This window comes from Paraburkholderia sp. RL17-347-BIC-D (assembly GCF_046027915.1).
Classification (GTDB): Bacteria; Pseudomonadota; Gammaproteobacteria; order Burkholderiales; family Burkholderiaceae; genus Paraburkholderia.
Genome location: NZ_JARESS010000003.1, coordinates 227540 through 283956, shown reverse-complemented (window position 1 = coordinate 283956; position 56417 = coordinate 227540). Strand labels below are relative to the sequence as shown.

Here is a 56417-nt window from a genome sequence, read left to right as displayed (position 1 = left end):
GAACACGAGGTTGTCGAGCCCCTCGCGCGCAGCCAGCGAGAGCGCGCCGGTCGATTCCGGCTCATCCATTTCGCCGTCGCCGAAAAAGCCCCACACCTTGCGGCCTTCTGTTTGCACGAGGCCGCGATTGGCCAGGTAGCGCATGAAACGCGCTTGATAAATCGCGTTGATCGGGCCGATGCCCATCGAGCCGGTCGGGAACTGCCAGAAGTCCGGCATCAGCCACGGATGAGGATACGAGCACAAGCCCGGTCCGCCGATCTCGCGACGGTAGTGCTGGAGGTTTTCCTCCGAGAGAAAGCCTTCGAGGTAAGCCCGCGCATAAACACCCGGCGACGAATGCGGCTGGAAATACACGAGATCGCCCGTGCCGTCTTCCCCGCCAGGTACGGCCGCGCGAAAAAAATGGTTGAAGCCGACCTCGAACAGATCCGCCGCCGACGCGTAACTCGCAATATGCCCGCCGAGTTCGCCGTAGGCCTGGTTCGCGCGCACCACCATTGCGAGCGCATTCCAGCGCAGCGCGGCGGCGAGCCGTTCTTCGAGTTCGAGATTGCCCGGATAGCGCGGCTGTTGCTCGAACGGGATCGTGTTCTGGTACGGCGTGACGTTGGTGCGCGCCGATTCAACACCCAGCGAAAGCGCATGGCTCGCAAGTTTGTCGAAAAGAAATTGCGCGCGGTCGCGGCCGACATGCGCGACGACCGCGTCGAGCGCTTCCAGCCACTCGGCGGTTTCCTGCGGATCGGTGTCCGCCTGCTCCGCGCTTTCAACACGCTGCGCATTCAACGACTTCAACTGCTCGCTACCGCTGGACAAATCTGTCATGGCACCACTCCCGCATCGACGCGTTCGGTTCAAGATCGAGTGAGTCAATGGTAACCATGTGCCCACAAAATGAGCGTCTCATTTGCTTGTGATCCCGCGCTGCGATAGGCTATTTATTCCGAATTTTGCCCGCATGACGGAATATTTCATCTATGACCACACCGCCTAGACGGCTCGACCGCATCGACATCGGCATCCTGAGCCAGTTGCAGCAGAACGCGCGCATCACCAATGCGGATCTGGCGCGCTCGGTGAACCTGTCGCCCACGCCGTGCTTCAACCGCGTGCGGGCGCTCGAAAAGCTCGGTCTGTTCAAGCAGCAGGTCACGTTGCTGAACCCGGAGCCGCTCGGGCTGCGCATCAACGTCTTCATTCAGGTGAGTCTGGAAAAGCAGGTGGAAGACGCGCTGCTGCGCTTCGAACAGGCGATCTCGGAGCGTCCCGAGGTGATGGAGTGCTACCTGATGACGGGCGACGCCGACTATCTCCTGCGCGTGGTGATGCCGGATATGCAGACGCTGGAGCGCTTCATCGTCGATCATCTGACGAAGATTCCGGGCATCTCCAATATTCGCTCGAGCTTTGCGCTCAAGCAGGTGCGTTACAAGACGGCGCTGCCGCTGCCGTCGTCGGGATTGACGCTGGTCGATCCCGACGACGTGTCGACTGACTGGCGCTAAGGCTTTCCGCCCGCTCGGCTTTATGCCGTGGCGGCGCCGCTCGTGTAGCGTGCGGCCGGCAGCTTGTGCGACAGGTTCGGCTGCAGCTGCTGACGTGCGCTGTTGAAGCGCTCCCAGTCCGCCGCGTCCGGCAACGACGGAATCGTCACCAGTTCGCCCTGGTCGAGGCCGGCGAGCGCGGCGTCCACCATGTCTTCGGCGGTCATCACGATCTGTTGCGGCAGATGTTCGACCGCGAGGCCCGCGCGGTCCCAGAATGCGGTGCTGGTCGCGCCCGGCAAAACCGCCTGCAACTGCACACCCTTGCCGCCCACTTCGTGATGCAGCGACTGCGTCAGGTTGAGCACGTAGGCCTTGGTGCCGCTGTAAGTGCCGTTCAACGTTTCCGGCGACAGCGCCACGATCGACGAAATATTGATCACGATGCCGTTGCCCCGCTCCACCAGGCCCGGCACGACCGCCGCCGTCAGGCGCGTGAGCGCGGTCACGTTCAGGTCGATCATTTTTTCGAGCTCGTCCACGTTCGAGTCGATCAGCGAGGCGGTCGCGCCGACGCCCGCGTTGTTGACCAGCATCGTGATGCCACGGTCCGCGCGCAGCCGTTCTTCGATGCGGCGCACGTCGGCTTTGACAGTGAGGTCCGCGCCGATCGTCTCGACATGGCGGCCGGTTTCCGTCTTCAGACGATCGGCCAGACTGTTCAGCCGCTCGACGTCGCGCGCCACCAGAATCAGGTCGTAGCCGCGCCGCGCAAGGCGGTCCGCATACACCGCGCCGATCCCCGACGATGCGCCCGTCACCAATGCCGTTCCTTTGCCTGCTTGCGTTGCCATTTGAATCGCTCCTTGCGGGCGTGGCGCCTCGCGCCTGTGCCCTGTCCGATGAATGATTGGGAAAACCGGGAAACCTCCGCCACCGCGCCGTTGTTTGCGGTATTGCGGTGTTGACGAAGCAAGTCTAGGCGCGTAGCCTGTCGTCTCAAATGTCGTATTTACCTCGTTTTAGGACATCGCAATGAGACACGTCGGTGTGGTGGTTTTTCCCGGCTTCCAGATCCTCGATATGGTCGCGGTCTCGATCTTCGAGCTGGCCAACCTGGAGGCCGGCCAGCCTGAGTACGACGTGGAGGTCATTTCCGAGCATGGCGGCATGGTGCGCAGCTCGGCGGGCGTGGAGATCGCCACCCGCCCGTTCGACGATCCGGCGTATGACACCGTGGTGGTCACTGGCGCGATGCAGATCGCGCCGTCGTCGCCGGGATTGCTGGCGTTTCTGAACGAGGCGCTCGCCGCGTCGCGACGCACCGCCAGCATCTGCACCGGCGCGTTCGTGCTGGCCGAGGCCGGGATTCTCGACGGCCGCCACGCCACGACCCATTGGATTCACGCTCGCGATCTGCAGCGGCGCTTTCCGCAAACGCGCGTGGACGAGGACCGCATCTTTATCATCGACGGGTCGGTGTGGACGTCGGCCGGCATGACAGCGTGCATCGATCTGTGTCTGGCGCTCGTTGAAAACGATCTCGGCATGGAGGTGTCGCGCGCGATCGCCAAGAAGCTCGTGGTGTATCACCGCCGCACTGGCGGCCAGTCCCAGTTCTCGGCCATGCTGGACCTGGAGCCGAAATCCGACCGCATCCAGAACGCGCTCTCTTACGCCAAAAGCCATCTGCGCGAGCCGTTGACGGTCGAACAGCTCGCCGACGTCGCGCATCTCAGCCCGCGCCAGTTCAGCCGCGCGTTTCGCGACGAAACCCGTCAATCGCCGGCCAAAGCCATCGAGGCATTGCGCGTCGAAGCCGCGCGCGCCATGCTGGAAGCGGGCCGCCATTCCATGGAGGCGGTAGCCGCGGAAACCGGTTTCGTCGATACCGAACGGATGCGGCGCGCCTTTCTGCGCGCGTATGGTCAGCCGCCGCAAGCGATCAAACGCGCGGCGCGCGTGATGTAACACATGTGGTGGACAATATCGGCAACAGCGCTTTACCCGATATGACCATCCACCATGAGAGGAACGCGATGAACTACGACGACAGCAATCCCTTCGCAAGGATTCTGCGTGGCGAACTACCCTGCATCAAGGTGGCCGAAACCGATGCCGCCCTCGCCTTCATGGACCTCATGCCGCAAGCCGACGGCCATCTACTGGTGGTGCCGAAGGAAGCCGCCGCGGAGATTTTTGAATTGTCGGATGCTTCGACGGTGGCGTGCATGCGCATGACGCAGAAGCTCGCGATTGCGGTGCGCGCAGCGTTGCGGCCGGACGGCGTGTTCATCGGACAATTCAACGGCGCGGCAGCGGGACAAACGGTGCCGCATGTGCATTTTCACGTGATCCCGCGCTGGGAAGGCCAGCCGCTGCGTATGCATGCGCGCGATGTCGCCGACGCGGACACGCTCGAAGCGCTCGCCAAACGCATTCGCTCGCATTGGCGCGCCGACTGAGGCGGCGCGCGGCGCGGTTCTGCGCGCCGTCATGCGCCGTAATATGTGTAAAAGCCGCTGAAACCAGCGGTGCGTGCCGCGCGGCTAGACTGGTACTTGCCTTGTACCCACAAGGCATTGAGTGTGGATCTCTTTTGGCCTGCCCGAAACGGCAGGCTTTTTTATTGGCGCGCTTTCGCGTTGCCTGACCGCTGCGCTTACGGCGCGCGTTAAAAAACCCGCACGCGGCGGGTTTCATTTCCTAGCGATGGTACGGTGTCGGCCGTGATGCGGCGGCGGCGGACGACGATGATGGTGATGCGGCGTTGGCACACGGCGGCAACGCTTTTAGCAGACGACCACCAAACGCCCTTGCACACGAATCCCCTGCTCAATCGGCCGCCATGTTGGTCGATTCGTGCAGTGCAGCACGCAGGAGAGGCAATCCGCTGGCGAACGCAACGTGTCACAGACGATGCCGCGAGCGGCGCAGCGGATGCCGCCAGTCGATGCGACGCGGTTTCACGGGCATCGGACGCATGTCGTGCAGGTGCCGGTGTTCCTGCCACAATTCGTCGGAGAAAAGAAATGCGACGATCAGCAGCGGAATGACCAGAAAGACGCCCAATATCAAGTTCTCGATCACGGTGGCCTCCGATTGCAGGAGCATGATTTCATTGTAGAGCACCGCGCGTACCCGTACCGTGCCGCGCGCCTCATAAGCGCCACGATCGAGCCGAACACAGGCCTGCGACAACGCGACGCCCTTTACTCGCCGGACCCGCCTGCCGCCTGGTTTATCGCAAGAAAGCGCCGTGCGGGCGCGAGAGCTTGCAAGAACTCCCCGCACCGCGCCCTGACTAACTGGAAAGCGCGTGAGCCTGCATCGAACGCGCGCATCCAAACCAATAATTCTCAAGGGGAATCCAATGACGACCGAACGCAGCAGCGAACTCACCCTGCGCCCGCTCGAGCGCACCGATCTGCGCTTCGTCCATGAAGTGAACAACAACGCGAAAATCATGCGTTACTGGTTCGAGGAGCCGTACGAAACCTTCTCGGAACTGACCCAGCTTTACGACCAGCACGTGCACGACCTGCGCGAGCGGCGCTTCGTGGCCATCGACAACGAGGGGCAGACCGTCGGCGTGGTCGAGCTGATCGAACTGGACTATATCCATCGACGGGGTGAATTTCAGATCATCATCGCGCCGCATGCGCAAGGCCGCGGCTACGCAACCCTCGCAACGCAGCTCGCGACGGACTATGCGTTTTCAGTGCTGAACCTGCGCAAGGTCTATCTGATCGTCGACAAGTCGAATACGGCGGCGATCCACGTCTACGAAAAGTGCGGCTTCAGGCATGAGGCCGAGCTGATCGAGGAATTTTTCGGCAATGGCAGCTATCACAACGCCTTGCGTATGTGCATGTTCCAGTCCGAGTTCTTCGAGGCCAATCGACGCGTCGATTGACCCCCGCGAATGCGCATAGGACTGCCGTTTGGCAGACCCTGTGTGTAGCGCTCCTCACACCTGGCACTATTTATCTTCTGCAAACACACCGTTATTTCGTGATTTCGGTTTAGTCGGTTGAATGACTTTGTGTGCAACGCACCAAGTACGTCGATTAAATGTAGCAAATCACTTAATTGTCGCCTCTCGTTTACGCGAACACGCGCCGCAAAGCTTTACTGGTTAAAGCGGCGTGCCCTGCCCGTCTTTTAGTTATCCGTTTCAATCACGACTAATTAACCCATTGCTCAACGATTAAGCAGGTGCGATGGACGGTGCGACAATTCGCCGCTGTTGCGACCGCACACAAGTTGTGCTTGTCGTTCTCTCGCATTCTCCTAAAGTGCAAGATGCGGGTTCAATCTTAAAGTTAAATACATAGCTAACCTGAGTATCCACCCGCACCGGAGGAAAATATGAAAATGCGAGTCGCCCTTGTTTTCGCCATTGCGGGATTGGCTGCCGCCACTGTTCAGGCGCAAGACGTCATGATCAAGCCGCAGCAAACCATCCAGTTCAAGGCTAATGCCTATGGTTGCCTGTCGAAGGATAAACTCGACGCCGCCGACCAGCATGCGCAAGCCGGTGAACAGCAAAAGATGCAGGAATTCTTCTCCGGATATCAATGCGTTTCGACACCTGAAAACTCTAGTTTCCGCGTCGTCCGCGTGGTCGGTCATGACGTTGAATTCGTGAATTCAAGTAATAGCGATACGCAAGGCCTTTGGGCAAACGATCGATTCATCAAGCAATAAGCTGAAACCTGACATTCCGGCGAAAACGCCGGAATGTGATTTTGCGCGCCTGTGCGTCCGTCCTCCGACTTAATAAGTCGGAGGCGGTGAACCTGTGAGTTAAAAAATCGGCTGGGCATGAAAATGCTTGGCCGTTTTTATTTGCGCACGTTAGCGTCGCTTTGAAACAGACAGAAAAAAGCCGATGCGGATTGTCTGAATCCGCATCGGCAGTACGCCTTCTCGCAAAGCGCAGGGAACAACAGTTAGCTCACTACGAGCCGATCAATGCGAATCGCGCGGTACCGGAGCGCCGCTCGATCCGACGAGGAAGTCGAGATCAGCGCCCTGATCCGCCTGCAGCACATGTTCGACGTAGAGCTTGTAGTAGCCGCGTTTGGGCGCTTCGGGCGCCTGCCATGCGGCGCGCCGGCGCGCGAGTTCTTCGTCGGTGACGTCGAGATGCAGGCGGCGTGCTTCGACATCGAGTTCGATCATGTCGCCGGTCTGCACGAACGCGAGCGGCCCGCCCGCTGCCGCTTCCGGCGACACGTGCAACACGACCGCGCCGTACGCCGTGCCGCTCATGCGGCCGTCGGAAATGCGCACCATGTCCGTAATGCCCTTTTGCAGCACTTTTTTCGGCAGCGGCATATTGCCGACTTCCGCAAAACCGGGATAACCCTTCGGCCCCGCGCCTTTGAGCACCATGATGCAATGCTCGTCGATGTCGAGCGACTCGTCGTCGATCTTCGCGTGCAGTTCCTCGATGTTCTCGAACACTACCGCTCGACCGCGATGCTTGAGCAACGCCGCGGTGGCCGCCGACGGCTTGATCACTGCGCCATTCGGCGCCAGGTTGCCCTTGAGCACCGCGATGCCGGCCTTCGGCTTGAACGGTTCGGCGAACGTCGTGATGACTTTCTCGTCGTGATTCGGTGCGTTGCGCACGTTGTCCCAGATCGTCTTGCCGTTCACGGTCAGCGCTTCACGATGCAGCAGGCCTTGCTCGCCGAGTTGCTTCAACACCGCCGGCAAACCACCCGCGTAGTAAAAGTCCTCCATCAGATATTCGCCCGACGGTTGCAGGTTCACCAGACACGGCACATTCGAACCCAGTTCCCAATCTTCTAGCGACAACTCCACGCCAATCCGCTTGGCCAGCGCGATCAGATGAACGACCGCATTGGTCGACCCACCGATCGCCGCATTCGTGCGGATCGCGTTTTCGAATGCCTGGCGCGTCAGGATCTTGTCCATCGTCAGATCCTCGCGAACCATGTCGACGATGCGCCGGCCCGCGAGATGCGCGAGCACCTGGCGGCGCGCATCGACCGCGGGAATCGCCGCGTTATGCGGCAAGCCCATGCCGAGCGATTCGACCATCGACGCCATCGTCGACGCCGTGCCCATCGTCATGCAGTGACCGCGCGAGCGGTTCATGCACGACTCGGCTTCGGTGAATTCTTCCTGCGTCATCGTGCCGGCGCGCACTTCCTCGGACATCTGCCAGACACCCGTGCCGGAGCCGATGTTCTTGCCGCGAAACCGGCCATTGAGCATCGGTCCACCGGAAACGGCCAGCGCCGGCAGATTGCACGACGCCGCGCCCATCAGCAGCGCGGGCGTGGTCTTGTCGCAACCCACAAGCAGAATCACGCCGTCCATCGGATTGCCGCGAATCGACTCTTCGACGTCCATGGAGGCAAGGTTGCGAAACAGCATCGCCGTAGGCCGCAGATTGGTCTCGCCCAACGACATCACCGGAAACTCGAGCGGCAAGCCGCCCGCTTCATGCACGCCTTTCTTCACGTATTCCGCCAGCTCGCGAAAATGCGCGTTACATGGCGTGAGTTCCGACCACGTATTGCAGATGCCGATCACCGGACGTCCGTCGAACTCATCGTGCGGAATACCCTGGTTTTTCATCCACGAGCGATGCAGAAAACCGTCGCGGTCCTTGAGGCCGAACCACGCCTGGCTGCGCAGCGGCTTTTTAGTCTGATTCGAATCAGCCATGAAATCTCCTGTTGGCAAACATGGGGCGGGGGGCGCGCGTCAGTGCACGCGTTTGCTGCGGCGGAACTGATCGAACAGCACCGCCAGCAGCAGGATCCCGCCGCGAATGAGGTATTGGTAGAAGGTCGGCACGTTCAGCAGGCTCATGGCGTCCTGCACCGAGCCCATGATCAGCACGCCGACCAGCACGCCCGAAATCGTCGCGACGCCGCCCGTGAGCGAGACGCCGCCGAGCACGCACGCCGAGATCACACCGAGTTCGAGGCCGACAGAGGTCTTCGGATCACCCAGGCTCATACGCGACGCAAGCATCACGCCGGCAAACCCAGTGACGAGGCCCTGCAATACGAACACTGTGATCTTGATGCGCGTCACCGGCAAGCCGGCCAGCAACGCCGCCTCGCTATTGCCGCCGACGGCCAGCACGTTCTTGCCGAACACCGTTTTCTTCAGCAAAAATCCGAACAGCACGAAGCCGACGATGTTGCTCCAGATCGGATACGAAATGCCGAGGAACGCGCCGCCGCCGAGGTCGAAGAAACGCTCTTCGGAGATCATCACGGCATCGCCGTTCGAGGTGATGTAGGCGAGGCCGCGCACGACTTCCATCATGGCAAGCGTGACGATCAGCGAGTTGATCTTGTAGCGCGCGACCAGCACGCCGTTGACGAGTCCGACCGCGCCACCCGCGAGCACGCCGGCCGCGACGCCGAGCATCACGCTATGCGTCGCAGTGATCAGCGTGGACGCCACCACACCCGCGAACGCGACGATCGACGCCACCGACAAATCCACTTCGCCGAGCGCGAGAACGAACATCATCGTCACCGAGATCGAACCGATCAGCGTGACGGAGAGCAGCAAGCCCTGGATGTTTCGCGAGCTTAAAAAATCCGGCACGGTGAACGACAAAACCGCGAACAGAATCACGAACACCATCACGATGCCGGACTTGTTGATCAGGTCCCAGGTACGCGCGGCACGCGCGCTCAGGCCCGCTGAGGCGACGGCTGGGGTCGAGGAATCGGTTGAGGGTGTATGCATGGTTTGTATTCCGTTTCAATGGCGCGATTCGATTCAATTGCCTTCGTGGTGTCGAGGATGTGCGGCGGCGTCAGCGGGGGAGGGCGAGCTTGATCAGCGCATCCGGCGTGGCCTGCGCCTTGGGCAGATCGCCGACGATGCGGCCTTCCTTCATCACGATCACGCGATCCGCAACGCCGATCACTTCGGCCAGATCGCTCGACACGACGATCACCGTGCGGCCCGCTTCGGCGAGCCCGTACAGCAACCCATAAATCTCGCTGCGCGCGCCGACGTCGATGCCGCGCGTGGGTTCGTCCATCAGGAACACGTCGATGTCTTCGGCAAGCCAGCGCGACAGAATCACCTTCTGCTGATTGCCGCCGGAGAGTGTGCCGATCGGCGTTTCGCCGTTGCGCGTCTTGATCGCGAGCTTGCCGATGAACTCTTTGGCGGTCTGCGCTTCCTTGCGGCCGTTGAGCACGTTGAAGCGGCTGAAATGGCGGCGGCAACTGATGTTGAGGTTGTCCGATACGGAGGCGATCGAGACGATGCCTTCCTGCTTGCGATCTTCGGGACACAGTGCCACGCCCGCGCGCACGGCGTCGCGCGGTGTGGCAAAGTGCACGCGCTCGCCTTTGAGCGTGATCTCGCCGGCAACCGGTTTTACCGCGCCGTAGATGAGCTTCATCAACTCGGAGCGACCCGCACCGACGAGTCCAAAGAAGCCGACGATCTCGCCTTTACGCGCCGCGAATGAAGCCGGTTCGCGCAGGCCGCGCCCCATCAATTCCTTGACGTCGAGTTGCACGTCGCCGAGATCGCGCGAGCGATAGCCGTACACGTCGGCGATCGAACGGCCCACCATGCAACTGATCAAGCGATCGCGATCGAGTCCTTCACCTGCTTCGAACGTATCGATGCGGCGGCCGTCGCGAAACACGGTCACGCGATCGCACAGCTCGTAGACTTCATCCATTCGATGCGTGACGTAGATGATCGCGCGACCCTCGGCCTTCAACGCGCGAATGATCCGGAACAGTTGCGTCGTCTCACGCGACGACAGTGAGCTGGTCGGTTCGTCAAACGCGATCACGCGCGCATCGCGCATCAGCGCCTTGCCGATTTCGATCATTTGCCGCTGGCCGATCGAAAGATTCTTCACTTGCTGCGACGGATCGATCTTTTCGCCGAGCCGTTCCAGCTCGCGCACGGCGCGCGCTACCAGCGCTTTTTCGTCCAGTATGCCGAAACGATTCGGCAGAGCGCCGAGCATCAGGTTTTCCGCGACCGTCAGTTCCGGCACCAGATGCAATTCCTGATAGATGATCGCCACGCCCGCGGCGATCGCGGCCTTCGTCGTGGTGAACTGCTGTTCGACGCCATCGAGCGACAAGGTGCCCGCCGCGGGTTGATTCACGCCGGACAACACCTTGAGCAGCGTCGATTTGCCGGCGCCGTTTTCGCCCATCAAGCCGTGCACTTCACCGCGCCGCACTTCGAGCGAGACCTGATCGAGCGCGAGCACGCCGGGAAAGCGCACGGTGATGCCGTCGAGCCGCAGATACGGCTCGGTGGACGCGAGCGCAGGCGAGGGCGCCGCTTCAGCGGTGTGGGACACGGTGTGTGAAGACGTCATCGAAAAACCTCAAGCTGGTGAACAACCTGTGCGGGCCCCTCCCGCGTGAGCGAGAGACGGCCCGCAACGTGCAGACTCGAATCGCGCTTAAATACCGAGTTCTTTACGCACGTCCTGCCAGTTGCCGCGCACCATCAGCTTGCCGGTGGTCTGCGTATCGGCGGGCGGCTGCTTGCCGTCCTTGATCCACTCGACGAGGTTCTCCGTGCTTTCCTTGCCGTGCATCGTCGAGCTCACGGCGATCGTGCCGTAGAAGCCCGTCGGTTCTTTCTTCTGGAATTCGGCGAACGCTTCGCCCGCGCCGTTGATGCCGACACCGATCACGTCCGCGGCCGGAATATGCAATTGCTCGGTCGCGCGCACGCCGCCCAGCACGCTTTCCTCGTTGAGCGCGAAGATCACCCACTTCTTGATGTTCGGATGCTGCGCGAGCACCGGCGACGACGCGTTGAAGCCTCCTTCGTCATCCGTCGTCTTTTGCGGGGCGTCGAAAATGTTTTCCTTCTTGAAGCCACCGGCAATCAGCGATTGCGTCGCGCCATCGGTGCGCAGTTTCGCGGTCGGCAATTCGTAGTTCGTAATGCGCAGCGCGCCGACTTCTTCCGGCTTCCAGCCGCGGCGTTTCATCTCTTCAGCGATCGCGGTGCCGACCTGATTGCCGATCTTGAACGCGGACATGCCCAGATGCGGCACGTTCGGCAGCGGCTTGCCGGTGGAGTCGACCAGTTGATCGTCAACGGTGACGAACTTCATGTTGTAGCGCTTCGCCCGCGCCTGGATCGCCGGTCCGAGACGCACGTCCGGCGCGCAGATCACGAAGCCTTTGGCACCTTGTGCGCCGAGGTTGTCGATCGCGGCCAGCACTTTTTCACCGTCCGGCGTACCGATGTTCACCACCGCAAAGCCGTCCTTCTGGCCGAGCGCGCTCGCGGCTTTCTGTTCGTTGATGAACCATGCCTGTTCCGGCATCTTCACGAGGAAGCCGACTTTGAGCGGCTGATCCGCGTGCGCGGAAAGTTGCGCGGCAAAGGGCGCGGCGAGGGCGGCGGCCGCCATCGCGGATAGCGTCAAACGGCGAAGCTTGCTGGTCATATCTGTCTCCTGAAGTTGAAAGGCTGCATTGATTTCGTTTAGTTGCAGCGGGTGATGCACGGCGGCGTCAGCCGGGACGCGGATGAGCGTTAAGGTGCGCGGTGAAGTGAAGCGGTCTCATCACCATCAGCCCGCCACGTACGCCGTTTTCACGGCGGTCCAGAAGGCGGCATCCGTGGCGCCGTAAGCCGACGCCTTACGGCCGCCGCCGGGCGCGTGATGCTCGACGGCAGTGGTCGGCAGATTGATCGTGACGAGACCGCTGTGCACATGACGGCGAAAATGCCGCGCGCGATTGAGCGAGCGCGTGCAGATGCCGGCGCACAGACCGTATGCGGTGTCGTTCGCGAGATGCAGCGCGTGGTCGTAGTCGTCCGCGCGCAGCACGACGGCGAGCGGGCCGAAAATTTCCTCCCGCGCGACACGATGTTCGGATTCGCCGATGAAGAGCGCCGGTTCGAAAAAGTAGCCGCGCGTCGCGCGCTCCAATTGCCGGCCGCCGTGCAGCAATTGCGCGCCTTCCTGTTGACCGATGCGCACGTAGTCGAGATTGCGCTCCAACTGCGCGGCGTTGGCCACGGGACCCATGTCCGTGCCGTGCTTCAAGGCGTGATCGATCGAAAGTTTGGCGAGCTTCGCCTGCAATGCGTCGACGAACGGCTCGAACACCGCGCGTTCGACGATCAGACGCGCCGCCGCGGTGCTGCGTTGACCCGTCGAGCCATAGGCGCCGATCAAGGCGGCCTCGACGGCGCCGTCGAGATCGGCGTCGGCCAAAACCACGAACGGATTCTTGCCGCCCATCTCTAGTTGCACTCGCGCCTGGCGGGCGGCAGCCGCTTGCAGCACGCGTGTGCCGGTTTCCGCCGAGCCGGTGAAGCTGATCGCCGCCGTCAACGGATGCGCGACGATCCGCGCGCCGACTTGCCGGCCGCTGCCCATCACGAGATTGAACACGCCCGCGAGCAAACCGGCGCGGCTGATGATCGAGCCCAGCGCCGCCGCGCAAGCCGGCACCGATTCTGCCGGCTTGAACACGACGCAGTTGCCGTGAGCGAGCGCGGCGCCGATCTTCGCCGCGGCAATCGCCAGCGGCGCGCTCCACGGCGCGATGATGCCGACCACGCCGAGCGGTTCGCGCGTCACGTCGATCTCGACGCCGGCACGCGCCGACGCGACGGGTTCGGCGAAAGCCTGCAAGGCTTCGGCCGCGAACAACTTGAAGATCTGTCCGGCACGCGTCGCCTCGACCAAGGCCTCGGCCAGCGTGTTGCCGACTTCACGCGCCAGCAGCCGGCCGAATTCGTCGCGGCGCGCGAGTATCTCGCTGCCGATGGCGTCGAGTGCATCCGCGCGACGCTGCGCCGAACCCAGCGACCATTCGCGGAAGGCCGCGTGCGCCGCTTCGATGGCCATGTCCGTCTGCCGCACGTCGGCTCGCACATATTCGCCGACCGGGTCGTCCAGATCCGACGGATTGAGCGAGACGCCCGTGGTCGCGCCCGTCTCCCATCCGCCATTGATGTAGTGGCGGAACGGACTTGCAACGAGTGGGACGAGCGGATCGCGGTTCATCGACGGAAGGGCGCCACGTGGGGAAGCTCAGAAAGTCCACGAATGGTATGAGCCGCCCCAATAACTTTCCAATCCCTTTTTAGGCTATCCCGATATCAATTTCGATATGGCATGATGAGGCCTTGCCTTGGCAGAGTGCGCGGTTCGTGGCTTCGAGCCGCCTTATCAGCAAGCATCTTTGCGTGGGACCAGAGTAAGGCGCTAAAGCGCCCACTCTGTTCGACAGAAAACAGGTGGGAGACAAGCCATGACGCGTAGCTACTCGAACTGGTTCGTGCGGGCGCGGCTCAAGACGCGGCAGTTGCTGCTGCTCGCAGCGATGGAAGAGGAGGGCAACGTCCGGCGGGCCGCTGACGTGCTCGGCATGACCCAGCCCGCCGCGTCGCGTCTGCTCAAAGAGCTCGAGGAAATGCTGGAAGTGAGCCTGTTCGACCGCACGCCGCACGGCATGCACGCCACGTTGTATGGCGAGGTCATGATCCGTCATGCGCGCATGGTGCTGTCGAATCTGAGTCATGCACACGACGAGATTTCGGCGTTGCGCGCCGGCCTGGCGGGGCAGGTGCGGATCGGCGTGATCGCGGCGGCCGCGGCGACCATGGTGCCGCGCGCGATCGCCAGCGTGAAAGAACGCTATCCGCAACTGCAAATCTGGGCAGAGGTCGAAACCTCCGACGTGATGCTGCCGCGGCTGGCGGAAGGCGAGTTGGACATCATGATCGGCCGCGTGTTGGAGCGGCAAAACCAGTTCAAGACCGAAGTCCGCTACGAACCGCTCGCCGACGAACCGCTGTGCGTGGTGGCGCGTCCCGGCCATCATCTCGAAAATGAGACGGGTTTGACATTGCGTGCAATCGTCAACGCCAGCTGGGTTTTGCATCCGCCGGGCAGCGTTTTGCGCCATCGCTTCGATCTGATGTTTTCGCAAATCGGGCTGAATCCGCCGCAAAACGTGGTCAATACCAACAATTTTCTGGCGATTTCGAGCTTGCTGCTCCAAAGCGACATGTTGGCGGTTTTACCCGACGAAGTGGCGCGTCAATACCAACAGTATGGCGTTCTGAAGCGATTACCGATCGATTTACCGTGCAGGATGGATACATTCGGTATCATCACGCGCCAGTCGCACCTGCTTTCGCCGGCGGCCTCGGTCGTGCTCGAAGCCTTGCGGGAAGCCGCTGGCGAGGTCTACGGCACCGCTTTCGAACCGACAGTGGCGCGATAAATGCTTCTCCCGTGGTCATGACAGCCGGCTGGCGGCGCGGGAGGAACAGAAGATGTACAACAAACACGGAAAACGGCAACGCGCCGTCGACGATTCTTTTTCAGTTCGCTCCGGTGGAGCGAGCGCCTGGTTTAGCAACGGCATGGCTCTCAAATCGACGATTTACAAGGCGGAACTGCAGATCGCCAACATGGACCGGCACTACTACGCCGACCATTCGCTGACGATCGCCCGCCATCCCTCGGAAACCGACGAACGGATGATGGTCCGCGTCGCCGCGTTCGCGCTGTTCGCGCAGGAACGCCTTGAATTCTGCAAAGGTTTGTCGGACGTGGACGAACCGGACCTCTGGCAAAAGGATCTGACCGGCGCGATCGAAACGTGGATCGAAGTCGGCCAGCCGGATGAACGGCGCATCGCCAAGGCGAGCGGTCGCTCGAACGAGGTGATCGTGATCGCCTACGGCGGCCGCACGTCGGATATCTGGTGGCAGGGCGTGCGCAACAAGGTGGAACGCATGCGCAACGTGACGGTGTGGACGCTCGGCGAAGACGTCGCCACCGCCCTCGGCTCGCTGGCCGAACGGACCATGCGGCTGCAATGCACCGTGCAGGACGGCGAAGCATGGCTCGGTAGCGCCGAAGCCGATGCGGTGAAAATCGAATGGACGGTGTTGAAGGCGCCCGCCAACGCCTGACGCCTGCCGCCTGCCGCTTCAAATGCTTAGAGCGACGTCACGCGCGCCGCTTCCGGTGGCCCCTTGAGTTCGACCATGTTGCCTTCCGGGTCGAACAGATACAGCGACTGTCCGTAGCCGTCCGCGCCGTAGCGCAGACCGAGTTCACCCAGCCGCGCGCCGTGTTCGGCCAGATGCGCCTTGAGCGCTTCAGCGTCGAACGGATCGATGCGCAAACACACGTGATCCATATTCCGCCCCGTGCCCGGCACACCGTTTTCGGCATGGTCGAGCCGGCCGCCGACCTGCAACAGGTCGATCAACGAGCGCCCCGCGCGCAACTGTGTCAGGCCCAGATCGCGCTGCTCTTTCTCGACGCTGCAGCCGAGCACGTCGCAGTAGAAACGCGCCATGGCCTCGACGTTGGTCGCCCGAATGACAACGTGATCGATCTCGCGAATATGGATTTTCATGTGGAACGCCCCTTGGCTCGCTCGCAGAACGGGTGAAATGCCAGTGTAGAAGAAAGGGCGGCGCTGCGAGTGCGGCGTCGTGAAACAGGTCTTGAGGGACGGATCAGACACGTATGGACGAAAAAAAGCCCGCTCTATGTGGAGCGGGCTGAATCCATATCAGGAGGAGACATGGAGGAGACAAGTACTAATATACACATGCACCTGGTGCGACGCAATAACTTTTTAAGGGAAAACCCGATATCGTGCCAAATTGTCGCAGTTTTCCTCAAAACGGATGCCTGGCGGGGCTTCGAGCCTACGAAGAAGCGCAATGACAGAGCAAGAACCGGGGCGTAGTGTGTCGGCATGCGGCCTACATTGGTGAGCATCGACACCGTCTCTTCGGGACCATCATGAACCGCAAACCTACCGATACCGCCTCCGGCGCCACCAACTGGACTTCCGACGATGCGCGCTGGGAAGCCGTCACGCATCGCGAATCGCAAGCCGACGGCGCGTTCTTCTACGGCGTCAAGACGACCGGCGTGTTCTGCCGCCCGTCGTGCGCCTCGCGCCTGCCGCGCCGCGAGAACGTCGCTTTTTTCACCGATGCCGCTGCCGCGCGCGCCGCGGGCTTTCGCGATTGCAAGCGCTGCCAGCCCGGCGGCCTGCCGCGCGAGCTGGAAATCGTCAATCGTGCGTGTGCCGCGCTGGACGCCGACCCGCAAGAGCGACTCACGCTCGCGCAATTAAGTGACGCCGTGCACGTCAGCCCGTTCCATCTGCAACGTCTGTTCAAGCGGGTGGTGGGGGTGTCGCCGCGCCAATATCAGGCCGCGCAGCGAGGCGCCGCGTTGCGCGACGCGCTCCAGAGCGGCTCGGACGTCACCCGCGCCACGCTCGACGCCGGCTTCGGCTCGCCGTCGCGCATGTACGACAGCGCCTCGGCTGAACTCGGTATGGCGCCGTCCGCGTATCGCCGCAAGGGCGCCGGACTCACCGTGCGCTATGCCAGCGCGCCGACGCCGCTCGGCTACGTGCTGGTCGCGGCGACGGAGAAGGGCATCTGCAAGATCGGTTTCGGCGACGATAAAGCCATACTCGCCGACGACCTGCACGGCGAATTCGCCAACGCCGACCTGTTGGAAGATACCGAACACCTGGCGCCGTTCATCGCGCAGATCGATGCCTATTTGCGCGGCACCCGTCAGGACTTCGATCTACCGCTGGATATCGCCGCGACGGCATTCCGGCAGCGTGTGTGGGACGCGTTACGGCGCATCCCGTACGGCGAGACGCGCAGCTATTCGGAGATCGCCGAAACAGTCGGCTCGCCGCGCGCCGTACGCGCAGTGGCCAGCGCGTGCGCTACCAACCCGGTCGCGTTGGCGATTCCTTGTCATCGAGTGGTGGCCAAGGGCGGAGCGCTGGCAGGCTATCGTTGGGGTTTGCCGCGCAAAGCCGCGCTATTGGACAACGAGGCGCAGCACGCCGGCGACTTTTCGCGCGGCGAAGGCGAACGCGAACGCAACCGGCGCAGCCATACAGACGTCGGCAACGACACCGAAACCACCACCAAACTGGACCACGCCGCGTGAGTACGCTTGACGAAGTTGCTACCCTTGAATTGCCGTTCAAACCACCCTTCGACTGGCCGCGCCTGCTGCGTTTCTTCGGCGGACGCGCGACGCCCGGTGTCGAAGCGGTGGAAGACGGCGCGTACCGTCGCGCGATCGATTGGGCCGGCGACAGCGGCACGCTGAGCGTGCGGCTGCATCCGCGCAAGCGCTGCCTTGTCGCGAGCATCGAAGGGCCCGTGAGCATTCACGTGGATGCGCTCGCCGTGCCGATTGCCAAGATGTTCGACCTGCAGGCCGATCCTAAGAAGATCGGCGCCGAACTCGCCACGGACCCGTGGCTCGCGCCGCTGGTCGAAGCCGTGCCTGGCTTGCGTGTGCCGGGCGCGTGGTCGGGCTTCGAGTTGGTGGTCCGCGCGATCGTCGGGCAGCAGGTCAGCGTGAAGGCGGCGACCACTATCATCGGCAGACTCGTGCAGCGCGCCGGGGAGCGCATCGAGGGGCATCCGCATGAGAACACCGCGTGGCGCTTTCCGACGCCCGCCGCATTGGCCGCCGTGGATCTCGCGCAAATCGGCATGCCGGGTAAACGTGTAGCGGCGTTGCAGGGCTTCGCGCGCGCGGTCGCTACCGGCGACGTGCCGCTCGACAGCAACACGGCCGACGCCGACAGCCTGCGCGCCGCGCTGCTCGCGCTGCCGGGCATCGGTCCGTGGACCGTCGAGTATGTCGCCATGCGCGCATGGCGCGACGCCGACGCGTGGCCCGCATGGGATCTCGTGCTGATGCAGTCGATCTGCGCGCGCGATCCGTCGCTCGTGCGGCCCACGCAGCAACGCACCCGCACCGACACATGGCGGCCGTGGCGGGCGTACGCCGCGATGCATCTGTGGAATGAGGTAGCGGACCGCGTCGGCGCCGCGCGTGGCGGCTGAAGGCAGGCGCCTCCTGGGAAGAAAAGCGTTTCGCGCGCGAGCCGCGTGACGGGCAGAGTGATGTGGCGCGCGGCCGACGAATTGGCGCAAAAGGCAGGCGGATTGGCCCAGGAAAGAGGCGGCCCGGAGTGCTCCGATGAGCCGCCGAAGCGGCCTCAAGCAGCCGTTCTGGCGAGATGTTAAAGTGCCCGCTACTGAAAATTCCGCCGAACGTTGTCAACCGCAGTGCTGCGGCACATGGCGGCCGACAACGCCCGACTCGCATCAATGCCAAACACGACACCTTCCCGCACGACCGACGCGTTCTCGCACCGCCTGTCCGTGCTGACTTCAGGCCCGCAGCGCGACGCGCTGATACGCGGCCTGCGCGGCATCGAAAAGGAAAGCCTGCGCGTGACGCACGAGGGCAAGCTCGCGTTGACGCCGCATCCGCGCGCACTCGGTTCGGCGCTCACGCATCCGTCGCTCACCACGGATTATTCCGAAGCGTTGCTCGAACTGATCACGCCGGCTGAGCAAGACGTCGCGCTCACGCTCGAGAAGCTCGACACGCTCCACCGTTTTGTCTACGCGGAACTCGGCGACGAGATCCTGTGGAACAACTCCATGCCGGGCCTGCTGCCCGACACGGACGACGGCATTCCGATCGCGAACTACGGCAGCTCGAACATCGGCAAGCTGAAGTACGTGTACCGCATCGGCCTCGCGCTTCGGTACGGCCGTACGATGCAGTGCATCGCGGGCATCCACTACAACTATTCGCTGAACGAAGAAGTGTGGCGGTTGCTTCATGCGGACCAGCAATCCACCGCGAATGCCGTCGACTTCCAGTCCGATCGCTATCTCGCGCTGATCCGCAATTTCCGCCGCACGAACTGGCTGCTGATGTATCTGTTCGGCGCATCGCCGGCGCTGGATCGTCGTTTCCTCCGCGATCGCAAACACACGCTCGACACGTTCGACGCCGACACGCTCTATCGTCCGTACGCGACCAGTCTGCGCATGAGCGACCTCGGCTATTCGAACACCACCGCGCAAGCCGCGCTGCACGCCGACTACGACACGCTGCCGGGCTACCTCGACGCGCTTGCGAAGGCCGTGAGCCAGCCGTATCCCGCGTACGAGGCAATCGGCACGCAGCGCGACGGCGAGTGGGTGCAGATCAACACGAACGTGCTGCAGATCGAAAACGAGTTCTATTCGACGATCCGTCCGAAGCGCGTCACGTATCCGGGCGAGCGTCCGCTGCACGCGCTGGCCGCGCGCGGCGTGCAATACGTGGAAGTGCGTTGCATGGACATCGATCCGTTCGAGCCGACTGGTATTTCGCTCGAGACGTCGCGCTTTCTCGACGCCTACCTGCTGGTCTGCGCGCTCGACGACAGCGCGCCGTTGCCGCCTGACGCTTACGCCGAAGCCAACCAGAATTTCGGCCGCGTCACGATGGAAGGGCGCAAGCCGGGCCTCGAACTGACACGCGACGGCCGTCCGGTTGCGATGACGGAATGGGCGAACGAACTGCTCGTCAAGATCGACGCGGCTGCGGCTACGCTCGACGCATTGCATGGCGGCGACGCGCATGCACGCGCCGTCGCGGTTCAACGCACGAAGCTGGCGGATGCATCGCTGACGCCGTCGGCGCGCGTGCTGCAGACCATGCGCGAAAAACAGCAGAGTTTCCTCGCCTTCGGCCTCGAGCAAAGCGAAGCGCACGCCGCGTACTTCCGCACGCGTCCGCTGGATGCGGAGCAGACCAAGGCATTCACCGATCTCGCCACGCAATCGCTCGCCGAGCAGGCCAAACTCGAACAGGAAGAAGTCGGTTCGTTCGACGCGTTCGTCGCGGCGTATCGGGCGTACACGTTGAACCGGTTTAGCGTCTGAATAACGCTTGCGGGCAAGGTGAAGAAAGAGCGGCCAGCGTGGCCGCTTTTTTTATTTCGCGCCGGTAACGTCTACGCAATGTGCGACCGACTCGCGAACGCCATCGGCAAATTCTCCGCGCGTTCTGACGATTCTCTGATCCAGATGAAACACCGTACCGACGCCACGGTCCAAACTTACATGACGCGCACCACAGAGGGAGGATTCAACGTGATGAAAAAAAATCTGTTGGCCATGCTGTGCGTAGCGGCGGCTGGATGTTCGACGCAAGGGCAGGTTGATCCGGACGTCATGCAGATCGCGACCACGCCGTTGACGTGTTCGAACAAGTCGCAATGCGATGTCTGGTGGCAACGGGCGCAAGCGTGGGTGGCGGGCCATTCGACGTATAAGATCGATGCCTCGACCGACACGTTGATCCAGACAGTCGGCCCGGATGGCGGCAAGCGCGCGTTGGCGTATCAGATCACGCGCGCCGCGAATCCGGACGGCACGGCAACGATCGGTTTTGCCGCGCATTGCGACGGCTCGATGGGCTGCAAGCCGAACCCATGGGAAGCCGGCGCCGACTTCAAACAATACGTGCGAGGCACTGCGCCCGGCACGCCGCAAAGCGGCGCGAAACCCCCGCAAGCCGCGCCCACGACCCCGCATCCAGATGCCATGCAGGGTCAATCGATCCCGGCGACGAATGGCGAAGCCGTCACACAATAACGGCTGAAGACGCGCGCGAAGAGTCGAAGGAAAATACCGTGTCGGCGCGCGTCCGCTGAAAGGCATCGTCGAACTTCAATGCCCCATTGAAGGGCCAACGCCCTTGCGTGGCTTGGTGATCCAGACCAGCACCGCGAGCACGAGAAACGCCGCGCAGGAAATGCGGAAGAAATCGTTGGTGGCCATCATGTAAGCCTGCGTGGTCACCACCTGATTCAACTGCGCGGTGATGCCGTCGCCGGAGAGGCCGATACCGGCCAGCGCATTGGTATAAGCATTCGTGTTCGCGGCGTAAACGTTGACCGAGTCGGTCAGCATCGCGTGATGGTAGATCGTGTCGTTCTCCCAGTACGTCGTACTGACCGCTGTGCCGATCGCGCCTGACAAGGTCCGGAAAAAATTGGACAGGCCGGAAGCACTCGCCAGCCGCTCATCCGGCACGCTGGAGAGCGTAATGGTGGTCATCGGCACGAAGAAGCAGGCGACGCCGATACCTTGCACGAGCCGTGGCCAGATCACGTGATTGAACGGCACGTCGAGCGTGAAGGTGGAGTTCCAGAACGAGACGAACGCGAACACGATGAACGCAAAACTCGCCACCACCCGCAGGTTCAGCCGGTGCATGTTTTTGCCGATCAACGGCGACAAGAACAGCGCTAGCAGACCGACCGGCGCGGTCGCCAGACCAGCCAGCCCGGCGGTGTAACCCATCACGGTTTGCAGCCACAGCGGGAAGATCACCACCGAGCCGAAGAAGGCCATGAAGCCGAACGAGACGATCACTACGCCGAGCGCGAAATTGCGATCCTTGAACAGCGAGAGATCGACCACCGGCTCTTTCTCGGTCATCTCCCACACCAGCATGAAGGCGAGCGACACCACCGCGACCACCGCCAGCGTGACGATAAACGTCGAATTGAACCAGTCGCGATCCTTGCCGAGGTCGAGCACCATCTGCAGGCACGACACGCCGATCACGAGCAGCGTGAGGCCGACCGCATCGATGCGCTGTTTCGTGGTCTTCGTCTCACGGCCGCGCAGCAGCAGGAACGCGCACACCGCCGAGAACAGTCCGATCGGCACGTTGATGTAGAAGATCCACGGCCACGTGTAGTTGTCGGTAATGTAGCCGCCCATCACGGGCCCGAAGATCGGCGCGCAAATCACCGTCATCGCCCACAGGCCCAGCGCGAGTCCGCGCTTTTCCGGCGGATACGAGCGCATCAGAATAGTCTGCGAGAGCGGGACCATCGGCCCGGAAACGAGCCCCTGCACCAACCGGAACGCGATCAACGACTCGAAGTTGTGGGCGAAGCCGCACAGCGCCGAGGCGATCGTAAAGAGCAGCACGGACAGCGTAAACAGCTTCACTTCGCCGACCCGCCGCGCGAGCCAGCCTGTCAGCGGCACCGCGATCGCCGAGGCGACTGAATACGACGAGATCACCCAGGTGCCCTGGCTGGTCGCCACGCCGAGGCTGCCGGAAATGGTCGGCACCGCGACGTTCGCAATCGACGTGTCGAGCACCTCCATGAACGTGCCGAGTGCGAGCCCGACCGTGAGCAGGGCCAAGGCTCCGCCTTTGAGCGGAGCGGGTTCGGCGGCGGGTAGGGCAGCGGCGGAAGCCGTGGCGTCCATATTTCTTCTCCTCAATCTGGAAAGCTTGTCGCGACAGCTTTATCGCCCGCTCCAAATGGCGTGCTTACATGCCGGATCACTCTCTGCTCAGACAGATATTTTCAAACAGCAACGCTCTTGAAAAGAGCGTCTTGGTTAGTGCTCGCCGTGTTTCCGCAGCGACGCTTCGGGTGATTCGTCCAGGGATTCCTGTTGCGGCCCCAATCCGCATCCCGCGCTTGCTCCCGCGTCGATGCCGTTCGCTATGAAACGGCCGAGCAGGCCGATCAACGTGGCGTGGTCGGCGGCCGAAAACCCGCGCAACTGCTCGTTCAGCACCGTCGCGCCCAGACCAGGTAGTTGCCGCGCGGCGTCGTGACCTTGCGGCGTCAACTCGAGTTTCACCATCCGGCGATCCGTCTCGCTGCGCGAGCGCACGATAAAGCCTTTCTTTTCAAGGCGATCGAGCAGTCGTGTCATCGATCCGCTGTCATACGACATGGCGCGCGACAACTCGAACGGCGTGCTCGCGCGCCGCGACGACAACATCAGGATCACGCCGATCTGCTGCGTGGTCAGTCCCAATGGTTTGACCGCACGGTCCGTCCGCTCGACCAGCACATTTCGAGCTTTCGTCAGGTAGTAGCCAAGACTCGATTCAAGGTGAATCTCGTCCGCCTTGTAGGGGCCGTCAGTCATCGTGTATCCGGAAACGTCTCAGGCAGAACGGATTTTAGCTGCCTAAGCAGACAAGTCAAACATGATTTCGCGTAGTACGAACGGCAGAAAAACAACACGTCCGACGTGCGCGGGAGGAAGTATCTTGAAATTTAATTGCATAGTCAATATTATTATAGGCAACGAGTTACGCGCGACCCGCGCCACCCGAGACCATGTTCTGACTGATTGTCTGCACGCCGCGAGCGCGCCGTGCGAAAAGGATTTCCCCGATGCTGTACCTCAAAAACACGCTTGGCGGCCTGAGCCGCTCCCTGACCGATTCCGCACTCAGCACCTTTCAAGGGCCGCACCGCTGGTGGAAACTCGCGCTGTTCGCCGTGCTGTTCGTATTGCCTGGCGGATCGGTCGGCGTGGCGGTGCTGGCATGGTTCGAGCATCGGCGGGGACAAAAGGGCGTCAAGACGGCGAGAGTGGAATTGGTCGCCGCGTCGGTGCCTACGGTGAACGCGGCTGTTGTTCCTGCCGGCGCGGACAAGCACGTAGGCCCCGCCGGCGCCTGCCAGGCGCGTGGCGATGCGCCGTGCCGGGCCGCCGCCGGTAAGCTGGCCCGCCAGGCCAAGTCTACGGAATCACGGGTGTAACGGCCTGGCCGGTAACAGCGCGTAACCTTCGCGACACCCTCAGTAACACACCTGCCTCCTTCCTCGCATTACCCTTTCAGTTTCCCGCGCCCAGCGGGCTCATACGCTAACATTCCGGCAGACCAAGATCTCGCCCGGCCGGCGGTGTCGCCATCGGCCGCGCCGCGGCGTCCAGAAGGAATTCATTGCATGCAGTCTGATCGAATCTCGCGCGCGCGGACACTTGCGCCTCGCGCCCTGACTATTGCTGTAGCCGCAGCCCTCGCCAGTCTGCTGGCGGCCTGCGCAGTCGGCCCCGACTATAAGCGGCCCGCCGCCGAGATTCCGGCGTCGTACAAGGAAGCCGCGCCCGGCTGGAAAGTCGCTCAACCGGCCGATCAGCAGGATCGCGGCGACTGGTGGACCATTTACGAAGATCCGCAACTCAACGCGCTCGAAGAGCGGCTGAACACCGCGAACCAGACCGTCGCTCAATTCGCCGCCGCCTACCGGCAAGCGCGCGCGCTGGTCGGCGAGGCGCGGGCGGCGTATTTCCCGACCATCGGTGCGTCGGCGGGTGCAACGCGCTCCGGCAACGGGACATCGTCCGGCGGCAACTCGACCACCGCGACGAGCCGATCCGGCGTCGGCAACAGTTTCAACGTGCAGCTCGACGCAAGCTGGGAGCCGGATCTGTGGGGTTCGGTCAGCCGCTCGGTCAACGCGCAGAAGGCCGGCCAGCAAAGCGCTGCGGCGGACCTCGCCAACGCACGCCTGTCGGCTCAGGCCACACTCGCCCAGACCTACTTCGCGCTGCGCTCGCTCGATTCGACCCAGAAGCTGCTCGACGACACCGTCGCGGCCTACCAGCGCTCGCTGCAACTCACGCAGAACCAGTACGCAGCCGGCGTTGCCGCACGCTCCGACGTGATCCAGGCGCAAACGCAATTGCAATCGGCGCAGGCTGCCGCGATCGACAACGGCGTGCAGCGCGCTCAGGACGAGCACGCGATCGCCGTTCTGGTCGGCGAACCGGCCTCGACCTTCTCGATTCCGCCGATTCCGCTCACCGCCACGCCGCCCACCGTGCCGGCGCAGATGCCGTCCGCATTGCTCGAACGGCGTCCGGACATCGCTTCGGCGGAGCGCAAGGCAGCAGCGGCGAACGAACAGATCGGCGTCGCCATCGCCGCATTCTTCCCGTCGCTGACGCTGTCGGCTTCCGGTGGCTTCGAAAACTCGGTGTTCTCGCAATTGCTGACCGCGCCGTCGCGCTTCTGGACGCTCGGCCCGCAACTCGCGGCGACGCTGTTCGACGCCGGTCTGCGCCAGGCCCAGACCGACGCCGCGCGCGCCGCCTACGACGGCAATGTCGCGACCTACCGTCAAACGGTACTGGCCGCGTTCCAGGACGTCGAGGACAACCTCGCGTCGCAGCGCATCCTTGCACAGGAAATCGTCGTCCAGCAGCAAGCGGTGGATTCGGCGCTTCAGGCGCTCGCCATCGTCACGAACGAGTACAAGGCGGGCACGGTCGGCTACGTCAACGTGCTGACGGCTCAGACCACCGCTTTCACGGCCCAGCAGAAGCTGGAGATCATCGCCGGACAGCGGATGGTGTCGTCGGTGGGTCTGGTGAAGGCGCTGGGCGGCGGCTGGGACGTGTCGCAGATGAATCGCGAAACAGGCGATGTGGCGGCGCCGGCGCCGCTGCCGGCGTCATCGGCGGCGCCTGTCGCGCAAAACGGTACGACATCGCCGTCGCGGATGCACACCGAGTAGAAGCGCTGGCCTTCGAGGCAAAGCAAAAGAGGCATGGCCGCATTCCACGGCCATGCCTCTTTTTTATCGCGTCGACGCTCGACCGCCCCAATAGGTTCAGCAGCCTCGCGAGGTTATTGCGCGCCTCAGTGCACGAACGTCAACGTCACCGTGTCCGGCCCGCTCGGCCGCCCCAACAGGTTCAGCAATCCCGCGAGGTTATCGCGCGCCTCAGGCGCGGCGCTGGCCGTCCCCTGAAACGACGTTGACCCAGCCGACACCGTACCATTGCCGGTCAGCATCAACGGGCCCTTGGTGGTGGTCAGGTCGAGCGTGGACGACTCGCCCTGCGCCTGAAACAGCACGCGGTATGAGCCGAGCGGCTTGACCATCGACACCCGCGAACTGACGTCGGTCAGCGTGACGGTCAATTGCCCGAACGCTTCGCGATTGAAGCTGCGCCAGTCCGACCAGGACAGTTGCACGTTGCCTTGCAGATCGAGCGTGTTAAAAGGCGCGCCAAGGCCGCTCAGCAGCGAAGCCGGGACGGCAATCGCGCCCGGCGTGACGGTCGCCGTGCGCGGCGTGGCATCGACGGTGATCGGCTCCGGCATCGCTTCGCTGTGCCGCATGATCATGCGCACGCGGCCGGTAAACAGCGGCCAGAACGCCGTGTGCCATTCGATCCGGCCAGGCAGCAGCGTTGCCGCGCTCATGTCCGAGCCGGCGGCCAGCATCAGCGTGGCCGAACCGTGCCACAGCGAGCCGGCCGGATTGACCAGATTGACGTGGCCACTCGTCTGTTTGGCGAACTGCGGCGTGATCCAGGCGGCCGGCAGCATCGCCAGCATCACGATCGCGGCGGACAGCACCGCGATCACCAGCCAGGGCAGGGCGACGCGCGAGCGCCGCATCCAGTAATTCATGCGAGATCCTGTGACGGCACGGTCGCGGTTATTTTCATTTCGCGGTGGACGGCTGCAACGACGCCGTCAGGTCCACCTGGCCGTCTTCCTTGAGCGCCGTGGCGTGCGCCTCCGAGACTTGCACCTTGAACTGCTTGCGCACGTCGTCGACCCAGTTCGTCCACGCCGGGAACGACGCGTTCTTCAACTGGATCTGGACCGCGTTGCCGATCACCTGAACCTGCGTCGCCGCGAGGCCGTGATCGCTGAGTGAAGCGGTGAGGGCGTCCTTCAGCGCGGCGCCGGTCGGCGCGACGCCTTGAGCCGCCGCCGACAATTGGCGCGCTTCGTTCGCTTGCGCGGTCATCTGCGCCAACTGCCGCTGCATGGCGGGCAGCGTTTCACGCAGATGCGAGCGGCCTTCCTGCGCCGGCGCCCACAGCACCGACCACGCGATCACCACGGCGAGAATACCGCCGCCCCACGTCAGGATGGCTTTTTCGCGCTCGGTGCGCTGCTCCCAGAATCCGGCCCATGTTTGAGCGATTTCAGCTTTCATTGTCCGTTCCTGATGGTCCATTTGCCGGTATTGCTATCGATCGCGCCGCTCAGGCCGTTGCGGGCGAGGCGCTTCGCGAAATCGGGATCGAGCTTGACCTCCGGCTTGAAGTTCACGTCGAGCCGCCGGTCGTGATAGTCGAGCGCGGCGATGCCGTTGACCGGCACCGGCGCCAGCGAGCGCGCGAGGCCGTCGGCGAGCGGCAGGAAATCGTCCGGCGACAGCTCGCCCGCGGCGACACGCAACTGCTGCAACTGGCGCGCCATCTGATCGGGCGCATCGAGCACGACTGTCGTTTTAGGGAAGGTATTGAGCAGCAGTTCGGTCATCTGCGTGTTGATCGCATCGCGTTGGCGCGCGAGCATCAGCCACTGCACGTTCGCGCCGATGATCGCAATCAGCAGCGCGCCGACCGCGAGCAAAACCGGCAGACGCAGACGCCGCAGCGTCGCGCGGTCGAGTCGCCACGGCTGCGAAGCGAACTCGAACTGGCACAGGTCGAAGCGGCACTCGAGCGCACGCCGCGCGAGTTGCTCGAACGGCAGCGGACTGGCGCCGTGGATGTGCGCAGCCAACCGCGCCGGACTATTCGGGGCGAGACTCGGCTCGTTGCCGGGCACTTCGGTGAGCATATGCAGCGAGACCTTCGCCGCCCCGGCGAGCGCGCTGAGCGTCGTGTTCACGGCGTTGGCCGGCACTGCCAAGCCTTCACCTTGCACGCCGCGTGCGATGGCCAGTTCGACGCGCGGCACGCTTCTGTCGCCCGCGCTGTCCACGACGCCTTCGAGCAGCATGGCGGGCGCGGTCTGCACCACCGCGCCGAGCACGGCGGCCACCATCGGCACGGCGACCGCAGCGCCGGGCGCCACCGCCGGCGCGACATCCGCCAGCGGCGTCGCCACACCGGCGGCGCCCGCCAGGGCCGGCTCACCGGCGTTCACCGTTTCCGCGACTTCGGCAAGCACATCGGCATCGAGCGCGGCCGCCTGTGGCAGGCAGCGCGTGACCGGCACCGCGCGCAAGCTGCGGTGGCCGGCATTGGAGAACGATTCGCAGATAAACCGGAACCAGCCGCGGTCGATGATCGCCAGCAGCTGCCGCCCGCCCGCGAGCGGTTTCGGATCGACGGCGATGTGACAGGTCTGCGGGTCCTGGATCAGTTGATCCTCGACGATATTGGGCAATGCCTGACGCAGCCTCGGGCCGCGCAACGGCGGCAGTGTGGCGGGCATCATCAGCAGGTCGCGCGCGGCGACCATCAGCACCGTGGTGGAGGCGCGCGGCAGCAGCGCGAGCGCCGACCGGCCGGCGCGCTGGGCGCGGCCCGATTTGTCGAGCAGCACAAACGGCAGCTCCGGCAGTTGCCATTCCTGCGATGGCACCGCCGGATCACGCGGCGGCAGTAGAACGATCAGCGTGCTCAAAGGCCACTCTCTCTGGGAAAGACGTTATTCATAGTTGGTCTTCTACTCGCACGATACGCGTAGTGTGAGTCAATGCGTCGCGATAGACGAGGGTCGTGCGGTCCACCTCGGCGCGTTCGTGCTGCACGCGGCCGTGGATCAGGAAGTAATTCGAGTTGACGTCGAGTTCGCTCGGATCGATCGAGGTCGACTGCACGCCGGCGCCTTGCAACGCTAGCTGGATGTCGCCAACGTTACGGAAAAATACCGTCTGCCGGCGCGCGACGAACGCTTGCGCCGTCGACACGCTCATGCCCGGGATGACCGCCGCGATCACTTCGGCCGAAGCCGTGTTCACGTTGACTGCCGATACCGTCGGCAGCACGGTGACGAAGGGGCGCAAGCGAGCGACCATCTCCGGCGTGTAGCCGGGGATATCGAGCAGCGAGTCGACGCTGGTCATCTGGATCGGTGCGTTCGCGGAGCTGTCGTCGCTGTCTTCGATGCCGGGTTTGTCGGTGAAGCTGCCGCCGGTGGCGCCGCCCTGGATCGGCGGCGGGGTCGCGGTTGTGCCGTTCGTGGACGTGACCGTCTGAAAACGGGTTGCCGATTGCGCGAGGCTCGCGCGGACCTGGAGTGCGGTGGTTTTTGCCAGCTGGCTGTTGGCGCCGAGCGATACCAGTAGGCGCTGGTAGGCGCCGATTTGGTCCATGTCTAGTTGCATGACGCCTGGGGCCGGGCTCTCGACCAGATTTCTCAGGTTGAATTTTGCCTGGGCGTCTTCGATTGAACCCGATAGATACGTTTCTGCGCCTTGTTGCGCTCTTACTTCGCCGATCTGGCCCAGGAAATCCGAGAGGCGGGTTTTGGCGATGGGGACGCCCCATAAACCACCTAAGTAGGTGATGCCCGCGGAGGTGTCGCCTTCTGAGCGGAGAATCAGGCGCGTCCAGTCCAAGGCGCCGCGTGATACCCATTGGGCCTGGGAGAGCAGGCGCTGGTTTTCTATCCTTCGGATTTGGACTTGCTGGCGCCAGAGCATGCCCGAGACCAGAATCGCTGATAGCGCTACTACCAGCAGGGCGCTGATGATTGCTACGCCGTTTTGGGTGTTTTGGCTCTTTTTGTTGGCCTTTCCTTGAATTCGTCGTGGTCTATTGGCGTTGCCCCTGTGCGGGGCGGCACCTACTTTCTTTGCCGCGGCAAGGAAAGTAGGCAAAGAAAGCCGCTTCACACCGCTAATGCTAAGCGGGTCCCCCGCACAGCCACGGTAGTGGACCATCTGGAATCCGTCACCTCGCACATTCAACCCCAGTGACAAAGCCGTCATACCCCCCGCCTCGCACTCCGTGCTCGCCGGAAGGGTATGGCTTAAGACCGGTGGCTTCGTTTGGGCGTGGTGGGAGCCATCGGCTTCGCCTCGGCGAGGCGCCGATGCGGAAACGGAAACGGATGCGGACCGAAGATATGGTGAGCTGCAGTCGGACGTCGGCAAGGACGGGGGGTTTTGTTGCTTGCCGCTCGGCGCGCGCAGCGCCGCCGGAACGGATGACTGCCTGGTCACTGGCGTGTGTTGTGCGGGGGATCGTTCGTTGATCGTGCCACTACCGTGGCTGTGCGAGGAGACCGCTTGTACGTTAGCGGTTTGAAGCCGCTTTCTTTGCTTACTTTCCTTGCGGCGGCAAAGAAAGTAAGTGCCGCCCCGCACAGGGGCAACGCCAATAGACCACCATGAATTCAAGCAAAGGCCAACGCCAAAGGAACACACCCCAACTCGTCGGAAAGACAAAAAAGAGAACTTCATTTCACTCTCCGACGAGAAAAACGCGAGTAACAGGCCGCGCCAAAGACTTAGCCCCGACACTCACCTGAAGCCCCGTCACAGACCGCGGCAGCGGCGCACTCCCAAGCTGGGGCACCTTAAGATTATTGTCCGCCTCCGTAATGGCGCTCTGCACATCGCCCATCTGCGTCGTCCACCCCACCTTCGGCACGTAGACCTGAGCAGAAATAGAACCCACACCGCCCATCAACGGCACGCCACTCCATCCCTCGCCTTCGCTGCCGCGCAGCGCCCGTCGCAACTCGCCCATATTCCCCAACGGCGGCGACGCATATCGAATCACACGCCCATCGGACACCCGATACCGCACCACCTGCAACCGCGGCGCCGCTCCCGGCAAATTCATCTGCCGCACGATCTGCAACACGCTGCCCGACACTGACACAGCCGCCTGCCCAGCCTCATCATCCGACGCCGCCTGCCGAGCATCGATCCTCATCTGATCGAACAACTGCGCAAAGACGCGCTCGTCCTCCATCGCGTTCGTGATGGTCTGCCGGCCGCGAATGATCTGGTCGAGCCCGCGCCACGACAGCACGGCAATCACCGCCAGAATCGCAATCGCCACCAGCAATTCGATCAGCGTGAAACCACGCGCGCCCCTCGCGCGCAATGGGCGGCGGCGCTCAGAGCGAACGGTTGTTTTCATTCGCGACCACCGTCACCATCTGAGCCAGATTGGCGGACCCGCCCGGCATCGTCACCATCACTTCCACTCGACGAAACACCGGATTCGGCGTGGCCGTCACATGCTCCGTACAGATCAACTGCAAGTTGCCTTGCGAACAATCGAAACTCGTGGAACCCACGTTCGGCCAGGCATGCGCCAGATGCAATTGCGCCAACGTATTGTCCGCGCTCCATGACGCCAGCAAACGGCGGTGCAGATCGGCCTCGCCGCTCGCGAGACTGCCCACCGCACGCAACGAAGCGGCCAACGCCACCGCGATGATCGCCAGCGCCACCAGCACTTCGATCATCGTGAAACCGCGCTGCGCGCCGTGGCTCATCTCGCGAGCGGTCATGCTCCTGCAACGACGCATCTCAGTGCACCTCGTAGCGGCCATTGCCGGTGCCGACGATCGTCGCGCTCCCGGCTGCCGAAAACAGCGTGATCTGCACGGGCACGTCGATCGCCTCGGTGCCGAATACGATACGACTGGGCTGCGCATCCGAACCGGGATAGCTAATGGCCACGCCGGTCACGCCGCCTTCCCAGCGACGCGGCCCAAGCAGATCGTCACGCAGCGGACGCCAGCCATCTTCGGTGCGCAGGTCGAAACGAAAGCCGCCATCGAGCGGTTGCCATGCGATCGGCCGCGCGCGCACCTGCGCTTCGTCGCCGGCCGATTCGAACAGCAGCGCAAGACGCTGCGCTTCCTCGTTCAGATCGGTGCGCGGATTGCGTGTCATCGTCAACGCGGTCAAGGACACCAGCAAGCCCGCAATCACCAGCACCACCAGCATTTCCAGCAGCGTAAAACCCGCCGCGCGTTTGCCGCCGCGCGTGCCCGCGTCACCCGAGCGGCGCACGCCACGACGGCGCGCGCCGGCACACGCCACGCGCGGCAATGAAGCCGTACAGGGCGTGTCCACACGGGACTTGCAAGGGGACAATCGCATAGTGCCGGCCACGAACGATCAACTTAAAATCAAACGACGATGCATCGACAGGAACGCGCGAGGTTCAATCCCGCCGCGCGCATGAAAATCACCGACTCCTTAAGCGCCTACTGCCACGAGCCGACGTCGGCATCATTGCCTTCGCCGCCCGCCTTGCCGTCCGCGCCGTAGCTGAACACGTCGATCTCGCCGTGCACACCCGGATTCAGATACTGGTAACCGTTACCCCACGGATCGTTCGGCAGACGCTCGAGGTAGCCACCGTCCTTCCAGTTGGTCGGCACGGGGTCCGTGCTCGGCTTTTCGATCAGCGAGCGCAGGCCTTGCTCCTGCGTCGGATAACGGCCATTGTCGAGACGGTAGAGCTTCAGCGCCTGCATGACCGTGCCGATGTCCTGCTTGGCGGCGACACGGCGCGCCTCGTCGGGACGGCTCATGATCTTCGGCACGATCAACGCGGCCAGAATGCCCAGAATCGCGATCACGACCATGATTTCGATCAGCGTGAAACCACGTTGACGACGGCTGCGCGGACCCGCGATGTCATGACGGCGAGTGGTCGACAGTTGCATAGCTTGCTACCTCTTTTCAGGTGAAATTTTGACTGGGCGGGATTCGCGTTTTGGCAATCAGGGTGCCATTGAACACGCCCGGCCGGTCATTTTAATGTCATGCAGTTGAACGGCCCTGAGAAAACGCCGGGCCGCCTCAAGTTTGCTCACCCCTCGGGGGGCCCGGCGCGATGCGCCAGGTTCGGGGCGCTTTCAACCCCACGCAATTTTCACAATAGTCCGTACAATGATGCGCATGAACGCCATCCAAATCCGCCTTCTGTCGCTCGCGCTGTTCGCCGTGTTCTGCGCGACGTTGACCTACTGGGTCATCACGCTCAGCACGATGTCCGGTGCGCCGTTGCCCGCAGCCGCCGCGCACGCGCAGATCTCGACCGAGCAGGCTGCCACGCTGTTCGGCGGCCAGCTCACGCGCAACGCCAACCAGGACGTGCGACTGTTCGGCATCCTCGCGTTGCGGGAAGGCGCCGCGGCCATCGTCAGCGTGGGCGGCGAACCGCCGCATGCCGTGTCGCTCGGCAGCGCGCTGATGCAAGGCACCAAACTCTCCGAAGTCCGCGCCCGCTCGATCATCATCGACCGCAACGGCGCGCATTCCGAAGTGTTCCTGCCGGCCAACCCAGCAGGTCCGACGATCTACGTGCGCTAAAGCCAGGCGCACAACCGCTTCATTTCAACTGATTGCGCGGTGACCGCACCGGTCATCGCGCAATTCCGTCTCTTTCCCAGCCTTACTGCACCAGGTTGTTCAACTCGATGATCGGCAGCATCACCGCCAGCACGATCACCAGCACCACGCCCCCCATCGCCAGAATCAGCAACGGCTCGAGCAGACTCGTCAGGAACATCGTGCGACGTTCCAGCTCGCGCGCTTCGCCGTCGGCCGCGCGGTCGAGCATCGTGGTCACGTCGCCGGTCGCTTCGCCCGAACGGATCAGGTGAACCAGCACGGGCGGGAACGTTTTCGTGTTGCCGAGCGCGCGTGACAGCGATGTGCCTTCGCGCACACGCACGATCGCATCGTCGATGTTCTCGCGCATCGCGTTGTTGCTGAGCGTTTCGGCGGCGGCTTGCAGCGCGCGCAGAATCGGCACGCCCGCCGCGGTGAGAATGCCGAGCGTGCTGGCAAAGCGCACGGTGTTATAGCCGCGCACGAGTTTGCCGAGCAGCGGGGCAGTAAGCAGCCAACGGTCGAAGGCGAGGCGCGGGCCGGGCTGCTTGAGAATCGAGCGCACCAGATACACCAGCACGACCACGCCGATCAACATTGCCCACCACCAGTGCCGCACGAAGCCCGAGAGCGCCATCATCATGATGGTGAGGAAGGGCAGTTGCTGCTTGGTGCTGGCGAACACGTTCACCACTTGCGGCACCACGTAGCTCAGCAGAAACGTGACGATACCGAAAGCGATCAGCGTGACGATGGCGGGGTAGGTGAACGCGAGCACGATCTTCTGCTTCAGCGCGTTGCGTTGCTCGATATAGTCGGCAAGCCGCGACAGCACCAGACCAAGCTTGCCGGTATGTTCACCGGCCGCGACCAGCGCGCGGTAAATCTCGGGGAAGTCTTTCGGATGCTGCGTCAGTGCATTGGCCAGCGAATGGCCGCCGAGCACTTCCGCGCGAATCGACGCCATCAGTTCGCGAATGTAGTCGCGCTCGGATTGCTCGGTCAGCACGGCGAGCGCTTCGTCGAGCGGCAGGCCGGCAATCAGCAGGCTGGCGAGCTGGCGCGTCAGGATCGCCTGCTCGCGTTGCGACAAACGCCGCCCCAGCGACAGCCGTTGATTGCGCTCGCCGCGCGTGCGCGTGGCCGCCGGTTCGACGACGAGCGGCGTCAGTCCTTGCGAACGCAGATTGGTCCGCGCGCCGCGCGCGCTGTCCGCGTCGAGTACGCCTTTTTGCGCCTTGCCCGCCGCGTCGATCGCTTCGAAACGAAATGCCGGCATGCGCTTATGCTCCGCCCGTCACGCGGATCACTTCTTCGAGCGATGTCAGCCCGGAAGCGAGCCAGCGGTCCGCATCCTCACGCAGCGTGCGCATGCCTTGCGCACGACCGGCCGCGAGAATTTCCGCATCGGCTGCGTTGCGGTGAACCAGCGTACGGATGTTGTCGTCGATCAGCAGCAGTTCGTAGACGCCGCGCCGTCCCGCATAACCGGAGTGGCCGCACCGGTCGCAACCGACCGGATGCCAGCGCACGCTGCCGTCTTCTTCGACACGCTCTTCGCGGCACACCGGGCACAGTCGCCGCACGAGCCGCTGCGCCAGCACGCCGAGCAGCGACGACGCCAGTAGATACGGCTCCACGCCCATGTCGGTCAAACGGGTCACGGCGGATGCCGCGTCGTTGGTGTGCAGCGTAGCCAGCACGAGGTGGCCCGTCAGCGATGCCTGCACCGCGATCTGCGCGGTCTCCAGGTCACGGATTTCACCGATCATGATGACGTCCGGGTCCTGCCGCAGAATCGAGCGCAGCGCCCGCGCGAAGGTCATGCCGATCCGTTCGTTGACCTGCGTCTGGCCGATGCCGGACAGGTCGTATTCGATCGGATCTTCGACCGTCATGATGTTGGTGGTCGCGGTTTCGAGCCGCGACATCGCCGCATACAGCGTGGTCGTTTTACCGGAGCCGGTCGGCCCGGTCACCAGCACGATCCCGTGCGGTCGGCCGATCAGCTTGTCGAACTTGCCGAGCGTATCCGGTCCCATGCCGAGCGCTTCGAGGTTCAGGCGTGACGCATCTTTTTCCAGCAGACGCAGCACCGCGCGTTCGCCGTGGCCGGTCGGCAGCGTCGAGACGCGCACGTCGACCGGGCGGCCGCCCACGCGCAGCGTGATACGGCCGTCCTGCGGCAAACGCTTCTCGGCGATGTCGAGCTGCGCCATGATCTTGATCCGCGAGATCAGCGCGCCGTGCAGCGCTTTCTTCGGCCGCACCACGTCGCGCAACGTGCCATCGACGCGAAAGCGCACCACAGAAGAAGTCTCGAACGGCTCGATGTGAATATCCGATGCCTGCTCGCGCGCCGCTTGCGTGAGCAACGCGTTGATCATGCGGATGATCGGCGCGTCGTCTTCCGACTCCAGCAGATCCTCGACCTCGGGGATGTCCTGCATGAGGCGCGAGAGATCGACTTCGCCTTCCACTTCGCCGACCACCTGCGCAGCGCTGCCGTCCTGGCGCGCATACGCCTGATTGATCGCCTGCGTGAGCTCGTCGGCGGGCAGACGTACGATCGACACTGCGCCGAAGTTGCGCGCCACTTCGGAAAGCGCGGCGTCGCTCGTACGTTCGCTGATCCAGACTTCGAGGCTGTCCGCATGCTGATGCGCGACCAGAATCTGGCCGGCACGGGCAAAACCGTAGGGAACGAGCCGCGCGGCGATGGCCGAAGGCGCCTCGCGCACGGCATGCTCGGTTACGCCCGCGGGCGACATCGCCGCGGCTTGTGTCGCGGCACCGGCTCGCACCGCTGCGGGCGACGCAGACGCTGACGGCGGCGTGGACGGCGTGCTCACGGCCGCACTCCAGGCGACGCGGTGGAAGGCGCCACAGTGACCGGATTGGTCTGCGCGGTGCCGTTCGTGGCCGGCGCCGGGCCGACGGTGGCCGGGCCGGCGTTGGCCGGCGGCGGCGCCATCTGCTGACGGCGCATCTTGTCGAGATCGAACAGATTCATCGCGGGCGAACCGCCTTGGCTCGGACCGATCGGCATCGGCGGAACCACCGGATCGTCGTTGTCCTTCATCAGGTTGTTGTCCTGTTTGTACGCGCCCTGCACGCCCTGAATGTAGTCGTAGCGGTTCGACGTCACGGCCTGAGCGGTACCGCGATCATTGATGATCACGGGGCGCAGGAACACCATCAGGTTGGTCTTGTTGCGAGTCTTCTGTTCCGAGCGGAACAACTGCCCGATCCATGGAATATCGCCGAGCAGCGGCACCTTGCTGTTGCTCACCTGGTAGTTGTCCTGCATCAGGCCGCCCAGCACGATGATCTCGCCGTTATCGGCGAGCACCGTCGACTGGATCGAACGCTTGGTGAATTCCGGGCCGGCCGGGTTGGTCGTCGCGTTGGTCGTGCCGGTCACGATCGCCGAGTCTTCGGTGTAGAGCTGCAGCTTTAGAATGCCGCCATCGGTGATCTGCGGCTTGACGTGCAGCGTCAGGCCGACGTCGACGCGGTCGAAAGTATTGAACGCCGACGTCGCGGTGGCGCTCGTGAGGTTCGAATACGAACCCGTCTGGATCGGCACGTTGGTACCGACGACGATCTTCGCTTCCTCGTTGTCGAGCGTGATGAGATTAGGCGTGGACAGCACGTTCGCGTCGGCGGTCTGCGACAGCGCTTGCAGCAGCGCGCCGAGTCCCTGCACACCGAAGATGTTGTGAATCCAGCCGACGTTCAGCCCTTGCTGCAACTGTTGGGCGGCGAGCGCGCTAGCAAGACCGCCGGTGGCCCCGGCCGCTGCGGCCCCCGCCGTCAGATTGATGATGCTGTTGCCGCTGCCGGTCGCCAGATTGGTGCCGGCGAATATCGAGTTGTTCGCAACCTGCCACTGAATGCCGAGATTGCCGGCCGTGTTCGAGTTCAATTCGACAATTAACGCCTCGAGATAAACCTGCGCGCGCCGTGCGTCGAGCTGGTCGATCACCGCGCGCAGATTGCGGTACACCGGCTCGGCCGCCGTGATGATCAGCGAGTTCGTCGCGGAGTCCGCCTGGATCATCCCGCCTTGCTGATTGTCGTCGCTCTTGTCCTTGTCGCTGCCGAGCAGGCCGCCGGCATTGTTGCTGCCGCCCGCACCGTACCCGCCTCCGCTGCCGCCGCCCATCGGCGAAGACAGCGAGCTATTGCCGAGTCCGCCCGACGGCAGCGGTGGCGTACCCGACGAGCCCGTCGAATTGTTGCCGCCCAGGCCGCCGCCGCTATTCTGGTTGAACGAATTCGCGTCGTTCGCGTTGCCCGACGAGTTGTCGCCGCCGCCTTTGCCGAACATGCCGCGCAAGGTCTTGGCGAGCTTCGTCGCGTCCGCATTACGCAGCGGCACGACGTGAATGTTGCCGGGCATGGTGGTCGGCGTATCGAGTTCCTTCGCCAGCTGCTTCGCCGCCGCGAGACGCGCGCCGTTCGACGCGCGGATCAGCAGCGAGTTGGTGCGCGGGTCGGCGGTGACCGACACCTTCAGCGTCGCGTCCGTGCTGCCGATCGAGCCGGGGTCGAGCATCTTGTTCAGCTGCGTGGCGATGTCGATCGCGTTGGCGTTCTTCAGCTGCACCACCGATACCGATTGGCCCGCCGCCGAATCCACGCCCTGGATGATCTGGGCAATACGCCGCACGTTGTCGGCGTAATCGGTGACTACAATCGTGTTGTTGGCTGGGTAGGCCGCCACGGTGTTGTTCGGCGAGATGAGCGGACGCAGCACGGGCAACAGATTGTTGGCCGATTCGTTCTTCAGCACGAACACTTGCGTGACCACCTGGTCGCCGCGCGCCGTAGGCGTATTGCCGACATAGGTCGGCACGCCTTGCAGCTTCGCGTCGGCCTCGGGCACGACTTTCAGTACGCCGTGATCCTGCACGAGCGCGAAGCCCTGCATCCGCAACGCGGACTGCAAGGTTTTCAGCGCCTGATCTTCAGGCACCGCGTTTTCCGACACGAGATTCAACTGACCTTTCACGCGCGGATCGACGATGATTGTTTTGCCGGTTGCCGCGCCAATCGCCTTGGCCACCTGATCGATGTCCGCGTTGACGAAGTTGAGTGTCACCTGTGCCTGTGCTGTCTGCGCGGTGATCAAGCCAGCCACCAGCAGCGCCGTTGCAACGCGACGCAAAGCCATACGATTTCTTCTCATGGAATAGGGTATCGATGCCAACAGCCGTAGCCGCTGACGGTCATGCAGTGCGGACATGGGAGCAGGCCGCCGCCCTGTCGATCTGCCGGCCGGCCTCGCGGACGATCATCGTCCTCGTTGCCCGCCGTCCGATGTCCGAAAAAAATGAACAGTAACAGTTTTTCATGTCGGATTTGTCACAAAACGAACCGCCTCGTGCGATTTCTCTAGAGACCGCCACCTGTTGTCAAACAATTGAAAGCTAATGGAAAGTCGTACGAATGAGCTCGAAAACGCTTCGTTTTCTGCTCTCTTATGTCGGTTAGCCAACTTGACGGGGGTCCGCCTGCCGGTATCATACGAGCCGTTCGAGTCCCTGGTTGCGAGTTGCCGACGCGGGTTTACCCCGATGTCAGACCAACGCCCGGCCAGCGCGGCTCGGCGGCTGTCAGTGGCTGAAGTATGGCCGATGCGATGCCTTACCGAACCTTACCCTTGCCCTTTGCTTAGTGGTCTTGACTGATGAAACGAAGCTTCGTCACCGTCGCCGTGGGACTTGCCGTGCTGGTAGCAGCAGGGTCCGCACGCGCCGATTGCTTTGATGAAGCAGCGAAGTATCAGAAGGTCAACCCCTTGATTCTGCGCGCCATCGCGTGGCAGGAGTCGCATAATCGCCCCGACGCAACGCATAAAAATGCGAACGGCTCGACCGACTACGGGGTGATGCAGATCAATTCGATCCATCTGCCCACGCTCGCACAGTACGGCATCTCGCAGGGCACGTTGATGGAACCGTGCAAGAACGTCTACATAGCGGCATGGCATCTGCGCCGCCAGATGAACAAGTACGGCAACACCTGGCAGGCAATCGGCGCCTATCACTCCGAGACGCCGGCGCTGCGGGACAAGTACTCGCAGCAGATCGCCGCGATCCTGCGCAAGTGGAATCTGATGCCGGCTGCGCGCTGATCCGGCCTGTCACGCGGCCCCCGTCCGTTTTGATGCACAATGCGGCTTCGTGCAGCTTTCGAGGCTCGGCCCGGTTGCGGTCTGCATTATACGCCCTCAGCCCGGCACGCCTTCCAAACCTCTAGTTTTCCCGTACTGCAATGAACCAGCCGCTATTGCCCGTCACCGTGCTCTCCGGTTTTCTGGGCGCCGGCAAGACCACGCTCCTGAATCACATCCTCGCGAATCGCGCCGGCTTGCGCGTGGCCGTGATCGTCAACGATCTGGCCGCCGTCAATATCGACGCGATCCTCGTGCGCGATGCCGCCGCGCTTTCTCATGTCGAGGAACAACTCGTCGAGTTGTCGAACGGTTGCATCTGCTGCACGCTGCGCGACGATCTGCGGGTCGAGATCAAGCGTCTGGCCGGAGAGCGGCGTTTCGACGCGATCCTGATCGAATCGACCGGCGTGGCCGAGCCGATGCCGATCGCCGAGACCTTCAGCTTCGTCGACGATGAAGGTGCGTCGCTCTCCGACGTCGCCCGGCTCGACACGATGGTGACCGTGGTCGATGCGTTCAACTTCCTGCGCGACTACAGTTCGGCCGACGCGCTTGCCGAGCGTGGCATCGCCGCGACCGAGGAAGACGATCGCACGCTCGTCGAACTGCTGATCGAGCAGATCGAATTCTGCGATGTGCTGGTGGTGAACAAGGCCGATCTGGTGAGCGCGGACGAACTCACGCGCCTGCAACGCATTCTCGCCCGGATCAATCCGCGCGCGCTGCAGGTGGTCGCCCGTTTCGGCGAGGTGCCGCTCGCGCAAGTGCTGAACACCGGCCGCTTCGATTTCGACGAGGCGGCAAGCGCGCCAGGCTGGCTGGCATCGCTCAATCATGAGCATGACCACGAGCACGGCCATGCTCATCAGGGCGAAGCGGATGAGTTCGGCATCGGCAACTTCATTTACCGGGCGCGCCGGCCGTTTCACCCGGAACGCCTGTGGGCGCTTCTGCATCAGGAGTGGAAGGGCGTGCTGCGCAGCAAAGGCTTCTTCTGGCTTGCCACGCGTAACGATATCGCCGGTTCGCTCTCGCAGGCGGGCGGTGCTTGCCGGCACGGTCCGGCGGGCATGTGGTGGGCGGCTCAGGATCGCAGCGAGTGGCCCGACGGTGACGACGAGCTGGCCGCCGAAATTGCCGCGGACTGGTACGGCGATCCGGACGATCTGAGCATCGGCGACCGTCGCCAGGAACTGGTGATGATCGGCGTCGGCATCGATCCCACTGTCTGGAAAGCGAAGTTCGACGCTTGCCTGTTGACCGACGACGAATACGCGCAGGGACCGCAAGCATGGGAACAGTTCGCTGATCCATTCCCGGCCTGGGACTTCGACGAAGACGACCACGATCACGATCACGATCACGACCATCATGACCACGATCACGATGGTCATGGCCACGGTGAAATCGTGCATCGTCACGAGTGAGCGGCCTTCGCCGCTCGGCGAAATCGAGCCGCGACGCCCGTTGCGGCCATCCTCTGCACAATGCCCAGGCGAAAAAAAACCCGCCGTTGGCGGGTGTCAACTGCCTGGCAGTAGTCTGCTTAGCGCTTGTTGACTGCGTCTTTGAACGCCTTACCAGCCGTGAACTTGACGGTCTTGGCGGCCGGAATCTTGATAGTTTCGCCGGTCTTGGGGTTACGACCCGTACGCGCTGCGCGCTTGCCCGAACCGAAGCTGCCGAAGCCGATCAACTGGACCGCATCACCCTTCGACACAGACTTCTTGATCACTTCAAGCAACGTGTCCAGCGTTTCACCGGTTTGAGCCTTGCTGGCGCCCGTCTGTCCTGCGACGGCGTCGATCAGTTCCTGTTTGTTCATTAAGGTTCCTTTCTGAGTTTAGGTTGACACGAACAGCGCGAACGCGCCGATTATACGTGCGCGGGCCGCGCCGTCGAGCAGCGCCGGCTCCGGATCCCCTCCGGACCAATGGCGCCGCACAGATGACTGTCCGGCGGCCGTGCTGCCGCTCCCTTCGCGACGCTTGCTATGATAGCGCAGCGCAAACCCAATCAGGATAAGGGTTTCGAAGAATTACGCGGTTCCGGGGTCGATATCGCAAGGAAACCGCAAATTTTGCGCTCCACGACCCCCAACCGAGGGCTGAAACCCAGTATGGACGGGGCCTGACGTTGGTTTTTGCCAACGCTCGGCGCGTCTTTTTTGCCCTCCGGCGAGCTGCGCGCGCGGGCGGTAACGTTCGACCCGCGTGTGAGACGACGCCGGGCTGCTCCAAGTTTCCTCACCCCTCGGGGGCTCCGGCGCGAAGCGACGGGTTCTGGGGGCATTTTCCGAGCGTCATTTTCCGTCGCGCATGACCGATCCGCTGATCCCCGCCGTCCTCGCTTTTCGCGACAACGGCACGCCTTTTTCGCCGCTTTACGACGACATCTATCACAGCGCCGTAGGCGGTCTCGAACAGGCTCATTACGTTTTCCTGCGCGGCAATTCGCTGCCCGACCGGTGGCAGGGCCGCCGCGTGTTCACGGTGCTGGAAACAGGCTTCGGCATGGGCATCAACTTTCTGATGACCTGGGCCGCATGGCGCGCAGATTCGTCGCGTTGCGAGCGGCTGCATTTCGTGTCGACTGAGAAGCATCCCTTTACCGTCGCCGATTTACGCAAGGTGGTCGCGGCGACGATTTCCGATCCGGAGATTGCCGGCCTCGCGGAAGCCCTCGCGAACGCCTGGCCGATGCTCGTTCCCGGCACGCATCGGCTTGAATTCGATGAAGGGCGCGTCGTGCTCACGCTGGTGTTCGGCGACGCGCAGGAGAGCTTGCCGGCCCTGAGGCTGCGCGCCGATGCGTTTTACCTCGACGGCTTCGCGCCGGCCAAGAATCCCGAGCTCTGGACGCCGGCGATCTTCAAGGCGCTCGCGCGGCTGGCAGGCGAGGGTGCCACGTTCGCCACCTACAGCAGCGCCGGCGACATCAAACGCGCGCTGACGCAATGCGGCTTCGAATACCGCAAGGTGGACGGCTTTGGCTGGAAGCGGGCGATGCTGGTCGGCCACTTCGCGCCGCGCTGGCGCGTGCGACGTCATGAACCGCCCGCGCCGCTCGCGGTCGATGAACGACATGCGGTAGTGATCGGCGCGGGGCTTGCGGGCTGCGCGGTGATTGAACGGCTTGCCGCGCGCGGCTGGCGCGTCACGTCGCTGGAGCGGCACGCTTCGGTGGCGCAGGACGCATCCGGCAATCCGGCGGGCGTGTTCCATCCCATGATTTCGCGCGACGACAGCGTCGCGTCGCGCGTCACGCGTGCCGGCTTTCTGTATACGCTCAGGCGTTGGGCCGCGCTCGAGCGGCTCGGTCGCACGCCGTTGCGCGGCGGCCAAGGCTTGCTGCAGATCGCCGCGGACGACGATGAAGCCCGCTCGATCAGCGAAGCGATCTCCACATTCGGCTATCCGTCCGACTACGTGACGCCAGTCTCGCCGGACGAAGCTCAGCGGCTCGTCGGCATGCCGCTCGCGCGCGGCGGATGGTTCTTTCCGCACGGCGGCTGGATCGACCCGGCGTCGCTGTGCGCTGCGCAGTGTGCCGCGGCGGGTCATCTACTCGAGCGCCGCTTCGGTGTGGACGTCGCACGGATCGAACGGTCCGACGGTCAATGGACCGTGTTCGACAACTCGGGCGAGGCCATCGCTCAAGCTCCGGTGGTGATCGTCGCCAGCGCTCACGATGCCGCGCGCATCGCCGGTTTGCGGCATGCGCCGACTCGCAGCATTCGCGGCCAACTTACTTTACTGCCGGCCGGCACGGTGCAGCCACCGCTTCAGATGCCGGTGATCGGCGAAGGCTACGCGGTGCCGCTCGCAGACGGCGTCACGTTAACCGGCGCCACCTACGAGCTCGACGACCCCGACACATTGCTGCGCGCGGCCGGCCATCTGGATAACCTGGAGCGCGTCGCGCAGATGCTGCCGGCATTTGCTGGCGTCGTCGCTCGGGCTCAGTCGGCGGCGTTGACGGGGCGTGTCGCGTTCCGCTGCGTCACCAGCGATCGCATGCCGATGATCGGCCAACTCGCCGACGAAGCGCAGGCAACGCACGATGCCCAGCGCCTGCGTGGCGCATGGCCGCTCGACCTGCCGCGCACGGACGGCCTGTACGGCGCTTTCGCGTACGGTTCGCGCGGGCTCGTATGGGCGGCGCTCGGCGCGGAACTGATCGCCTCGCAACTGGAAGGCGAACCGTGGCCACTCGAACGGGATCTGGCTGAAGACATCGACCCGGCGCGCTTCCTGTTGCGCGCACTGCGCCAGGGGACAGTGGGTTAACTCCGGACTCCAACCAGCATGCTCGCCGGATAAGTTATCCACTGAGAGTTGTGGATAACCACGCCGTTTACCGGTGCAACTGGTGTGGAACCGTTGTGGACGTAAACGGGGTAACTTTGCCGCTGCCCAAAAGCGCAAAAAGTTACCCTTGTATACGCGCCGCTCCCGCACATGCTGTGCATCCTGTTATGCCGTCGGCAAACCGATGATTCATTTCGGTAAACAGGAGTTATCCACAGAAACCGAGGCACCTTGTTAACTATTACTACGTATACATACGGTAAACCTGTAAACAGCAAGACCGTGGCTGGACGAGAGCCCGTCGGCGGATCTCGAGCGCTCCAAAACCCGTGCAGAACATCCGGGGCGATGTCCCGAAAAGCACATCTGCCGCGTTCAAACTAGCCTTAGCACGGCCGGATTCGCAGCCAAAACGGTCGGTTTTTCCTCATGTCGGCGAGATACCGTACGTTTTTACCGTTTTGCCAGCATGTTCGCGCCTTTTCGGTCGAGGCTGAAAAAGCTATGGCACAATCGCCGTTCTTTTCCGCGTCGTGCCTTGTCTCTACAGCGGCACACGCAGCAAACGGAACGGTGCCGCTCAATCAGAATCTGATTCAAAGTCGACGGCGTTCTTTCACCGTGCCGGTTGCTACGGCCGCACCCCGAATGCGCCAGCTTCCTTGCTGTTGCCGCGCATTCAGATCATCCGATCGTTGAAAACTCGCAACGCTGGCCACGCGAAGCGATCGCGACAGTGAGCGCGTCATGTGCCCACTCGCTCGCCGGTGTTTGCGCCGGTTCGTGTCGTCTGCCGTTGCTGCAAAGGAGAACCCATCACGATGAATTCGGCGTTTTCATTTTTTCCAGCCTGGCCGCTTTCACCCGACGCCATTTTTTGGGCTGGTCTCGCATTGCTCGCCGCCGGTCTGTGCGGTGAGCTTTGCTATCGCGCGTGGCGTTTACCGCGCATTTCCGGGTATGCGGTCATTGGTCTGATTGCCGGCGCGGCCGGTTCGGGCGTGATCGATGCGGATTCCGCGAGCGCCGCGCGGCCGCTGCTCGATGTCGCGCTCGGGTTGCTGTTGTTCGAACTCGGGAGCCGGCTCGACTTGCGCTGGATCCGTCGCAATCCCTGGCTGATTCTGTCGAGCGTCGCCGAAGCTACGCTGACATTCGCGCTCGTATTGCCGGTTTTGCTGTTCCTGAACGTGCCGCTGATGGTGGCAACGGTGCTCGCCGCGATCGCCATGGCGACATCGCCGGCCATGGTGATTCAGCTGAAAACAGAATTGCGTGCGGAAGGCCAGGTCACCCAGCGGTTGTTGACCTTGACCGCGCTGAACAGCATGTATGCTGTGGTGATCGAAAAGCTCGTGTCGAGCTGGCTGCATCAGGAAATTTACGGCAACGTATTTGCGACCATCCTGCAACCGCTCTATCTGCTGGTCGGCTCGCTCGTGCTCGCGTATCTGCTCGCGCGCACCTGCACGTTCTTCTATCGACGTTTGAACATGCAGGACGAGCACTCGTTCGTCGCGCTGTTCGGTCTTGTGCTGCTGGCCATTGCGGTCGCACATCTGTTCAAGCTGTCGACCATTCTTGCGTTGCTGGCCGCCGGCATCATTGTGAAGAATCATGAGGCGCGTCCGCAGTTGTGGCCGGAGCATTTCGGCACGGCCGGCTGGTTGCTGACGGTGATTTTGTTCGTGCTGACGCTGACTTCGTTTGAATGGAAAGACATCGCACTTGGCGGCGTCGCGGCGCTGGGTCTGATTGTTGCGCGCCTGGTGGCTAAGCTGGTCGGCGTGCTGGCGTTCGCCAAGCCGAGCGGCTTGAACTGGAAGCAGGGGATGGCGCTCGGTCTGTCGTTATCGCCGATGTCGGCGCTTGCGTATCTGTTGGTCGACGACACCTACAACCTGTATCCGAACTTCGATCCGCAACTGCGAGCTATCGTGATGTGTTCCATTTTCGTGCTGCAGATTCTCGGGCCGTGGCTCGTCTATCGCAGCCTGGCGCTGGTGGCTGAACGGCGTGAAGTGTAAGCGCAAGTCAATGAGCGCGCTGCGCTACTCAAGGCGCGATGTTTGACACGCTTTATCCAACTTATATTCGATTCAAAAACGGCCGGGTATGTGACTCACACCTGGCCGACCTGACTCAGGGGACGCCATGTCACTCGAACCCTTCATCGATTCGAAACCGTTTACATTCGGTGTCGAACTCGAGATGCAGATCGTCAATACGCACGACTATGATCTGACCAAAGCTGGCTCGGATCTGATGCGCCTCATCAAGGACGAAAAGATCCCCGGCAACATCACGCCGGAAATCACCGAAAGCATGATCGAGTTGTCGACGGGCATCTGCACGACGCATGAGCAGGCCGTCACCGACTTGCGCAAGATTCGCGACACGCTGGTGTCCGCGGCCGACCGTCTGAACGTCGGCTTGTGCGGCGGCGGCACGCATGCGTTCCAGCAATGGAGCGAGCGGCAGATCGTCGATACGCCACGTTTTCAGTACATCTCCGAGTTGTACGGCTATCTTGCCAAGCAATTCACCGTGTTCGGCCAGCACGTGCACATCGGCTGCCCGGATCCGAACAGCGCGCTCTATCTGCTGCATTCGTTGTCACGCTTCATTCCGCATTTCATCGCGTTGTCCGCATCGTCGCCGTTCGTGCAGGGTGTCGATACCGGTTTTCATTCGGCACGACTGAATTCCGTGTTCGCGTTCCCGCTGTCGGGCCGCGCGCCGTTCGTGCTGACGTGGGACAGCTTCGAGGAGTATTTCTCGAAGATGGTCCACACCGGCGTCGTCAACAGCATGAAAGATTTCTACTGGGACATCCGGCCGAAGCCGGGTTTCGGCACGATCGAAGTTCGTGTGATGGATACGCCGTTGTCGGTCGATCGCGCGGCGGCGATTGCCTGCTATATCCAGACGCTTGCCCGGCATCTGCTGCTCGACAAACCGATCACGCCGCAGGAAGACGATTACCTCGTCTACACGTTCAATCGTTTCGAAGCGTGCCGCTTTGGTCTTGCCGGCACCTGCATCAATCCGCAGACGGGTGAGCGCAAGACGATTTCCGAAGACATCCTCGAAACGCTGGATCTGATCGCTCCGCACGCCGAAGCGTTGGGTTCGGGTAATGCGCTTGCTGAAATCGGCGCGATCGCTCGCGGTCAGGTCAATGATGCAACCTGGTTACGCGGTGTGGTCGAACGGGAAAAGTCTCTGCATGAAGCTGTCCGGCAACAGTGTTTGCAGTGGCGGGCGTAGGCAAAGACAGGATTGCTTACGTCAAATCGTAAGGAAACCCGCCTCGAGCGGGTTTTTTTCAGTAAATTAATTTTCCAGCTCGGCGTGCCTTTGGTTTTTATAGAGTTAACGTATACAAACGTAGTAGTAGTTAACAAGCATTGCATCTGCCTGTGGACAACTGAATAATTCCCTGCAAAGTCAATGCGCTGCGTAAACCATAACTGAACTGATCGAGGGCGCATCGGCGCCGGTATACGAGGACAACTTTGGGACGGGTAGACCGGGCCTGGGTGCTTATCAAGAATCAGCGCACAAGCTATCCCTAAGTTTTCCCATGGTTATCCACAGCTTGTGTTGGATAACTTAGCTGTACGATTCGCCGCTCTCGCATAGAATGTCGTTTTCGCTGCTTTGCCTTGCAAGGCGGTAAATTTTTGAGATAGTAGAAAACCGTCTTGTCGCAGTTGGGCGAGGCTACCCCACACAGGCTACGGGCGCAGTCGGCAAGCAGTTCGCCGGCATCGTACGAAAGCTGTAAATAAACCAATCGAAGATTATGAGCGAAGGCGTATACGGAGAACAGGCGACCGGGCGGGTGACCCACAGCCTATTGCGATTGAGCACGGCAATGCGGAGCCAGGCTTGGGAATGGGCGGAGGGCGCTGGCCTGACACCAACTCAAGGCGAAATTCTGGTCTTGCTGATGCAGCGCAAAGGCCCGATGCGTCTCGGCGAAATTGCCCGTGAAACGGCGCTCACCGCCGCGACGACCAGTGATGCAGTCAGCACGCTCGAAACCAAAGGGCTGGTCGAAAAGCGCCGTGCCCTCGACGACGGCCGCGCCCTCGCGGTCCGCCTGACGGCGCGTGGCCGTACGGCGGCGAAGCGCGCCGCGCAATGGCCGGACTTCCTGGCCAAGGCGGTCGGCACGCTGCGTGACGACGAGCAGGCGGTGTTCTATCGCACGCTGCTCAAGACCGTGCATCAGCTGGAAGCGCAGGGCACGATTCCGCCGCACCGCATGTGCCTGAGCTGCACGCACTTCGAGCCGAGCAAGAACCCGAAGAAGACGCCGCATCATTGCGCGTTGCTCGATCTGAATATGTCGGATACGGATCTGCGCCTCGATTGCTCGGTGTACGAGACGGCCGACGTCGCCACCCAGAAGAAGACCTGGAAGATCTTCGCCCAATAAGGCGGCTTCTTCCGGGACAATCCGCTACACTGCCAAGCCGGCTTCGGCAGGCGGCCTATGCCGCCTGTCAGCCGACTGTGCCGCGTGGCGGCAAGTCTTTAGTCAACCTGAAGGTGGGGCAGGCCGATGAATCGCGAAGTTCTGGCCATTCGCCACGTGCACTTCGAGGATCTGGGCAGTCTCGAGCTGGTGCTCGGCGAGCGCGGGCGCCCGGTCCGTTATCTCGATGTCGGCTTTGCCCGCATCGAGGCGCCGAACCCGGTCGCCGCATCGCTGATGGTGGTGCTCGGCGGCCCGATCAGCGCAACCGACGACGCGCTTTACCCGACGCTCGTGCCGCTGCTGTCCATGATCGAGAAACGCATCGCGGCCGGTTTGCCGACGCTCGGCATCTGCCTCGGCGCTCAATTGATCGCGCGTGCCCTTGGCGCTCGCGTCTATCCCGCAGGCCATACCGAACTCGGCTGGACACCGCTGACGCTGACCGACGCCGGCCGCGCGTCACCGGTGCGTCATCTGGATGGCGCGCAGACCTCCATGCTGCATTGGCACGGCGACACCTTCGATCTTCCCGACAATGCAACGCGTCTTGCGTCGACGCCGGCCTGCGAAAACCAGGCGTTCGCCTGGGGCAATCATGTTCTGGGTCTGCAGTGTCATCCGGAGATTCGTACCGATCGCTTCGAGCCATGGCTGATTGGCAACGCCGGTGAGCTGGTCGGCCACGGCATCGACGCGCGCCAGTTGCGGGCCGAGACCGCGAAGTTCGGTCCCGCGCTCGAAGCCGCCGCGTGCCGCATGTTTGGCGAGTGGCTCGACCAGGTCGAGGCGAAACCCTGAAATCCTGAAAGTCCGCGGGCCAGCACTAAATCACTTGCGGTGCTATGCTCGATCGCTCTCGGGTTTCTACTGGGCGTAATCCATGAGCGCGCTTTTTTCTCCGCTCACGCTGCGTAGCGTGACGCTTCCCAATCGTATCGTCGTGTCCCCGATGTGCCAGTATTCCGCCGACCGTGGCGAGGCAACGGCGTGGCACATGATCCATCTCGGCAGCATGGCGTTATCCGGTGCCGGCATGCTCTGTATCGAGGCGACCTCGGTCGAGCCGGACGGCCGCATCACACCCGGCGATCTCGGTTTGTGGGACGACGTCACCGAAGCCGCGCTCGTGCCGGTGCTGGCCGCGATCCGCAAGCATTCGCACATCAAGGTCACGATGCAGTTGTCGCACGCCGGGCGCAAGGCGTCGAGCCACGCGCCGTGGGAAGGCGGCCAGCTGATTCCGGTATCGCAAGGTGGATGGCTGCCGCACGCGCCGTCCGCGTTGCCGCACAAGGCCGGCGAAGAGCCGCCGCTGGCGCTCGACACGCCTGGGCTGAACCGCATCCGCGAAGCCTTCGCCGCCTCGGCGCGCCGTGCCGCGCGGCTCGGCGTCGACGCACTGGAAGTCCACGCGGCGCACGGCTATCTGCTGCATCAGTTCCTCTCGCCGATCGCCAATCAGCGCGACGACGACTACGGCGGTTCGCTTGAAAACCGCATGCGCTTTCCGCTTGAAATCTTCGATATCGTGCGCGCTGCATTTCCCGCCGACAAGCCGGTCGGCGTGCGCGTCTCCGCAACCGACTGGGTCGAAGGCGGCTGGACGCTCGAGGACACGATCGCGTTCGCGCAGGAACTGAAAAAGCGCGGCTGCGACTGGATCGACGTATCGTCCGGCGGCGTCTCGCCGTTGCAGAGGATTCCGCTTGAACCGGGTTATCAGATTCCCTTTGCCAAGGCGGTCAAGGAAGCCACCGACCTCACGACCATCGGCGTAGGCTTGATCACCGACCCGTTGCATGCCGAACAACTGATCGAAGACGGCGACGCCGATCTGATCGCCCTGGCGCGCGCGTTACTGTACAACCCGCGTTGGCCGTGGCACGCCGCGGCACAACTCGGCGCGACGGTCGAAGCGCCACCGCAGTACTGGCGTTCGCAACCACGCGAGCAAAAGGCACTGTTCGGCGACATTTCGTTCGGACAACGGTGAAGTTGGCGACCCGTCATACGTGCGCGTCTTTTTGACGGTTGAACGAAGCCGTCTTCAGCGTGTAGGATGCCGGTTGTGGCGCGCGAGCGTCGCAAGTCCGACGCGGCGCTCGCAAGGCGCCGCGTTTGCTATCCGCGTCAGAAAAAAGCAGCGCGTCAGACGCGGGCATTTCTGACGGCTGCCGAACTTCACCCCCAGTTCTTCACAAGGATTCATTCAATGAGTTCACGCAGGATCGCCGTGCGCCGTTCGGGTGTGCACGGCAAAGGCGTGTTTGCCCTCGAACCGATTGCGGCCGGCGAGCGCCTAATCGAATACAAGGGCGAGCGGATCTCTTGGAAAGAAGCGTTGCGCCGTCATCCGCACAATCCGGCCGAACCGAATCACACGTTCTATTTCGCACTCGATAGCGGCAAGGTCATTGACGGTAAAGTGAACGGCAATAGCGCGCGCTGGATCAATCATTCCTGCGCGCCGAACTGCGAAGCCGAAGAAATCGACGGTCACGTGTACGTGCATGCGTTGCGCGATATCGCTGAAGGCGAGGAAGTCTTTTACGACTACGGCCTCGTGATCGACGCGCGTCAGACCAAGAAGCTCAAGAAGGAATATGAATGCCGTTGCGGCGCGCGTAAGTGCCGCGGCACGATGCTGGCGCCGCCCGAGAAGGAGAAGGGCGACGGCAAGTCCGAGAAGTCGGCCAAGAAGGCCAAAACGTCGGCGAAGAAAGCGAAGAAGAAATGACATCCGGACTGCCTGAGTCGATCATCTGTGTGATCGCCAGGCAGCCCGTCGAGCATCTGAACCGTTAGCTATCCACCGGCGCCGAGTGCGCCGATTTTTTTGCCGGCCGCCGTGGTTCGGGTTCCACGATGCTCTGCACGCTGATCGGCACGAGCGGAATGCGCACGATGAAACGTGCGCCGCCTTCCGGTGCGTCCTCGTAATGCACGCTGCCGTGATGCAGCACCATGATGTCGTGGACGATCGCGAGGCCGAGACCGGCGCCGCCATCCACGCCGGCGTCGCTCTGACCGTCCCCGCGGAAGAACCGTTTGAAGAGATCGGCTTGCTGGTTGCGCGGCACGCCCGGCCCGTTGTCTTCGACGATGATCTCCGCCATGCGCAGTTCGTCGATTACCGTTTGCGACACCGTCACCGTGATGCGGCCGCCATCGAAACGCGACGGCGGCACGTACTTGAGCGCGTTATCCAGCAGATTGGCGATCACTTCGTGCAGCAGCACGGGATTGCCGCGCGCCATCAACGGATGGCCGTTGCTGGGGTCGTCCAGACGCTGGAAGCCGAGGTCGACATGGAACGTCAGCGCACGCGGCACCCATTCGGCGCCCGTATCGAACGCGAGCGCGGCCATGTCCACGTTGACGAAGCGAGCCGCCTGTTCGCCCGGCTCGGCCCGCGCGAGCGAGAGCAGTTGATTCGACAGCCGCACTGCGCGGTCAGCTGCGGCGCGCAGTTCACGCACAGCGGCTAGCGTTTGCTGCGGGTCGCGCGCGATGGCCGCCTGCTCGGCATGCAGCTTGACGGCGGTGAGCGGCGTGCGCAATTGATGCGCGGCGTCGGCGATGAATTTGCGCTGGCCGTCGAGTGCCGTTTTCAGGCGACCGAGTAGCGCGTTCAACGCGCCGGTCAGCGGGCGAATTTCGACCGGCACATAGGTTTCGTCGACCGGTTCCAGCGACGTGTGCGTTTGCCGGTTTAGCGAGTCCGCGAGATCGGTGAGCGGATTGAGCTGCTGATTGACCACCCGCCACACGATCACCCAGCCCGCCAGCAGCAGCAGCAACAGCGGCATCATGATCGCGACCAGAAACTCGGCGGCGATGCGAAACCGGTGATGCACCGGCTGACCGACTTCGACGACGATCGGATTGCCCGTCGGCTGATCGACCCGGACCTGCGCGACCCGCACCGTCACGCCTTGATGCTGCGTTTCGAATACGTACGCGTAATGCATGCGCCGCACGCTCGTGCCTTGCAGCGGGAGATTGTGATCGCCGGCGATTTCCGTTTCGCCGGTGCTGATCCGGTAGACGAGGTGCTCGACCGGGTCCGAGAACATGGCTTGCGCGAGCGGCGGCACCGTGATGCGCGCATTCGGGCCGGCAATCTGGATCTGTTTGGAGATCGCGGTGGCGAGATCGGCGAGCGAACGGTCGACCACGTGCTGCGTGTACTGCCAAGCTAGCCAGTAAGCGATCAGGCCGCTCATGAGCGCGAGCAGCGAAAGGGGAGCAGCGAGGCGCCGCAGCAGCGTGCGGCGCAGACTATTGGCGGCCGGCTGGGGCATGATCGAACGCGCGGGAAAGTAGCAACGGCGCAAGCACCGTGAAATTTCGCCGGATGCCGGCGAAATGCGCACCGAGTGCGCGGCGCCGGCCCGGCGCCGTCAGGCCGCAATGCAACGTGCGGCCTTCACGACGATTATGCGGCCTGACGGATTTCCTGCAACAGATAACCGAAGCCGCGCACCGTGACGATCTCGACACGGCAGTTTTCGAGCTTTTTACGCACCCGGTGCACGTAGACCTCGATCGCGGTGTCGCCGAGATCGCCGCCGAAATGCGTCAGATGGTCTTGCAGCTGCGCCTTGCTGACCACGCGGCCATGACGCAACAGCAGCATTTCGAGCACCGCGAATTCACGCGGCGAGAGTTCGAGCGGCTTGTCGTCGTTGAAAATGCGGCGATCGACGCCCGACAGGCGCACACCGCCCAGCGACACTTCCGGACGCGGCATATCGCCGTGCGGACCACTGCGGCGCATGACCGCGCGGATGCGCGCTTCGAGTTCGGTGGGTTCGAACGGCTTCAGCATGTAGTCGTCGGCGCCGGAATTCAGGCCTTGCACGCGGTCGTTGAGCTCGTCGCGGGCGGTGAGGATGATCACCGGCGTGTGACGATTGCTCTGACGGAAGCGCGAGAGCAGCGTCATGCCGTCGATGCCGGGCAGACCCAGATCGAGGATCACCAGCTCATGGCGATTTTGCGTGAGGGCCTGTTCGGCGAAAATGCCGTCGTGGACCATGTCGACGGTGAAGCCGGCTTGTTCGAGACTGCTTTGGATGCCGCGTGCGATGGGGCGGTCATCTTCGATCAGAAGGAGTCGCATGGATTTCGCTCAAGTACAATGGGTTAGGCGTTTGGGCAAGCGGTTCGCCGGGGCGCCTGCTGCACAGGCAGCGTGCGGCGTGGCCGTACCGAACTGGCACGAAGCGGCCACGAAGCAGGCATCGAGCGGCCTTGAAGCGCCTACCTGGCGCCCCCAGACCTGTCGCATCGCGCCAGTCCCTCGCAGGGGCAAGAAAACCTGGGACGGCCCGGCGTTTTCTTGAGAGCGATCACGAAGTCATGTCCGAGATAAGCATTCACGAACTGGAAGCCGCAATCAACTTCTGGCGCGCCCGCTCACCTTCGAGCGGCGACGAACTCGTTCTGTGCAAGGAGGCAAGCGCGCTCTCCAAGCCGTATGCGCTGATGATTGTACAGCGTCAGCACACGCTATCACCGGATCGTTTGGACACGGTTGCGAGGCTTGCGTGGGATTCTTACGTGCACCTTAAGAATAGCCTGTAGAACTGAAGGTTTGGACAAGGGATTACCTGCAAAGCCCTTTCATTTCCGCAGAAATACTCAAATTACGGCGTTTAAACCCGCTGATCGTACTAGTACGTTTGTATTACGCGGTAATACTATCGATAAACTTAGCCAATTTGATGTCGCGCTCTGTCAAGCCGCCGGCTTCATGCGTGGACAGCGTGATCTCTACCTTGTTGTACACGTTGAACCATTCCGGGTGGTGATCCATTTCCTGCGCCTTGATCGCCACGCGCGTCATGAAGCCGAATGCTTCGTTGAAGTCGGCGAATTTAAACTGGCGCTGAATCGCATCGCGGCCCGCTGTGGCTTGCCAGCCATGCAAGCTGGCGATCTGCGTGGCGCGTTCTTCGGATGTCAGTTTGTGAATCATGGTGCCACCTCATTTGATCTGAACAGGCACGCCGGTGGACGTGCGCATCCGCTATTTTTTCACGGATGCCGTCCGCCCGCAGGCGGCCCCGTCAGCCTTGCTTTTCAGATATCGCCGTCGGCCAGCCAGCCTTCCTGCGAGCCGCGCGTGATCACGCGATCGTGCTCGAGGACGTCGCCGGCCGCGAACGCCGGTTCGGCTGCGAGCCTGGCCAGCAGCGGCGCGAAATCGGTTTGCGCGACGTTGAAGAGCTGCGCGAAGTCGTCGATCACGAAGTAGGTCTTCTGGAACGTGTCGATGCGGTAGCGCGTGCGCATCACGCGTTCGAGGTCGAAGCCGAGGCGGTTCGGTGCCGCGCTTTGCCGGCTGTAGAGTGTTTCGCCCTTGCTCGACACGATGCCCGCGCCATAGATCTTCACGCCGTTCGGACTCGCCGCGTCGCGGATCAGTCCGAACTCCACTGTGTACCAATAGAGGCGCGCGAGCAGCGGCAGGGCGCCGGCGTCATGGGAGGCGAGCGCGGCGCGGCCATATGCATGCATGTAGTCCGCGAATACCGGGTTGATCAGCAGCGGCACGTGACCGAACAGATCGTGAAAACAGTCCGGTTCCTGCAGATAATCGAGCTGATCCGGGCGGCGCATCCACCACGTCACGGGAAAGCGGCGATTCGCTAGATGCTCGAAGAATACCTGGTCCGGCACGAGGCCTGGCACGGCGACAATCTGCCAGCCGGTGGCGGGCGTGAGCTTCGCGTTGATCTCCTCGAACGAAGGCACGCGGTCGGCCGGCATGCCGATGGTTTCGACGCCCGCCAGAAACTCGTCGCACACACGCCCTTTGAGCAGCGCCGTCTGGCGCGCGTAAAGCTGTTGCCATACCGCGTGATCGACCGCGCCGTAGCGTTCGGTCGGTTGATCGATGGTGAAATCGGCGCGGGTTTCGAGGCCGGCGTCGAATTGCTCTTTCAGTTTGGCGGTATTGGCGGTGGACATGATGCTGCGCTCTACGGTGACGGCTGGTATAAATCGGTTATGCAAGTGTAGAGCGGTGTGGGTGCGGAAAGGGCGCAATGATGGCGGTTTGCAGAGCAAATATGCAATAATCGTGCATCAACTGATCATTTAATGCGGGTATTCGACATGTTCGACTTGGATCACTTCGATCTAGCGCTGCTGGACGTGCTTCAGCGCTTCGGCCGGGCGACGCATCAGCAACTGGCCGAGCAAGTGCCGCTGTCACCGTCGCAGATCGGACGGCGTTTGCAGCGTCTGGAGCAGGTGGGCGTGGTGGACGGCTATCGCGTCGTGCTGCGGCCGGAGAAGCTCGGGCTCGGCGTCACCGCGTTCACCAGTTTGAAGTTGAAGCACCACGGCGATTCGATCATCGAGCAATTCCAGCAGCAAATCGACGTGCTGCCTGAAGTGCTGGAGTGTCATGCCGTGGTGGGCGACGCCGACTATCTGTTGCGCATCGTCGCGCCTGATCTCAACTATCTGTCGACGTTCGTGATGAAGAAGCTGATGCGCGTGCCGGGCGTCGATAGCGTGCGCTCGAATATCGTGCTCACCACCTTCAAACGCAATGGTCCGTTGCCGCTGGGCCATCTGTCGCCGGGGACAGCCGCCGCTTGATGCGGCGGCAGTATGGGTACGGCGCCTGGCGAGCTGACTTCGCACTGCGCCCCGTATTGCCTCAGTCTTATGCCGCTTGCTTCGGCTCGCTGTCCGGGCTCAGCAGATCGACATAAGCCACCGCCACCAGATCCGATTCCGGCACGCCGAGCGTGGCGAACATCGCATGCGCTTCGGCGTGGCCGCCTTCTTCGTCGTCGTCCTGAGCGAGCAGCACTTCGAGTTCCACGAAGTCGCCCAGACCGTCGACCCGGTCCAGATGGATCCGCGTCCGCCCGGTCAGATACACATGCCGTTCCTTGGTAACGATGCCGCGCGTCGTCAGCGCGGTGGCGAGCAGCGCGTGCATGGCTTCCGGGTTGGTCACCGGGCTACGCGTGTAATACGACGCCTTCGGACCGTCACGGTCGTCGCGCTGATAGAAGATCAGCTCGGCCGGCGTGCCGTCGTCGAACTGGCGCAGCTTCAGGCGGCCGCGCGGCACGTCGTAGAAAAAGTCCTGCTGGCGGAAGATCAGCGGCGCGTCCGGCGCGAGCTGCGCCGCGCGTTCGCGGAGTTGCTCGAAATGCTGGG

General features: G+C 62.8%; 53 protein-coding genes (2 of these 53 running past the window's edge). 25 read left to right on the top strand and 28 right to left on the bottom strand.

Translation table 11 applies throughout. The features are described 5' to 3' along the window. Positions 1-828 carry the beginning of an alpha-ketoglutarate dehydrogenase gene (gene mdeB / locus P0D96_RS06775; protein ID WP_408312571.1) on the bottom strand. 1920 nt of this gene lie to the left of the window's left edge, so 828 of the gene's 2748 nt are visible here — the first part of the coding sequence; it begins with the start codon at positions 826-828; the stop codon falls past the left edge of the window. Between the two features lie 152 nt (positions 829-980). Here mdeB and P0D96_RS06770 point away from each other — a divergent pair, with 152 nt between their 5' ends. Continuing rightward, positions 981-1508 (top strand): Lrp/AsnC family transcriptional regulator, encoded by a 528-nt coding sequence (locus P0D96_RS06770; RefSeq protein WP_132376471.1) that lies wholly within the window; start codon positions 981-983, stop codon positions 1506-1508. A 20-nt stretch (positions 1509-1528) separates the two neighbouring features. Here the strand turns inward: P0D96_RS06770 and P0D96_RS06765 are convergent, their stop codons facing one another. Beyond that, complete coding sequence (locus P0D96_RS06765) at positions 1529-2341, bottom strand: SDR family NAD(P)-dependent oxidoreductase (RefSeq protein ID WP_408176306.1); 813 nt, start codon at positions 2339-2341, stop codon at positions 1529-1531. Positions 2342-2522: 181 nt separating this feature from the next. Here P0D96_RS06765 and P0D96_RS06760 point away from each other — a divergent pair, with 181 nt between their 5' ends. Both P0D96_RS06760 and P0D96_RS06755 read left to right on the top strand, forming a co-directional pair. Beyond that, positions 2523-3458, top strand: a complete 936-nt coding sequence (locus P0D96_RS06760) for a GlxA family transcriptional regulator (RefSeq protein WP_408176307.1) — start codon at positions 2523-2525, stop codon at positions 3456-3458. Positions 3459-3526: 68 nt separating this feature from the next. Next, positions 3527-3952 carry an HIT family protein gene (locus P0D96_RS06755; protein WP_106284957.1) on the top strand — a complete coding sequence of 142 codons (426 nt, stop codon included), beginning with the start codon at positions 3527-3529 and terminating at the stop codon, positions 3950-3952. A 445-nt stretch (positions 3953-4397) separates the two neighbouring features. Here P0D96_RS06755 and P0D96_RS06750 read toward each other — a convergent pair whose 3' ends face one another. After that, complete coding sequence (locus P0D96_RS06750; RefSeq protein ID WP_408312567.1) at positions 4398-4850, bottom strand: hypothetical protein; 453 nt, start codon at positions 4848-4850, stop codon at positions 4398-4400. Between the two features lie 10 nt (positions 4851-4860). Between P0D96_RS06750 and speG the strand changes: the two genes are divergently transcribed. Next, the gene (gene speG, locus P0D96_RS06745) at positions 4861-5403 is read left to right on the top strand and encodes a spermidine N1-acetyltransferase (protein ID WP_012434867.1); all 543 of its coding nucleotides are present in this window, start codon (positions 4861-4863) and stop codon (positions 5401-5403) included. Positions 5404-5858: 455 nt separating this feature from the next. Next, positions 5859-6197: a surface attachment protein Sap1 gene (gene sap1, locus P0D96_RS06740; protein WP_408312564.1), complete on the top strand. Its 339-nt coding sequence runs from the start codon at positions 5859-5861 to the stop codon at positions 6195-6197. Positions 6198-6461: 264 nt separating this feature from the next. Here the strand turns inward: sap1 and P0D96_RS06735 are convergent, their stop codons facing one another. The 5 genes from P0D96_RS06735 to P0D96_RS06715 form a co-directional block, all read right to left on the bottom strand. Beyond that, a complete protein-coding gene (locus tag P0D96_RS06735; RefSeq protein WP_408176312.1) occupies positions 6462-8195 on the bottom strand; it encodes an IlvD/Edd family dehydratase in 1734 nt (577 codons plus the stop codon). Positions 8196-8234: 39 nt separating this feature from the next. Further along, on the bottom strand, positions 8235-9239 hold the full coding sequence (araH, locus tag P0D96_RS06730; RefSeq protein WP_132376477.1) for an L-arabinose ABC transporter permease AraH: 1005 nt from the start codon (positions 9237-9239) through the stop codon (positions 8235-8237). Between the two features lie 70 nt (positions 9240-9309). Then, positions 9310-10857 carry an L-arabinose ABC transporter ATP-binding protein AraG gene (gene araG, locus P0D96_RS06725; RefSeq protein ID WP_408312560.1) on the bottom strand — a complete coding sequence of 516 codons (1548 nt, stop codon included), beginning with the start codon at positions 10855-10857 and terminating at the stop codon, positions 9310-9312. An 87-nt stretch (positions 10858-10944) separates the two neighbouring features. After that, positions 10945-11949: an arabinose ABC transporter substrate-binding protein gene (locus P0D96_RS06720; protein WP_132376479.1), complete on the bottom strand. Its 1005-nt coding sequence runs from the start codon at positions 11947-11949 to the stop codon at positions 10945-10947. A 126-nt stretch (positions 11950-12075) separates the two neighbouring features. Next, positions 12076-13524, bottom strand: a complete 1449-nt coding sequence (locus tag P0D96_RS06715; RefSeq protein WP_408312556.1) for an aldehyde dehydrogenase family protein — start codon at positions 13522-13524, stop codon at positions 12076-12078. Positions 13525-13771: 247 nt separating this feature from the next. Here P0D96_RS06715 and P0D96_RS06710 point away from each other — a divergent pair, with 247 nt between their 5' ends. Together P0D96_RS06710 and P0D96_RS06705 are read left to right on the top strand one after the other, a co-directional pair. Continuing rightward, positions 13772-14749: a LysR family transcriptional regulator gene (locus P0D96_RS06710; protein WP_408312553.1), complete on the top strand. Its 978-nt coding sequence runs from the start codon at positions 13772-13774 to the stop codon at positions 14747-14749. A gap of 142 nt (positions 14750-14891) precedes the next feature. Next, positions 14892-15446 carry a YaeQ family protein gene (locus tag P0D96_RS06705; protein ID WP_132376481.1) on the top strand — a complete coding sequence of 185 codons (555 nt, stop codon included), beginning with the start codon at positions 14892-14894 and terminating at the stop codon, positions 15444-15446. A gap of 26 nt (positions 15447-15472) precedes the next feature. On the opposite strand, the gene P0D96_RS06700 is transcribed toward P0D96_RS06705, so the two are convergent. Further along, positions 15473-15898: a VOC family protein gene (locus tag P0D96_RS06700; protein WP_408312550.1), complete on the bottom strand. Its 426-nt coding sequence runs from the start codon at positions 15896-15898 to the stop codon at positions 15473-15475. Between the two features lie 395 nt (positions 15899-16293). Here P0D96_RS06700 and ada point away from each other — a divergent pair, with 395 nt between their 5' ends. From ada to P0D96_RS06680, 4 genes are all read left to right on the top strand, one after another. Further along, positions 16294-17478 carry a bifunctional DNA-binding transcriptional regulator/O6-methylguanine-DNA methyltransferase Ada gene (gene ada, locus P0D96_RS06695; RefSeq protein WP_408312547.1) on the top strand — a complete coding sequence of 395 codons (1185 nt, stop codon included), beginning with the start codon at positions 16294-16296 and terminating at the stop codon, positions 17476-17478. Continuing rightward, entirely contained in the window at positions 17475-18392 is a 918-nt protein-coding gene (locus P0D96_RS06690; RefSeq protein ID WP_408312545.1) for a DNA-3-methyladenine glycosylase family protein, read from the top strand. Before ada ends, P0D96_RS06690 begins: the two co-directional genes overlap by 4 nt. Before the next feature lie 267 nt (positions 18393-18659). Next, entirely contained in the window at positions 18660-20276 is a 1617-nt protein-coding gene (gshA, locus tag P0D96_RS06685; protein WP_408284601.1) for a glutamate--cysteine ligase, read from the top strand. Positions 20277-20489: 213 nt separating this feature from the next. After that, the gene (locus P0D96_RS06680) at positions 20490-20990 is read left to right on the top strand and encodes a hypothetical protein (RefSeq protein WP_408284603.1); all 501 of its coding nucleotides are present in this window, start codon (positions 20490-20492) and stop codon (positions 20988-20990) included. A gap of 75 nt (positions 20991-21065) precedes the next feature. Here P0D96_RS06680 and P0D96_RS06675 read toward each other — a convergent pair whose 3' ends face one another. Further along, positions 21066-22628 (bottom strand): DHA2 family efflux MFS transporter permease subunit, encoded by a 1563-nt coding sequence (locus tag P0D96_RS06675; protein ID WP_408312542.1) that lies wholly within the window; start codon positions 22626-22628, stop codon positions 21066-21068. 135 nt (positions 22629-22763) lie between these two features. Then, the gene (locus P0D96_RS06670) at positions 22764-23306 is read right to left on the bottom strand and encodes a MarR family winged helix-turn-helix transcriptional regulator (RefSeq protein WP_408312539.1); all 543 of its coding nucleotides are present in this window, start codon (positions 23304-23306) and stop codon (positions 22764-22766) included. 251 nt (positions 23307-23557) lie between these two features. On the opposite strand from P0D96_RS06670, the gene P0D96_RS06665 reads away from it, so the two are divergent. Together P0D96_RS06665 and P0D96_RS06660 are read left to right on the top strand one after the other, a co-directional pair. Next, on the top strand, positions 23558-23929 hold the full coding sequence (locus P0D96_RS06665; protein ID WP_408176328.1) for a hypothetical protein: 372 nt from the start codon (positions 23558-23560) through the stop codon (positions 23927-23929). Positions 23930-24118: 189 nt separating this feature from the next. After that, positions 24119-25690, top strand: coding sequence for an efflux transporter outer membrane subunit (locus P0D96_RS06660; protein WP_408176330.1), 1572 nt, complete (start codon positions 24119-24121; stop codon positions 25688-25690). A gap of 125 nt (positions 25691-25815) precedes the next feature. On the opposite strand, the gene P0D96_RS06655 is transcribed toward P0D96_RS06660, so the two are convergent. The 8 genes from P0D96_RS06655 to gspG form a co-directional block, all read right to left on the bottom strand. Continuing rightward, complete coding sequence (locus P0D96_RS06655; RefSeq protein WP_132376491.1) at positions 25816-26595, bottom strand: type II secretion system protein N; 780 nt, start codon at positions 26593-26595, stop codon at positions 25816-25818. A gap of 34 nt (positions 26596-26629) precedes the next feature. After that, positions 26630-27133 carry a type II secretion system protein M gene (locus tag P0D96_RS06650; protein WP_132376492.1) on the bottom strand — a complete coding sequence of 168 codons (504 nt, stop codon included), beginning with the start codon at positions 27131-27133 and terminating at the stop codon, positions 26630-26632. Continuing rightward, positions 27130-28557: a type II secretion system protein GspL gene (gene gspL, locus P0D96_RS06645; RefSeq protein ID WP_408312534.1), complete on the bottom strand. Its 1428-nt coding sequence runs from the start codon at positions 28555-28557 to the stop codon at positions 27130-27132. The genes P0D96_RS06650 and gspL overlap by 4 nt, the downstream gene beginning before the upstream one ends. 28 nt (positions 28558-28585) lie before the next feature. Then, complete coding sequence (gene gspK / locus P0D96_RS06640) at positions 28586-29866, bottom strand: type II secretion system minor pseudopilin GspK (protein ID WP_408176333.1); 1281 nt, start codon at positions 29864-29866, stop codon at positions 28586-28588. Between the two features lie 475 nt (positions 29867-30341). Then, positions 30342-31028: a PulJ/GspJ family protein gene (locus P0D96_RS06635; RefSeq protein WP_408312531.1), complete on the bottom strand. Its 687-nt coding sequence runs from the start codon at positions 31026-31028 to the stop codon at positions 30342-30344. Beyond that, positions 31006-31422, bottom strand: a complete 417-nt coding sequence (gene gspI, locus P0D96_RS06630) for a type II secretion system minor pseudopilin GspI (protein WP_408312528.1) — start codon at positions 31420-31422, stop codon at positions 31006-31008. Before gspI ends, P0D96_RS06635 begins: the two co-directional genes overlap by 23 nt. Before the next feature lies 1 nt (position 31423). Continuing rightward, positions 31424-32002 (bottom strand): GspH/FimT family pseudopilin, encoded by a 579-nt coding sequence (locus P0D96_RS06625; protein ID WP_408284615.1) that lies wholly within the window; start codon positions 32000-32002, stop codon positions 31424-31426. A 107-nt stretch (positions 32003-32109) separates the two neighbouring features. Beyond that, positions 32110-32574: a type II secretion system major pseudopilin GspG gene (gene gspG, locus P0D96_RS06620; RefSeq protein ID WP_132376497.1), complete on the bottom strand. Its 465-nt coding sequence runs from the start codon at positions 32572-32574 to the stop codon at positions 32110-32112. Positions 32575-32809: 235 nt separating this feature from the next. Here gspG and P0D96_RS06615 point away from each other — a divergent pair, with 235 nt between their 5' ends. After that, positions 32810-33223: a general secretion pathway protein GspC gene (locus P0D96_RS06615; RefSeq protein ID WP_132376498.1), complete on the top strand. Its 414-nt coding sequence runs from the start codon at positions 32810-32812 to the stop codon at positions 33221-33223. Between the two features lie 82 nt (positions 33224-33305). Here the strand turns inward: P0D96_RS06615 and gspF are convergent, their stop codons facing one another. Genes gspF through gspD form a run of 3 tightly spaced genes read right to left on the bottom strand, consistent with a single transcriptional unit; the run spans position 33306 to position 38423 of the window. Continuing rightward, positions 33306-34523 (bottom strand): type II secretion system inner membrane protein GspF, encoded by a 1218-nt coding sequence (gene gspF, locus P0D96_RS06610; RefSeq protein ID WP_408284618.1) that lies wholly within the window; start codon positions 34521-34523, stop codon positions 33306-33308. A 4-nt stretch (positions 34524-34527) separates the two neighbouring features. Beyond that, the gene (gspE, locus tag P0D96_RS06605) at positions 34528-36096 is read right to left on the bottom strand and encodes a type II secretion system ATPase GspE (protein ID WP_132376500.1); all 1569 of its coding nucleotides are present in this window, start codon (positions 36094-36096) and stop codon (positions 34528-34530) included. Then, positions 36093-38423, bottom strand: a complete 2331-nt coding sequence (gene gspD / locus P0D96_RS06600) for a type II secretion system secretin GspD (RefSeq protein WP_408312524.1) — start codon at positions 38421-38423, stop codon at positions 36093-36095. Before gspD ends, gspE begins: the two co-directional genes overlap by 4 nt. Before the next feature lie 516 nt (positions 38424-38939). Between gspD and P0D96_RS06595 the strand changes: the two genes are divergently transcribed. Then, a complete protein-coding gene (locus P0D96_RS06595; protein WP_132376502.1) occupies positions 38940-39386 on the top strand; it encodes a lytic transglycosylase domain-containing protein in 447 nt (148 codons plus the stop codon). 140 nt (positions 39387-39526) lie between these two features. Continuing rightward, positions 39527-40855 (top strand): GTP-binding protein, encoded by a 1329-nt coding sequence (locus tag P0D96_RS06590; RefSeq protein WP_408312521.1) that lies wholly within the window; start codon positions 39527-39529, stop codon positions 40853-40855. 119 nt (positions 40856-40974) lie between these two features. Here P0D96_RS06590 and P0D96_RS06585 read toward each other — a convergent pair whose 3' ends face one another. Then, the gene (locus P0D96_RS06585) at positions 40975-41253 is read right to left on the bottom strand and encodes an HU family DNA-binding protein (protein WP_006050811.1); all 279 of its coding nucleotides are present in this window, start codon (positions 41251-41253) and stop codon (positions 40975-40977) included. A gap of 493 nt (positions 41254-41746) precedes the next feature. Between P0D96_RS06585 and mnmC the strand changes: the two genes are divergently transcribed. From mnmC to P0D96_RS06550, 7 genes are all read left to right on the top strand, one after another. Next, positions 41747-43717, top strand: a complete 1971-nt coding sequence (gene mnmC / locus P0D96_RS06580) for a bifunctional tRNA (5-methylaminomethyl-2-thiouridine)(34)-methyltransferase MnmC2/FAD-dependent 5-carboxymethylaminomethyl-2-thiouridine(34) oxidoreductase MnmC1 (RefSeq protein ID WP_408312518.1) — start codon at positions 41747-41749, stop codon at positions 43715-43717. A gap of 842 nt (positions 43718-44559) precedes the next feature. Further along, positions 44560-45765 (top strand): cation:proton antiporter, encoded by a 1206-nt coding sequence (locus P0D96_RS06575; RefSeq protein WP_132376505.1) that lies wholly within the window; start codon positions 44560-44562, stop codon positions 45763-45765. A 127-nt stretch (positions 45766-45892) separates the two neighbouring features. Then, positions 45893-47008: a YbdK family carboxylate-amine ligase gene (locus P0D96_RS06570; protein ID WP_132376506.1), complete on the top strand. Its 1116-nt coding sequence runs from the start codon at positions 45893-45895 to the stop codon at positions 47006-47008. 538 nt (positions 47009-47546) lie between these two features. Beyond that, the gene (locus P0D96_RS06565) at positions 47547-48185 is read left to right on the top strand and encodes a MarR family winged helix-turn-helix transcriptional regulator (RefSeq protein ID WP_132376507.1); all 639 of its coding nucleotides are present in this window, start codon (positions 47547-47549) and stop codon (positions 48183-48185) included. A gap of 126 nt (positions 48186-48311) precedes the next feature. After that, positions 48312-49025: a glutamine amidotransferase gene (locus tag P0D96_RS06560; RefSeq protein WP_132376508.1), complete on the top strand. Its 714-nt coding sequence runs from the start codon at positions 48312-48314 to the stop codon at positions 49023-49025. An 82-nt stretch (positions 49026-49107) separates the two neighbouring features. Next, a complete protein-coding gene (locus P0D96_RS06555) occupies positions 49108-50220 on the top strand; it encodes an NADH:flavin oxidoreductase/NADH oxidase (protein WP_408176342.1) in 1113 nt (370 codons plus the stop codon). 219 nt (positions 50221-50439) lie between these two features. Continuing rightward, the gene (locus P0D96_RS06550) at positions 50440-50964 is read left to right on the top strand and encodes an SET domain-containing protein (RefSeq protein WP_408176343.1); all 525 of its coding nucleotides are present in this window, start codon (positions 50440-50442) and stop codon (positions 50962-50964) included. A 64-nt stretch (positions 50965-51028) separates the two neighbouring features. Here the strand turns inward: P0D96_RS06550 and P0D96_RS06545 are convergent, their stop codons facing one another. Together P0D96_RS06545 and P0D96_RS06540 are read right to left on the bottom strand one after the other, a co-directional pair. Continuing rightward, complete coding sequence (locus P0D96_RS06545) at positions 51029-52531, bottom strand: ATP-binding protein (protein WP_408176344.1); 1503 nt, start codon at positions 52529-52531, stop codon at positions 51029-51031. Between the two features lie 134 nt (positions 52532-52665). After that, positions 52666-53352 (bottom strand): response regulator, encoded by a 687-nt coding sequence (locus tag P0D96_RS06540; protein WP_013590077.1) that lies wholly within the window; start codon positions 53350-53352, stop codon positions 52666-52668. A gap of 239 nt (positions 53353-53591) precedes the next feature. Here P0D96_RS06540 and P0D96_RS06535 point away from each other — a divergent pair, with 239 nt between their 5' ends. Next, a complete protein-coding gene (locus tag P0D96_RS06535) occupies positions 53592-53816 on the top strand; it encodes a DUF3717 domain-containing protein (RefSeq protein ID WP_132376512.1) in 225 nt (74 codons plus the stop codon). Between the two features lie 103 nt (positions 53817-53919). On the opposite strand, the gene P0D96_RS06530 is transcribed toward P0D96_RS06535, so the two are convergent. Further along, on the bottom strand, positions 53920-54210 hold the full coding sequence (locus tag P0D96_RS06530; protein ID WP_408176345.1) for a 4a-hydroxytetrahydrobiopterin dehydratase: 291 nt from the start codon (positions 54208-54210) through the stop codon (positions 53920-53922). A gap of 104 nt (positions 54211-54314) precedes the next feature. Then, positions 54315-55205 carry a phenylalanine 4-monooxygenase gene (gene phhA, locus P0D96_RS06525; protein ID WP_408176347.1) on the bottom strand — a complete coding sequence of 297 codons (891 nt, stop codon included), beginning with the start codon at positions 55203-55205 and terminating at the stop codon, positions 54315-54317. Between the two features lie 147 nt (positions 55206-55352). On the opposite strand from phhA, the gene P0D96_RS06520 reads away from it, so the two are divergent. Beyond that, complete coding sequence (locus tag P0D96_RS06520) at positions 55353-55844, top strand: Lrp/AsnC family transcriptional regulator (RefSeq protein WP_132376515.1); 492 nt, start codon at positions 55353-55355, stop codon at positions 55842-55844. Positions 55845-55911: 67 nt separating this feature from the next. Here P0D96_RS06520 and P0D96_RS06515 read toward each other — a convergent pair whose 3' ends face one another. Then, positions 55912-56417, bottom strand: the 3' portion of a protein-coding gene (locus P0D96_RS06515) for a class IV adenylate cyclase (protein ID WP_095417868.1). It continues 31 nt past the right edge of the window; 506 of the gene's 537 nt are visible here — the last part of the coding sequence; its start codon lies beyond the right edge, outside the window; it ends in the stop codon at positions 55912-55914.

What these genes read in the sequence shown, in the direction of transcription:
- speG (WP_012434867.1), top strand. Translation starts at nt 4,861, where the DNA reads ATGACGACCGAACGCAGCAGCGAACTCACCCTGCGCCCGCTCGAGCGC.
- P0D96_RS06540 (WP_013590077.1), bottom strand. Translation starts at nt 53,352, where the DNA reads ATGCGACTCCTTCTGATCGAAGATGACCGCCCCATCGCACGCGGCATC.
- gspG (WP_132376497.1), bottom strand. Translation starts at nt 32,574, where the DNA reads ATGCAACTGTCGACCACTCGCCGTCATGACATCGCGGGTCCGCGCAGC.
- P0D96_RS06710 (WP_408312553.1), top strand. Translation starts at nt 13,772, where the DNA reads ATGACGCGTAGCTACTCGAACTGGTTCGTGCGGGCGCGGCTCAAGACG.
- P0D96_RS06545 (WP_408176344.1), bottom strand. Translation starts at nt 52,531, where the DNA reads ATGCCCCAGCCGGCCGCCAATAGTCTGCGCCGCACGCTGCTGCGGCGC.
- sap1 (WP_408312564.1), top strand. Translation starts at nt 5,859, where the DNA reads ATGAAAATGCGAGTCGCCCTTGTTTTCGCCATTGCGGGATTGGCTGCC.
- araH (WP_132376477.1), bottom strand. Translation starts at nt 9,239, where the DNA reads ATGCATACACCCTCAACCGATTCCTCGACCCCAGCCGTCGCCTCAGCG.
- P0D96_RS06520 (WP_132376515.1), top strand. Translation starts at nt 55,353, where the DNA reads ATGTTCGACTTGGATCACTTCGATCTAGCGCTGCTGGACGTGCTTCAG.
- P0D96_RS06675 (WP_408312542.1), bottom strand. Translation starts at nt 22,628, where the DNA reads ATGGACGCCACGGCTTCCGCCGCTGCCCTACCCGCCGCCGAACCCGCT.
- P0D96_RS06550 (WP_408176343.1), top strand. Translation starts at nt 50,440, where the DNA reads ATGAGTTCACGCAGGATCGCCGTGCGCCGTTCGGGTGTGCACGGCAAA.
- ada (WP_408312547.1), top strand. Translation starts at nt 16,294, where the DNA reads ATGAACCGCAAACCTACCGATACCGCCTCCGGCGCCACCAACTGGACT.
- mnmC (WP_408312518.1), top strand. Translation starts at nt 41,747, where the DNA reads ATGACCGATCCGCTGATCCCCGCCGTCCTCGCTTTTCGCGACAACGGC.
- P0D96_RS06715 (WP_408312556.1), bottom strand. Translation starts at nt 13,524, where the DNA reads ATGAACCGCGATCCGCTCGTCCCACTCGTTGCAAGTCCGTTCCGCCAC.
- P0D96_RS06585 (WP_006050811.1), bottom strand. Translation starts at nt 41,253, where the DNA reads ATGAACAAACAGGAACTGATCGACGCCGTCGCAGGACAGACGGGCGCC.
- araG (WP_408312560.1), bottom strand. Translation starts at nt 10,857, where the DNA reads ATGACGTCTTCACACACCGTGTCCCACACCGCTGAAGCGGCGCCCTCG.
- P0D96_RS06765 (WP_408176306.1), bottom strand. Translation starts at nt 2,341, where the DNA reads ATGGCAACGCAAGCAGGCAAAGGAACGGCATTGGTGACGGGCGCATCG.
- P0D96_RS06735 (WP_408176312.1), bottom strand. Translation starts at nt 8,195, where the DNA reads ATGGCTGATTCGAATCAGACTAAAAAGCCGCTGCGCAGCCAGGCGTGG.
- P0D96_RS06570 (WP_132376506.1), top strand. Translation starts at nt 45,893, where the DNA reads ATGTCACTCGAACCCTTCATCGATTCGAAACCGTTTACATTCGGTGTC.
- P0D96_RS06720 (WP_132376479.1), bottom strand. Translation starts at nt 11,949, where the DNA reads ATGACCAGCAAGCTTCGCCGTTTGACGCTATCCGCGATGGCGGCCGCC.
- P0D96_RS06680 (WP_408284603.1), top strand. Translation starts at nt 20,490, where the DNA reads ATGAAAAAAAATCTGTTGGCCATGCTGTGCGTAGCGGCGGCTGGATGT.
- gspF (WP_408284618.1), bottom strand. Translation starts at nt 34,523, where the DNA reads ATGCCGGCATTTCGTTTCGAAGCGATCGACGCGGCGGGCAAGGCGCAA.
- P0D96_RS06670 (WP_408312539.1), bottom strand. Translation starts at nt 23,306, where the DNA reads ATGACTGACGGCCCCTACAAGGCGGACGAGATTCACCTTGAATCGAGT.
- P0D96_RS06530 (WP_408176345.1), bottom strand. Translation starts at nt 54,210, where the DNA reads ATGATTCACAAACTGACATCCGAAGAACGCGCCACGCAGATCGCCAGC.
- P0D96_RS06650 (WP_132376492.1), bottom strand. Translation starts at nt 27,133, where the DNA reads ATGAAAGCTGAAATCGCTCAAACATGGGCCGGATTCTGGGAGCAGCGC.
- P0D96_RS06590 (WP_408312521.1), top strand. Translation starts at nt 39,527, where the DNA reads ATGAACCAGCCGCTATTGCCCGTCACCGTGCTCTCCGGTTTTCTGGGC.
- P0D96_RS06625 (WP_408284615.1), bottom strand. Translation starts at nt 32,002, where the DNA reads ATGCGATTGTCCCCTTGCAAGTCCCGTGTGGACACGCCCTGTACGGCT.
- P0D96_RS06660 (WP_408176330.1), top strand. Translation starts at nt 24,119, where the DNA reads ATGCAGTCTGATCGAATCTCGCGCGCGCGGACACTTGCGCCTCGCGCC.
- P0D96_RS06700 (WP_408312550.1), bottom strand. Translation starts at nt 15,898, where the DNA reads ATGAAAATCCATATTCGCGAGATCGATCACGTTGTCATTCGGGCGACC.
- gspD (WP_408312524.1), bottom strand. Translation starts at nt 38,423, where the DNA reads ATGGCTTTGCGTCGCGTTGCAACGGCGCTGCTGGTGGCTGGCTTGATC.
- P0D96_RS06705 (WP_132376481.1), top strand. Translation starts at nt 14,892, where the DNA reads ATGGCTCTCAAATCGACGATTTACAAGGCGGAACTGCAGATCGCCAAC.
- P0D96_RS06595 (WP_132376502.1), top strand. Translation starts at nt 38,940, where the DNA reads ATGAAACGAAGCTTCGTCACCGTCGCCGTGGGACTTGCCGTGCTGGTA.
- P0D96_RS06555 (WP_408176342.1), top strand. Translation starts at nt 49,108, where the DNA reads ATGAGCGCGCTTTTTTCTCCGCTCACGCTGCGTAGCGTGACGCTTCCC.
- P0D96_RS06635 (WP_408312531.1), bottom strand. Translation starts at nt 31,028, where the DNA reads ATGAAAACAACCGTTCGCTCTGAGCGCCGCCGCCCATTGCGCGCGAGG.
- gshA (WP_408284601.1), top strand. Translation starts at nt 18,660, where the DNA reads ATGCCAAACACGACACCTTCCCGCACGACCGACGCGTTCTCGCACCGC.
- P0D96_RS06755 (WP_106284957.1), top strand. Translation starts at nt 3,527, where the DNA reads ATGAACTACGACGACAGCAATCCCTTCGCAAGGATTCTGCGTGGCGAA.
- P0D96_RS06770 (WP_132376471.1), top strand. Translation starts at nt 981, where the DNA reads ATGACCACACCGCCTAGACGGCTCGACCGCATCGACATCGGCATCCTG.
- gspK (WP_408176333.1), bottom strand. Translation starts at nt 29,866, where the DNA reads ATGACGGCTTTGTCACTGGGGTTGAATGTGCGAGGTGACGGATTCCAG.
- P0D96_RS06575 (WP_132376505.1), top strand. Translation starts at nt 44,560, where the DNA reads ATGAATTCGGCGTTTTCATTTTTTCCAGCCTGGCCGCTTTCACCCGAC.
- P0D96_RS06560 (WP_132376508.1), top strand. Translation starts at nt 48,312, where the DNA reads ATGAATCGCGAAGTTCTGGCCATTCGCCACGTGCACTTCGAGGATCTG.
- P0D96_RS06655 (WP_132376491.1), bottom strand. Translation starts at nt 26,595, where the DNA reads ATGAATTACTGGATGCGGCGCTCGCGCGTCGCCCTGCCCTGGCTGGTG.
- P0D96_RS06760 (WP_408176307.1), top strand. Translation starts at nt 2,523, where the DNA reads ATGAGACACGTCGGTGTGGTGGTTTTTCCCGGCTTCCAGATCCTCGAT.
- phhA (WP_408176347.1), bottom strand. Translation starts at nt 55,205, where the DNA reads ATGTCCACCGCCAATACCGCCAAACTGAAAGAGCAATTCGACGCCGGC.
- gspI (WP_408312528.1), bottom strand. Translation starts at nt 31,422, where the DNA reads ATGCGTCGTTGCAGGAGCATGACCGCTCGCGAGATGAGCCACGGCGCG.
- P0D96_RS06565 (WP_132376507.1), top strand. Translation starts at nt 47,547, where the DNA reads ATGAGCGAAGGCGTATACGGAGAACAGGCGACCGGGCGGGTGACCCAC.
- P0D96_RS06535 (WP_132376512.1), top strand. Translation starts at nt 53,592, where the DNA reads ATGTCCGAGATAAGCATTCACGAACTGGAAGCCGCAATCAACTTCTGG.
- P0D96_RS06615 (WP_132376498.1), top strand. Translation starts at nt 32,810, where the DNA reads ATGAACGCCATCCAAATCCGCCTTCTGTCGCTCGCGCTGTTCGCCGTG.
- P0D96_RS06665 (WP_408176328.1), top strand. Translation starts at nt 23,558, where the DNA reads ATGCTGTACCTCAAAAACACGCTTGGCGGCCTGAGCCGCTCCCTGACC.